Source organism: Pseudomonas sp. efr-133-TYG-103a (genome assembly GCF_030209235.1).
In the GTDB taxonomy this organism is placed as follows: Bacteria; Pseudomonadota; Gammaproteobacteria; order Pseudomonadales; family Pseudomonadaceae; genus Aquipseudomonas.
The window spans coordinates 173,015-230,685 of record NZ_JARVSK010000026.1 but is presented as its reverse complement, the minus strand read 5'-3'; the positions used below and the strand labels follow the sequence as shown (position 1 = coordinate 230,685).

Below are 57,671 nucleotides of genomic sequence, written 5' to 3'. Positions count from 1 at the left end.
GGCTGCACTGGCGCAGGCAATGCCCGACCGGTTGCGCCCATGGGCAAGCCCAGGCTGGCCTGCCAGCGCTTGCCGAAACTGGCCAGCGCCGTGTCATGCCAGGCCGGGGCGATCAGCGTGATGCCCGCCGGCAACCCGTCGCCGCGAAACCCGGCGGGCAGCGCGAGCGCAGACAGATCGGCCAGGTTGGTGAAGTTGGTGTAGTAACCGAAATGCGAGTTGTACAGCACCGGCTCGATGTCCATTTCCGCCAGCGTGTGAATGGTCGCCGAGGTCGGCACGACCAGCGCGTCAAAGCCTGCCAGCGCATCATTGATCTGTCGGCTCAAGGTGGCGCGCAGGTACTCGGCGTTGTAGGCATCGCAGGCGCTGTAGCCAAGCCCGCTTTCGACGATGCCGCGCACCACCGGATTGATCGCGTCGGGTTGCGATTTCAGCATCGCGGTCAGTGCAACCGTGCGCTCGGCCACCCACGGCCCGTAATACAGCTGCTCGGCCAGGGCCTTGAACGGCGCGAAGTCGATGGGCGTGATCTGCGCACCCATGGCGCTCAGGTTGAGCAGCGCTTGCTCGTACGCGGCCTGGCTCTGCTCATCGCCAAAAAACTCCAGCGTGTCCGGGATCGCAAGCTTCACCGTCTGACCGAAGCCGAGCGGCGCCGTGTGCGGGTTGCGTCGCGAATAGGCGTCGCGGGCATCAAAACCTTCCGCGACCTCGGCCACGCATTGGGCATCGTCCACGGTCAGGGCGAACACCGAAATACAGTCCACCGTGCGACAGGCAGGAACCAGACCGCTGTTGGACAGGCGCCCTTTGGTCGGCTTGAGCCCGACGATGTTATTGAAACCGGCAGGCACGCGGCCCGATCCTGCGGTGTCGGTGCCCAGCGAAAACGCGACCAGTCCGCGCGCCACCACCGAGGCCGAGCCGGAGCTCGATCCGCCGCTGACGTATTCCGGATCGAAGCTGTTCGGTACCGCGCCGTAGGGCGAGCGTGTGCCCACCAGACCGGTGGCGAACTGATCCAGGTTGGTCTTGCCCATCAGAATCGCGCCTGCCGCGCGCAGGCGCTGGACCACCGTGGCGTCGTCATCGGCCGGATACGCAAATTCCGGGCAGGCCGCCGTGGTCATCCAGCCACCGGCATCGATGTTGTCCTTGATCGCGAACGGCACGCCGTAGAGCGGCAGCTTGTCGATGTCGCCGTTGGCCGCTTCGAGCCGCTCGCTCAGGTCCTGGAGTTGGGCTTCGATCTGCGCGGCCGTTGCAATCGCAATCCAGGCCGGATCATTTTCGGCGAACTGATCGCGCAGCGTCAGCAGGCTTTGCGGCGACGTCACACCCTGACGATACGCCGCGAGCCACTCGGTGATGGTCCAGCCACAGGGGCCGGTTGCGGATTGAAGGCTAGCGGATGGGAAACTGACAGTCTCTTGCATGGTGAATTCCATCTTGTATCCAAGTTTGGATTCACTGAAAGCAAAACCCGAGCCACGGCCCAAGAGCCGCGTTTTACCGGGGCTCGATGACGCTTTTGAAAGAACCACGCGCGTTCACGTGCACACAAACGAGGCGAGATGGGCGGCCCATGACTGATCAGAGGGCACCCGTCATTTCGACAGTGCGTTGACCAACTCCGGGGTCACATAATGCGGGCCGTCGAACAGGTACAACGGGTAGCCGGGATAGGCCGCCAGCTGGGGTTTCAACTCATCCACGGTGGCCGAGCGAAAACCGCCGCCGACTTGCGGACGAAACGCCTCGACGATGATTTTCACGCGGTTGGGACCCAGCGCCTGGCGCAGCGCGTCGGCATAGGTGCGCGCCACCGGCGCGGTACGGGCATAGACGCCGACGCCGTCCTGAAAGAACACGCCAATGTCGTCCGGCAGCCAGGTTTTCAACCAGTCGGCGGTGGCCTGCGGGCCGATGTTGGCGCCATCGTAAACGCTGATCCACAAAGGTCGAGGCAACCGGGCCAGCAGCGCGGGCAGCTCTCGGGCACGGCTCCAGCTCGGATCGACCTCAGCGGGGAAATACCAGCCTGTGACGTTGAGCGGTGTTTTCACCTTGGCCAGCCGCTCGGACAAGGCGGCCAGCTCTTCGATATTGTCCCGCGAGCGATTCTCGCTGAAGTAGCCCGCCAGCCCGACGATCACATCCTGCGCCCACGGCTCGCGGCTGATCCGCGCCCAGTCCGGCAGCACCGGGACCTGAGGCAGACCGGCATCCGGGACGAACGCCTGGCCGTCCACCGCCGTCCATTGCACCAGCAACTCATGGGCACCCAATGTGTGCCAGTTGCCCGAAATGCCGACGGTGGCGTTGTCCGGCTGCCAGACGATGCCGGCAATGTTCGGCCGCGTGACCCGGCCAAGCTCGTACAAGGTGTCGGCCGCGACACCCAGTACGCCCACCAGCAACGCCGTCAGTGACGTTTTCACGATGCGTGACATCCCTGTCCTCCCTGCCCTGTCGTTCAGCACCCTGCTCACCACGAGTACGTCAATCGAGCGAAGACGCCCTCTGCGCTGTCATCTCCGAACACCTTCTCCCGGTACTGCACCGAAAAATCGACGTACGACTGCGGCGCCTTGTGCGCGGTCTCGCGGAACCAGTACCGCACACCGACCCCGACGCCTGCACCGCCGGCATTGTCCGATGAGGTTTTGGTGCGCCCGAGCGCATCGACCTCACTGCGCATCTTCGAGTCGTAATCGACCGCGGCGACTACGTGGGGAAACACCACCAACCTGGGGCTGACACGATCCAGACGAAAGCTGCGCCCCAGTTGCCATTCACTGTTGAAGTAGTTGCGTTTGTCATTCAGGTAACGGCCGCCCTCCGCGTACAGCTGTGACGTCCACCAGCTGGGCACGTCCACTCGCAAGTCGGTGCCGATGCTGGAACCATAGCCCAGGCGCACCAGCCAGTCGCCGTCGACCTTGGAGCCCGCCAACGGAAAGGTGCGCTCGAACGCCGCCATGACGTTGTATTCGGAGAACGGCTTGATGCGCACGCCCACTGCACCCTGCAAGGCATCCATGCCCTTGTCGTTGCCGCTTTCCTTGTTCCACAGGGTGTCGGTGACGCGTCCATAGAGCTCGACGAAACGCGCATCGCGGTAACCGGCCGGACGCCAGAACACCTCGGTGCTGTTCTGCACGCTGTCGTTGCTGCGACTCGGCGTACCGCTCAGACCATTGCTGGTGCTCGCGCCCCGGTAAGTGGTGGTGTTAGTCACGCCCCATTCGCGGGACAGGTCGGACACCGCGCGGCGCGTGTCGAACACCTGCTGATCGGGCATCTTCAGATCGCCGGCTTTCTGGTAATCGAGGACCCGGTCGAAGTAGGCGATGGCTTGCGCGTCTTCGGACGCGCGCATGGCCGTGTAGGCCGCATCCTGGACTTCCTTGGGCTTGAGCCCGTTCTGCCGGTCCAGGCGCTTGAACACTGCCAGCGCCGCATGATCATCGCCCGACTGACTGAGGAAATACGCCATTTGCACTTCATCGCCGGGCTGCAGCTCGCCCGCGTCTCGCGCCTGCTGCATGCGCTCCAGCGCCTGACGCGGCTGTCCCATGGCGGCGTACAGCGAAGCCTGTTCGCGCAGCGGCAGATTGCCGACGGCCAGGGCCTGGGCGAAATCCTGTTGCGCACCGGGTTTGTCGCCCAGGCGCAAACGCGTCTGGCCGCGCTGGGCGAGCAACGTCGCGTCGTTGCCTTTCAACGCCAGCGCCTCGGTCGCGGCCGAGCGGGCCTCGGCGTACTGTTGCTGTGCGATCAGTGCACTGACGAGCAGGCGGCGATAGGCGATTTCCTGCGGATAGCGCTGGACCACATCGCGGGCATAACTGACGGCGGTGTCGTTGTCACCGCGGGCCAACGCTTCGTAGCCCTTGGCGGCCTTGACCACCGCCATCTGCTCATGGATCGACTGCAGACGACGGCTCAACGCAGGCTGCGGGCCCAGTGCCTGAACGGCATCATGGGTCGCCACTTCTGCTTCCTCCAGACGCTGCTGTCGCTGCAGCGCTTCGATCAGCATCATCCGGTAATCGGCGTTTTTCGGCGCCTGGCTGATCGCCTTGCGGGCGAATTGCGCAGAGCGTTCGTAGTCCCCCTCGGCGTAGGCGCGCAGTGCCCGATTGCCGTCCAGATAACCCGGTTTTGGCCGCGCATCGGGGTAGCGCTCAGGATGATCGCGGCGGTCCTTGTCACGTTCGGCCAGAGCGATCAACTTGCGCAACTGACCGGCGTCGTCCCGCTGGCGCAGGGCCTCGCGGGCCTTGGCGATGGCCAGGTCGTAGTCCTTGCGGTTATAGGCGCCGTACGCCTCGTTGGCGATCGCATACGCCGGACCGCTCAGCGGCAACGGCAGGATTTCGGCCTGGCCCTGCCCGTGACAGAGCATAGGCAGCAGGCCCAGGCTCAAGCCCAGATTCAACCCCAGCGTGCGATGCAAAGGTGCGAGGAGCTTCATGACGGTTGCTCCGTTCGGTCGCCCGAGGGCGAGTGGCTGTGTTGATGCGCCACGGCCCGCTCGATGGTTTCCCGCGCGAGCACACCGCTGTCCACCAGGTAGTCGCCGATACGGCCATGCACGTGCGGTCGGTATTGCAACATCGCGCGGTTGAAGGTCTGGCGGTCCAGCAAGCCCTGCTCGATGAGCAGGTCGCCCAGCAACGGCGTTGCCGCCGGCAACGGCTGGCCAGCCACCACTTCCAGTCGGCGCAGTTGCGCCACGATTTCGCTTTCCCGGGCGATCATCTGCACAGGCTCCGCGCCCATCTGTTCGGTGATCTGCTCGAGCGCCTCTTGCGACAACGGGCTGGCCACCGCGATTTCAGGGCGGCCCTGAATGTCCAGCGCCAGAGGCACCACGCGCCAGCGCAGGCAATATTCATCGGCCAGCAATGAGTCCGGCTGGACTTTGGCGGCCACGTCGAAGACCCGGGGCAGATCGTTCTGGAAGGCGATGGCTTCGGCCAGGGTTTCGTCGTCGAGCCAGCCGTGGCTGAGCAGAATCCGGCCCAGTGGCATTTGCCGGGTCTGCTGCTCGTCCAGCGCGCTTTGCAGCTTCTCGTCGTTGATCGCCTGCCACGACAGCAACACGCTGCCCAGCTTGCGCGGCGCCCGGGCCACCAGATCGGTGGACGGGAAATCGTGCATGGTCTTGTCCCAGACCAGCTTGCGGTTGAGCAGTTTGCCTACCAGAAACAGGCGCCAGGCACGGGCGGCGGCCATGAAGTTGACGAAGTTGCCCACGACCATGCGCGGCATCGACAGCAAGCCATGCTGCCAGCCATAAATGATGGTCGTGAAATAACAACGATGGGCCATCCGCCAGAGCACTGCCACGCCGTTGGCCGCGAGCAGGACTGTCACCAGGCCGTTGTTCTCGAACGGCGTCGGAAAGGTGGTGTTCCACAACCCGCTCGCGCGCAGCACGATCAGGGCCAGTAACTGAACCAGGATCACGTAAGCGATGATGCTGACAAACGAGGTGATGAGACCTTTGCGGTCGCGGAACAGCAGATAACGGTTGGCAAGCGACCCGCTCCAGCCCATCTGTTCCCAGCCTTGCAGCCCGATGCCCAGTGTCCAGCGCGCCTTCTGGCGAAACGCGGTGCGGAACGTGTCGGGGAAGAACTCACGCACGCACAGCGGCATTTCCAGGGTCGACTCGTAGGGCTTTCTGAACCACGATTTGCGTAGAATCCGGTACTGCACCGGAAATCGCACGAAGATCGCGCTCATGCCATGACGCGCCAGCCGTGCGCCGACGTCGTAGTCCTCGGTCAGGCTGTCGGTGTTGAACGGCTGATTGGCATTCTCGTCGGCCAGGACCTGCAACGCGCGCCGCGAAAAACAGGTGCCGACGCCTGCGGACGGCACGCTGTCGGTCATGCTTTCACGCACCACCAGATCCTTGCCGTGCCATTCGGCGAACTCATCCATGTAAGTGCCGGCGACCCATTCGTACCAGTTGCGCTCCAGCGACACCACGGGCAACTGAATCATGTCCTTGCGTGGCAGCAGGTAGTTGAACAGGCGCATTTCCAGCGGATGCAGGACGTCTTCGCTGTCGTGCAGCACCACGCCGGCAAACGTCACCGCGTGGGTCTGTTCGTACAGGAAAATCGTCTGGATGACCCAGTTCAGACAGTCCGCCTTGCAGGTCGGACCGGCGTGCGGGACTTCCACCCGATGCAGCTGTTTGTAACGGCGACGCATGCGCTCGACTTCATCGATGGTGCGCTGATCGTTGATGTAGGTGCCGACGAACACCACGTAATTCTGGTAATCGAGCGTCGACACCATGTTCTCGATCATCGGCGCGATGACATCGTATTCCAGCCACGCCGGCACCATGATCGCCATTGGCTGCTCGTCCCGGGCGATCAACTGCTCGGCGGTCAGCGGCCGGTAACGCCGCTCGGCCGTGAATTTTCGGTACAGCCGGCGCGCCCAGTACCACAGGTCGATGAGCAGGTCGTCCAGGCTCGACACCAGGATGATGGCCGCGACCACAATGGTCGCGACCTCCAGCACGCTGTAGTAATGGGCCAGCCAGTAAGGCCAATAAAGCGAGGTCATCGCGGCTCCCGTTACTGGCGGTTGCGACGGGCGCGACGGCCAGCCAGCAGCAGGACGAGGAACGCGATCACCGCGGCGGGGATGAGCCACAGTGCCGACGGCTTACGCCAGGCATCCAGGCCTTTGGGCGCCTGATCATCGACCATCTGGCTGCCGGTCGGGTCCTTGGCGTCGAAGGTCACCAGCGGACCGCTGTCAGCCAGCAACGTGGTGTTGCCGCGCTCAAGCAGAACCGGCCGGGCGAAGTCAGGTGCCTGCCCGCCCAGGGTGCGGTAGACCATGCCCTGCTGAGCGCCCGACTCGATCACTTGCAGCGACGCCAGGTGATTGAGGGACTTGAGGTCCAGCAGCGTCTGCTCTTTGTGGTGAATCAACAGATGCCCGTCATAGTCGACCTGGACCGACTCGTCGCTGTCCTTGATCGGCACCTCGAAGGCCAGGAAGGCCTTGTCCGGGGCGATGGCGGTCTGGGCGTCGGCACTGACCTTGAGCTCGGCGCGCAAGGGCGACACACCGCTGGCGCTGGCGATGCGGATCAGTTGCGGCAGGCTGGCGGCAGGTCGGTCCAGATAGCTCTGCGGGACCAGTACCTGGGTGCCGGATGCGAAGCGCGCGGCCATGCCGGCGAAGTCGTTGTCCAGTGTGGTTTTCTCCAGCGTCACGTGGCTGCTGGGCAGCACGGCGATGGGGAACGGCTGCGGGGTTTCGCGGCACAGGTCGCTGACCGGCTGACGCTGGAAGGTGACGCGCAAGGTGTTCTGCGCCGCCAGTGCGTAACGCGGAATGCGCGCCTCGATGCGTTCTCTCTGGCCGTCGGCGTCGAGTTGCCTGGCGCCGATCAAATAATCGTTGAGGAACAGGCTCACCACCGGCGGGGTGTCGGTCGCGCCTGGAGCGGCGGCCACATCGATGGCGGCGCTGACCGGAATCCGGCCGTCGTAGGCAACGCTGCCCAGCGGGAAACTTGCACTCCAGTCCGTCTTGGCCAGCACGTCGAGGCTGCCCGGCCGACCGCCCAGACGGGTCAGCGCGACTCGGCCGTCTTCGCTCAGCGGCATGCCCGCTTCTTCGCCCACCGTCAGCTGACGGCTGCGCGCCAGCTTGTTCCACGCCGCGCCAAACAGACCGATGGCCTTGCCGGCAGCGTCCTGATTGATCATCAGCAACGGGTGCGCGCCGAGCAGTGCCAGACGCACGTTATCGCTGCCCGAGGTGTTCAATGCCGCGTTGACATGGCGCTCGCGCCACTGGGCGAATGCGTTGACGGCCGAGCCATCGACACTCTGAACCTGGCGTTGCAGGGCATCGAGCGACTCGGTGATTGCCTTCAGCAGTTGCGGGTCGCTCACCGCCAGATCGACATTCAGCGCCGGGCTCTGACCGAGCATCAACAACGCCCCGATCTGCGCCGGATCGTCGAGGGTACGCAGGCCCTTGCCGTCGAGGCTGGCGAAGGCCGGAATCTGCTTGAGCTCGGCCGGGATATTCAGTGTGCCGACGTCCACGCTGTCCTTGACCGAAGGGAACGGCACGATGCGCGCCTGTTTGCCGATCCGCTCAAGCGCAACGCCCAGACGCCACGCCGCATCGTAACTGGCGCTGGACAGCGCACCCGGTGCGACGAGAATGCCAGGTTTGCCCGGCAGTGCATTCCAGGCGGCGCCGACGTCCTGCAGTTGCATCGCGTCGAAGCTGTAGCTGAGTCGGGTGTGCGGATCGATCCGCAGCACGTTGCCGATCGCCCGCTCGTCTTCGCACTGGATGCGCGAAACGATCGACGACCAGGCAATCCCCAACCGCACCGAGCCGCTTTCGCGCGCAGCCTTGTCCACGCCCAGCACCGCGCTGGCGTCCCCTTCCCCTTCGTTGAGTCCCAGCGCCCGCACCGGATAGCCATCCAGCGACAGCAACAGGGTATTGCGCCCGGCGTCGCCGTTCAGGTAGCTGGCGTCGAAATGCAGCGAGGCGTCGGTCAGCGGTACGTCGGCGGGCACCGGCAGGTACAGCTCACGGCGCGCATCGCTGGCGCTGAGAATGATCGGGCGATCGATGCCCAGCTCTCGCAGTTCGATGACCCGTTGCTGGCGGGTGTCGGCGTTCAGGCGGCTGATCGCCTGGCTCAGCGGGCTGTCGGCGGCAAGGGCGAACGCGGGTGTGACGGCCAGCAGACTCAAGCTGCAGGCAAGGGCGTGCAACGCGCCCGAGGGTACGGTTACAGAAGACTTCATTCAGTCAGATCTCGATCAAGGCGATGTTGTGTGCGGAAGGCCGCTCCAGGGCGGCTCGGTGGTTGACCACCGGATCGGACTTCAGGCGAAGCCCTTCGCTTCCACGGGGATTTCAGCGGGCCTGGCCATCGCAATGGCCGGCCGGTATTTCAGGTGCGCTCACTAATGCAGGCTGGACACCGAGCGCAGTGCCATCGGCTGGCGGTGCACCTCTTCTGCCTCGCTGCGCCGGGAAGGCAGTTCAGCGACAAACTCATCCACCGGACGGCCCATCAGCGCGTCGACGATGCGCGAACAGGCCTTGCCGTCGCCATAGGGATTGGCGGTCTGCGAGGTGCGGCGCCACAGCTGCTCGTCATCGAACAGGGCGCAGACGCCCCGCACGATGGTGTTCGGATCGGTACCGACCAGGCGCGCGGTTCCTGCTGCCACGGCTTCAGGACGTTCGGTCACGTCACGCATGACCAGCACCGGCTTGCCCAGCGACGGGGCTTCTTCCTGCACGCCGCCCGAATCGGTCAGCACCACGTGGGCCAGCTGCATCAGGCGCACGAAGGACAGGTAGTCGAGAGGCTTGATCAGGTGAACGTTCGCCAGCCCGCCAAGGTGCTCGGTCACCGGGCCCAGCACGTTGGGGTTGAGGTGAACCGGGTAGACGATCTGCATGTCGTCACGCGAAGCCAGGGTGCGCAGCGCCTTGCAGATGTCGAGAAAACCGTCGCCGAAGTTCTCGCGACGATGGCCGGTGACCACCAGTAACTTGCGTTTGGGGTCGAGGAAGTTGAACTGACGATCCAGCGCGACACGCAGCTGGCGATTCTGGTCGATGCGCTCGGCGGTCATCTTCAGCGCGTCGATCACCGTGTTGCCGGTGACGAAGGATTTACCCTGCAGCCGCTCACCCAGCACATTGCGGCGCGATTCGGCGGTGGGCGTGAACAGGTGATCGGAGATCAGATCAATCGTGCGGCGGTTCATCTCCTCAGGCCACGGCTGGTGGATGTCGCCGGTGCGCAGTCCCGCTTCGACGTGGCCCACGGGAATTCGGCGATGGAACGCCGACATCGCCGCGACCATGGCCGAGGTGGTGTCACCGTGCACGAGCACCTTGTCCGGCCGGGCCTGTTCGAGCACCGGGTCGATCGCGGCATACAGCGCGGCGGTCAGGGTGTTCAGGGTCTGCCCGGGCGTCATGACGTCCAGGGTGTAATGAGCTTTGAGGTCGAACATGTCCAGCACTTGTTGAAGCATGCTCTGATGCTGACCGGTGATGCAGATCTGCGAATCGATGCCAGGTTCTGAGGCCAGTGCCTTGATCAACGGCGCCATCTTGATGGCTTCCGGACGTGTACCAAAAATCGAAAGGACCTTCAGTCTGGAGTTTGCTCGAGCCATTCATTTCCCCCCGCGCATATATATGCGCCGCACGGCAGCGGCCTTGAGCGGCGATGGCTCAAGGCACTAGCGAGTTATAGTTACTGGCGGGCATTAAGATCGGAAGTTAATTCGACGTTCACTTCAATGTGAAAACGAGTAGTCCTTGGCACCCAAAACAGGAGGGATTATTAGCAGATAAAAAACGTATTGCAAAAGATTTTATAACGATTTTTATAACGTCATTAATTTTTAAACTTTTGCAAAATCGGGGAGTCAATCAAGGGTTTTGCCCTTGTTGCAGAGCCTTCCGAATGAGGTATTGCGGGGCGAACAAGTGTGCACTATTGCGCAGACGAGAGTAAAGCATTGAACTTCTGGACAGCGATTGCTGTCGGCGCGGACCGCGTGTTAGTTACTCGTTAGTGTAGTCAGAAAATGAGCAAAGGGATCCAAAGCTGACGAAAGGCATGAATACGAAACCGGTGCCTGACTGACGGCAAGTTCCAAGGCGCGATTGTATACAGCCGTCATTAGTTCCACGCTCCATTTAAGATAATTATCAAAGTGTCTTAGCGACTGTGCGCCGACGCGTGCGGCTAGTTACCGCACCGCGTCGGCGCAAGTTGGTCAGCGCTGAGGGATGTCATGCACCTGACTACACCAGATAGCGATTGAACCACTCAAGGGTTCTGTCCCACGCCAGTCTGGCGGCAGCTTCGTCGTAGCGAGGGGTCGAGTCATTGTGGAAGCCATGATTGGCGCCTTTGTAGACGTACGCCTGGTAGGTCTTGCCCGCCGCTTTGAGCGCCTGCTCATAGGCCGGCCAGCCGTCGGTGATCGGCTTGTCGAGTTCGGCGTAATGCAGCAGAAGCGGCGCCTTGATCCGGCTGACCTCTTCGGCCTTGGGCTGGCGGCCGTAAAACGGCACGGCGGCGCCCAGTTCCGGATACGCCACGGCGGCGGCGTTGCACACGCCACCGCCGTAACAAAACCCGGTGATGCCGACCTTGCCGGTGGACGCCGGGTGCGCCATCAACCATTCGAGGCCGGCGAAGAAATCGTTCATCAGCTTCTCGGGATCGACCTTCTGTTGCAGCTCACGGCCCTTGTCGTCATTGCCGGGATAGCCGCCGACCGAGGACAAGCCATCAGGCGCCAGCGCGACGAAACCGGCTTTGCCCAGTCGTCTGGCGACATCCTCGATATACGGATTGAGGCCGCGATTCTCATGCACCACAAGGACCGCGGGCAATTTACCGGTCGCCTTGGCCGGACGCACGAGGTAACCGCGCACTTGCCCGTTGCCTTTGGGCGAGGAGTAGGAAATGTATTCGGCGACGATGTCCGGGTCAGTGAACTGGACCTGTTCGGCCAACGCGTAATCGGGGCTCAGCGATGACAATATCGAGGTGGCCGTGAGGCCTCCGAGCGTGAACACGGCGGCACGGTCGAGAAATTCCCGGCGGTTGATCTTGCCGTGAACGTAGAAGTCATAAAGCTCGAGCAACTCGGGGGCGAAATCCTTGGCGGTGAGACGGGTCATCGGCGGGCTTCCTCAGCAGGTTCGGCCAGGGTCTGGATCTGAACCATCGGTTCAGACACGCGGCAAACGTCCTCATTAAAGCAGCCTTTCGCGCTGGCGCGGCATCACTGCGTCACACCGAAACACGCTCTGCGACGCAGCGGCGACCTGGCGTCGTGGGAGTGCGAAGGCCGATGTCACAACGCTTCCAGCCCCCACAACACCTGCAACACATGCCCGATGGCGCGTTCGACATCGCCTGCGCGATGCGCAATGCCGAGTTCGCGCCACAACGGCGGCTGCAATGGCCGCATGACGATCCGGCGCTCCGGCAGTGGCGTCGACGCCTCATGGGGCAGCAGTGTCGCGCCATAACCGGCCGCCACCAGGCTTTTGATTGCGTCGTTGTAGTTGAGCTGGATGCGCGGCGTTGGTTGCGGCCCTTCCGTGGCGAACCATTCGCCCACCTGCCGCGACAGACGCGTGCTGTTGTCGTTGAGGATCAACGGCTGCCCCGCCAGCCACGTGGGCGTGACGATGGAAGGAGCTGACCAGCGCGCCGGCAGGAACGCCATGACCGGATCTCGTCGCCACGGCTGGATCTGCAAACCTTTGACCGGCGTTTGCGGAAGCGCAATCACGCCGATGTCCAGGCTGCCGTCGAGGAGTTTGTGCAAGGTCTGCTGCGAGGTGAGCACGGCCACTTGTACGTCGATGCCGCTGTGGTGCTGGCCGAGGATGTCCAGCGCCTGCGGAATCAATTGCGCGATGACGCCGGTGGACGCGCCCAGCCGCACGCGCCCCGCCAGCCCCAGCACCTGCCGTTCGACGTCTTCGAGCGCCTGTTCGGCGTCTGCCAGCAGGCGCCGAGCGCGTTCGATCAAGGTCTCGCCAATGGCCGACGGCTGCACGCGGCCGCGCGTGCGCGACAGCAGCGCCCCGCCCACCCGGGCCTCGAGGTCGGCGATGTGCAGGCTGACCGTCGGCGGCGCCAGGTTCAGCACACGCGCCGCTTCGGCAAACGATCCATGATCAGCAATCGCGACCAACGTGCGCAGTCGGTCCAGACTGATTTCACGCATCCCCACCGTCCTCGTTCAGAAATCCTGAATTTCAACGTCATTAAATTCGACTTTTACTATCTTAACGGCTGCTCGAAGATGAACGCCATTGATCTCCTTCAGCGAGCACCGAACATGTCCATTCCAGTTGTATTCATCGACGGCGACCAGGGCACCACCGGGCTGCAGATCCACCAGCGCCTGCAAGGGCGAGACGATCTGCAACTGGTGACGCTGCCTGCCGCATCACGCAAAGACCCCGAGCGCCGGGCAGCCGCGATCAATGCCTGCGACATCGCGCTGCTGTGCCTGCCGGACGACGCAGCGCGTGCCGCTGTCGCCAGCATCAGCAACCCGGCGGTGCGCGTGATCGATGCCAGCTCGGCGCACCGTACCGATCCGGACTGGGTCTACGGCTTTGCCCAGATGAGCGAACGACACGATGAGGTCATCGCCCATGCGAGTCGGGTCAGCAATCCGGGTTGCTACCCAACCGGTGCGGTCGGGCTGCTGCGGCCATTGATCGACGCCGGTTTGGTGCCGCGCGATTATCCGATCAGCATCAGCGCCGTTTCGGGTTACTCGGGCAAAGGGCGTGCTGGCGTCGATGAATTCGAAGGCCCCGACGCTGCGCAAGCGACACCTTTTCAGGTCTACGGCTTGGGTCTTGCGCACAAGCACGTGCCGGAAATCCAGCAGTACAGCGGGCTGAACGAACGGCCTGTGTTCGTGCCGGCGTATGGGTCGTTCCGTCAGGGCATCGTGCTGACCATCCCGCTGCAACTGCGGCTTATGGCGCCAGGCGTCACCGGCGCCAGACTGCACGCCTGCCTTGAGCGGCACTACGCAGGCAGCGAGTTTGTCGAGGTCGTCGGGATGGATGAAGCCAAGGCAATGACCGGCCTGGACCCGCGGCAACTGAACGACACCGATCGCCTGCGTCTGATGGTCTTCGAAAATGCCGGTCACGTGCTGCTGGCGGCCGTGTTCGACAACCTGGGCAAAGGCGCCGCCGGCGCGGCCGTCCAGAACCTCAACCTGATGATCGCCGGCGCCTGAAGCCTGAGCGGAGGAACTGTGGGAGTGAGGTTGTTTGCGAAGATTGAATGCCAGCCGATGCATTTGCAGCGAATACACCGGCCTCTTCGTGAGCAAGCTCACTCCCACAGGAACCACCGGGCGTTTCCGAATTATCCTCCCAGGCACGAATCCTGTAGGAGCTCGCTCCTACAAGGTTGTGTGGCGTGGACGGGTATCGAGCCAGGCCGCAAAACTTGTGGGAGCGAGCTTGCTCGCGAAGGCTGATTTCCAGTCGATGCATCTCCACAGCATGTACCGGCCTCTTCCCGGCTGAAGCCGGTCCTACGGACGCTGCAAACGTTTCGTGGGACCGGCTTCAGCCGGGAAGGCGTCGGGTGTCGCCCCGTTAATCGAAGGTGGGTTTAAAGACAGTTGGCTCACTCCCACCTGGGCTATTCGGTGCCGAATGATTCCGCGTGCAAGCGCGTTCCTTCGATCAGATCAAAACCGTCGGATCAGATCTAGAGCCGCGTCTGCCGCAGGCGTAGGAGCGCACTCCTACACGTGTTGTGCGGCGTGGACGGGTATCGAGCCAGGCAGTAAAACTTGTGGGCAAGCCTGCTCGCGAAGGCTGATTTCCAACCACCGCATCCCCCCAGCATGCACCGGCCTCTTCCCGACTGAAGCCGGTCCTGCGGACGCTGCAAACGTTTTGTAGGACCGGCTTCAGCCGGGAAGGCGTCGGGTGTCGCGCCGTTGATCGAAGGGAAAGTCAAAGACCGTTGGCTCACTCCCACCTGCAAAGCCGCTCACCCGCCGATCAGGAAATTACCTGGGCGGGCGTCGTCGGGGGTTTCCAGTACGGGCACCTGGGCGTCGTCCTTCAGGTTCACGCCAGACAGTTTGCGGCGCCAGGATTCGCGCATGAGGTAAAGCAGCTTATGCGCCGCCATGGCGTAGCTCATGCCCTCGAGGCGGACGTTGGAAATGCAGTTGCGCGCGGCGTCGTTCAGGCCCACACGGGGCGCGTAGGTGAAATACAGACCCAGGCTGTCAGGCGAACTGAGGCCCGGTCGCTCGCCGATCAGGATCACCACCATCCTGGCCCCCAGCAGCTGCGCCACTTCATCGGCGACAGCCACGCGGCCCTGCTCCACCAGCGTCACTGGCGCCAGTGTCCAGCCTTCGGCAGTGGCCATCTCGTCGATGCGTTCGAGCATGGCCGGGCTATGACGCTGTACCGCCAGAGACGACAGCCCGTCGGCCACCACCAGCGCCAGATCGAAACCGTCGGGGTGTGCCTGCGCGTACTCGCTCAACCGCTCGACCGACACCTCCGACAAGCGACGGCCCAGATCCGGCCGCTGCAAGTAGATATGCCGATCCGGCGCCGAGCTTTGCACGGTCAGGGTCTCACGCTGACGCGCCGCCAGTTGCGCACTCAACGCTTCATGATCGAACGGCAGGTGCACGGCGTCCCGCGCCTGGGCGTGAGCGAACTGGAAGTCCAGTTGCGCCGACGTCGGCAGACTCGTGCCTGCATGGCCCAACGCGATGCGCGCCGAGGTCAGCGAGCGAAGCTGTCGCCAGGCATCGGCCTGGGCCGGGGACTTGCTGTGTTCATCGGTCATGGCCCATCCCTCATCACTGTCGATTGCATCAGCCATCGTTATTTCAGCTGCGCCAGCGCTTTGCGAAACAGCGGTGGCACGCCCTGCCCCAGACGCACGCCGCCGTCGTCCTGACGCAAGATGTCCATGCGCGTCAGCCACGCCTCGAACTCCGGTGCGGGCCGCAGCCCCAGGGTCTTGCGCGCATACAGGGCGTCGTGGAACGACGTGGTCTGGTAGTTGAGCATCACGTCGTCCGAACCCGGAATACCCATGATGAAGTTGATCCCCGCCACGCCCAGCAGTGTCAGCAACATGTCCATGTCGTCCTGATCGGCTTCGGCATGGTTGGTGTAGCAAATGTCGCAGCCCATGGGCACGCCCAGCAGCTTGCCGCAGAAGTGATCCTCAAGGCCGGCGCGAATGATCTGCTTTCCGTTGTACAGGTATTCAGGGCCGATGAAGCCCACCACGGTGTTGACCAGAAACGGCTTGAAATGCCGCGCAACACCATAGGCACGGGCCTCGCAGGTCTGCTGATCGACGCCATGGTGCGCATTGGCCGACAAGGCGCTGCCCTGCCCGGTTTCGAAATACATCAGGTTATCGCCCAACGGGCCGCGCTTTAGGCTCAGGCCCGCTTCATAGCCCTCGCGCAGGATTTCCAGGCTGATGCCGAAGCCGGCGTTGGCCGCCTCGGTGCCGGCGATGGACTGAAACACCAGGTCCAGCGGCACGCCTTTTTCGATGGCGGCCACCGACGAGGTCACGTGGGTCAGCACGCAAGACTGCGTCGGGATCTCGTAATGCCGGATCACGCCGTCGAGCATCTTCAGCAGTTCAGTGATCGCACTGTTGCTGTCGGTGGCCGGGTTGATGCCGATCATGGCGTCGCCGTTGCCGTACAGCAGACCGTCGAGCACGCTGGCGGCAATGCCCGCCGGATCGTCGGTCGGGTGGTTGGGTTGCAGGCGGGTCGACATCCGCCCTCGCAGGCCGACCGTGTTGCGAAAACGCGTGACGACGCGAATTTTCTGCGCCACCAGCACCAGATCCTGCACGCGCATGATCTTCGACACTGCGGCGGCCATTTCCGGGGTCAGCCCCGGCGCCAGCGCCTTGAGGCTCGCCTCGGTGGCGTCATCGCCCAGCAGCCAGTCGCGAAAGCCGCCCACCGTCAGGTGACTGACCGGCGCGAAGGCTGCCAGATCGTGGCTGTCCACGATGAGCCGGGTGACCTCGTCCTGCTCGTAGGGAATCAGCGCTTCGTTGAGGAAGCGCTTGAGCGGCACGTCGGCCAGCGTCATCTGCGCGGCGGCACGTTCGGCGTCGCTGGTGGCGGCGATCTCGGCGAGAAAGTCGCCCGAGCGCGCGGGACTGGCCTTGGCCATGAGTTCCCGCAGGCTGTCGAAGCGCCAGACCATGCCACCGATGCTGTGGGAAAAGCTCATGCGTACCCTTCCTTCTATCGAATCAGGTGATTAACCAGCGACTGCAACAACCGCGCCGCGTCCGCGTACCAGCTTGCAGAACAGCGCGCCCACGGCCATCAGGCAGAGGAAGATGCCGCAGATCACCAGATTGAACCAGACCATCGCCACCAGACAGACAACGGCCAGCACCAGCGCGATGCCTGGCACGATCGGGTAACCCGGGGCGCGGAAGCTGCGCTCCAGATCGGGCTCGCTGCGACGCAGCTTGAACAGGCTGAGCATGCTGACGATGTACATCACGATAGCGCCGAATACCGACATGGTGATCATCGCGGCGGTCAGCGTCATGCCCTGCAGGTTGACCAGACCGTCGCTGAGAATCGCCAGGATGCCGACCACGCCACCGGCGAGAATCGCGCGGTGCGGCGTCTGGAAGCGCGACAGTTTAGCCAGGCTGGGCGGCAGGAAACCGGCCCGCGCCAGGGCGAAGAACTGACGCGAGTAGCCGAGGATGATGCCGTGAAAGCTTGCCACCAGACCGAACAGACCGATCCACACCAGCATGTGCATCCAGTTCGAGTTATTGCCGACCACGGTTTTCATCGCCTGTGGCAGCGGGTCGTTGATGTTCGACAGTGCGCGCCAGTCGCCCACGCCGCCCGCGAAAATCATCACGCCGATGGCCAGAACGACCAAGGTCAGGATCCCCGCGACGTAGGCACGTGGAATCGTGCGCTTGGGGTCTTTCGCCTCTTCGGCGGCCATCGCTGCGCCTTCGATGGCCAGAAAGAACCAGATGGCGAACGGGATCGCCGCAAAGATGCCGCTGATCGCCGGCAGGCTGAAGGTGTCGGAGCCCGCCCAGCCGCCGAGCACGAAGTTGCTGAAGCTGAAGCCCGGCGCGACGACGCCCATGAACACCAGCAGTTCGGCGACGGCGAGCACCGTTACCACCAGCTCGAAGGTGGCGGCAATGCTGACGCCCAGAATGTTCAGGGTCATGAACACGATGTACGCGCCAATCGCTGCGACGCGCGGATCGAGCGACGGATACTGCACATTCAGGTACGCCCCGATCGCCATGGCGATGGCCGGCGGAGCGAAGACGAACTCGATCAGCGTGGCAAGCCCGGCGATCATTCCGCCGGTGACGCCAAACGCGCGCAGACTGTAGGCGAACGGCCCGCCCGCGTTGGGGATCGCGGTCGTGAGCTCGGTGAAGCTGAAAATGAAGCAGGTGTACATCACCGCGACCATCAGCGTCGTCACCAGAAAGCCCAGCGTCCCTGCGGTGCCCCAGCCATAGCTCCAGCCGAAATATTCGCCGGAGATCACCAGGCCCACGGCCAGTCCCCACAGGTGCAGGGTTCCCAATGTCGGTTTGAGTTGTGAAGCAGTCATGTGCATTTACCCCGGTCGCCAGGTGACGTTTTTGTCTGATGTCGAGCATAGCCATGCTTGCCGGACAAGGCTTGACCGCACGGCACGCGGGTTGTCGTGTGCGGTCAAGTTCCTCGGGCTTTGGTGTGGGGTGCATCATGGCGGCGCACGATTGCAGTGCCGTGCTTGATTGCGGGTCATGATTGGCACCTCACGACACAGCGGAGTGGGTTGACCGGTAGCAATCCAAGAGGCCGCACCCAACCTGCAGGCGCGTGACTTGCCCCGCGACCGGCGACACCGTCGTTGCAAATCCATATCGCACGGCGTGCCTGGAAGAGCGCATGTATCGGTTTCATGGCCGCTTCGCAGCCGATCGCCGGACACGCCACGCGCCTGCAGCAGCTTTCAATACAACCCGTAGTCCGTAACAAGGTATGACATTTGCTTGAATGAAATTCATACACAGCACACAGGCCGCGCGTACCGATGCTTCATTCCTTCCTCTCCGGCGCCCAACCGACTCCATCCGCAAACAGCAATCGCGGGGTGTTGTCAGCTGCGGCCAACGGGCTGGACGGCTTTATCGTGCAACACGGTGGCGATCTGGATCGCGTGTTCGGCCGCGCCGGCATTGACCCGGAACACCTGTTGCACCCCACGCTGAGTTTGCCGCTGACCAACTACTGCAAAGTGCTCGAAGAGGCCGCGTGCCAGACCGGTTGCGACAACTTCGGCCTGCGTTATGGCCAGCAGTTTCAGCCTCAGGCGCTGGGTCTATTGGGCTACATCGGCTTGTGCTCGGCGACGCTGGAAGACGCGCTGATCAACTTCGCCCAGGCATTTCCGTTTCATCAGCACAGCACGCTGATCGAGCTGGTGGATCTGGGCGAGTGCTACCGCTTCGATTATCAGGTGCGTCATGGCGCGATCAACGAGCGCCGCCAGGACGCTGAACTGACCATGGGCATGGCCCTGAATCTGGTGCGCCACGTGCTGGGCCCTGACTGGGCGCCGCGACACGTGGCCTTCGAGCACGGCAGACCCCACGACTGGCACGAACACCGCGACGCGTTTCAGAGTGACGTGGGGTTCAGTCAGGCCTGCAACTCGCTGCTGATCCCCAAGCGCGACCTGATCGGCAAAGCCATGCCGGGCAGCGATCCGATTCTGTTGATGCTGATCAAGGACGCCATTCGCCAGCTCGGTGACAACGGCGGGGAAACCAGCCTGCTGGAACAGACCCGCCAGACGATCCAGCGCACGCTGCACCTGGGCGAACCTGCGCTCGATGAGGTCGCTCACACGCTCGGCCTTTCCGAATGGGCTTTGCAGCGCAAACTGCGTGAGCAAGGGCTGAGCTTCACGCAACTGGTGGACCAGATCCGTCAGCAATCGGCCATGGTCCACCTCAAGCAACCGGACATGAGCATCACGCGTCTCGCGTCCATTCTCGGCTATTCGGAAACCAGCGCGTTCTCCCGTGCCTTCAAGCGCTGGTTCGGGCTGAGTCCGAAGCAGTGGCGCAGCGCTGCAGCCAACCCTCAATAACGTCGACGCGTCAGGTCTGGCCGACAGTCGCAATCTGCAGATCGCGACCGCCTGCACGCCAAACGGCTGCACATGAATCGCCGCGTACCGATGCAGCGTTTTACTGCACGGCTCGCTGCAACGTCAGCCGCCGCAGACTGCCCATGCTCAGGAACGCCAGCGCACCGACCAGCGCATGGGCCGCAACCACGTACATGGCGCCGGAAAACGAGCCGGTGGACTGGACGATGTAGCCGATCACGATTGGCGTGAAGATGCCCGACAGGTTACCGAACATGTTGAACAGCCCGCCCGCCATTCCGGTGATTTCCTTGGGCGAGGTGTCCGACACCAGGGTCCAGTCGACGGCCACTACGCCTTTGCCGAAAATCGCCAGCGACATCAGAATGGTCACCACCCACATCGACTCGGTGAAATTGCAGAACACCAGCGTTGCGCCCATCGTCATGCCGCACACCAGCGGAATCTTGCGCGCCACTGACAGCGAGCAGCCTTTGCGGATCAGGAAATCGCACACGGCCCCGCCGCACAATGCGCCGAGCAAGCCGCAGATCCCGGGAATCGCCGCAATCGCACCGGCCTCCATGATGTTCAGGCCGCGCCCCTTGACCAGATAGACCGGGAACCAGGTCAGAAAGAAGTATTGCAACGAGGTGTCGCAGTACTTGCCCAGATAGATCGACCACATCATCGGGCTCTTGAGCAGCACTTTCAGGTCGGCAAAACGCGGCACGAACGCGCCGTTGGCTTTGGGCCGGTCCATGTCCACCTGCGCCCCGCCGTCGCGGAGATGCGCAAGCTCGGCGCTGTTGACGCCCGGATGATCGCATGGCGCCTTGACCCACTTGAACCAGACCAGGCTGACGAGAATGCCCAGCCCGCCCATGAACCAATAGACATGCTCCCAGCCATAACGGTGGGCGACGAAACCCATCGCGGGCGCCAGCAGCACCACCGACATGTACATCGAGGAGTTGAATATCACCGTCGCCAGCCCGCGCTCCTGCAACGGAAACCAGGCAGCGACGATGCGGCTGTTGGCCGGGTAGACCGGTGCTTCGATCAATCCCAACAGAAACCGCAGGAAAAACAGCGTGCCGATGGCCACGGGCACCGAGAAAAACCCGATCATGCCCTGCGCCACGGTGATGGTCGACCAGAGAAACAGCGATAAACCGTACACCCGAACCGAGCCGAATTTGTCCAGCAGCCAGCCACCGGGCAACTGGCCCAGCACGTAGGCCCAGGCGAACGCCGAAAACATGTATCCCAGCGTCACCGAATTGATCCCCAGCACTTCAGTCAACGCTGAGCCGGTGATGGACAACGTGGCGCGGTCACCGACGTTGATGGCGGTGACGATGAACAGCATCGCCAGAATGGAATAACGCACTTTGCTGCGAACGGCGGTGGCGACCGCCGGTGCGGCTGCTTGAGCGGTGTTGGTGTGTTCCACATGAAAGCCCTCATTTTGTTTTTATAGATCGGCCAGCAAGGGCGCCCCGCAGGAGGCGCTCCCGGTCATGCAAAGAAGATGTCGTGATCGGATGATCAGGGCCGCGAGCCAACCTCAGCGGTCTGCGCGGTCCAGGCTCTGGTCTGTTCACTCAAGGACAGGCCCAGGCCGGGGCGAGTCGGCACCAGCATGCGGCCGTCACGGGTTTCCAGACGCTCGTTGAACAGCGGTTCCAGCCACTCGAAATGCTCGACCCAAGGCTCGGTCGGATAGGCCGCCGCCAGATGCACGTGCAATTCCATGGCGAAGTGCGGGGCCAGCATCAGACCGGCCTGCTCGGCCATCGCGGCGACTTTCAGATACGGCGTGATGCCTCCTACCCGGGGTGCATCGGGCATCAGGAAATCGGCACCGCGCAGTTTGATGAATTCGGCGTGCTCGGCCACGCTGGTGAGCATTTCGCCGGTCGCAATCGGCGTATCGAACTGCTGCGCCAGCGCGGCGTGGCCCTCGGCGTCGTAGCAGTCCAATGGCTCTTCGATCCAGATCAGGTTGAATTCTTCGAAGCGGCGGCACATGCGCTGCGCGGTAGGGCGATCCCACTGCTGGTTGGCGTCGACCATCAGTGGAAAGTCGTCGCCCAGATGTTTGCGCACCGTGGCGACCCGATGCAGGTCAATGGCGCAATCAGGCTGGCCAACCTTCAGTTTTATGCCGCCGATGCCCTTCTCACGAGACATGTCGGTGTTGTGCAACAGTTGCTCCAGCGGCGTATGCAGGAAACCGCCGGAGGTGTTGTAGCAGCGCACCGAATCCCGGTGGGCGCCGAGCAATCGAGCCAGGGACAGGTTGGCACGCCGGGCTTTGAGGTCCCATAACGCGACGTCGAAGGCACCGATGGCCTGAGTCGACAGCCCGCTGCGTCCCACAGACGCGCCGGCCCAGCAGAGCTTGGTCCACAGCTTGGCGATATCGCTGGGATTCTCGCCGATCAGCGCCGGCGCGATTTCCCGGGCGTGGGCGAACTGGCCGGGACCGCCGGCGCGCTTCGAGTAGCTGAAACCCAGGCCGCAATGGCCGTCCGTGGTTTCGATTTCGGCAATCAGAATGGCGATCTCGGTCATCGGCTTTTGCCGTCCGGTCAGCACCTTGGCATCGCTGATCGGATTGGCCAGCGGCAGAAACACCGATGACACCTTGACCCAGGCGATCGTGTCGGCATCCGAAGAGATGGTGTTTTGTTGTTGTACGAGCATGGCAAGCGCCCCAGATTCGTCTACTGAAAATGCGATGTCACCGTTATGATTGCGCAATCATCGCAAGCATCAAAAAAGGCGATCGGCGTCGAAGGACGGATCACCTTGAGCGGGATACTACACTGATTGCGCAATCATTCAACACCGCGTCTGTCGGTTGGTGAATAGAACGGGCATCAGGTGCTGGCGCGATCGATCAATGAGAACCCGGTGTCCACGCGCACAGGCTTGTCCCCGGACGTGTGTTCCTGAAAGCGGTCGAGCAAGGCCTGAGCGACCTGCAGACCGATACGATTACCGTCGACGCGCACCGTCGAAAGTGCTGGATACACTTGGGCAGCGCTGCTCAGATCACCGAACCCCATGACCGCGACATCCTCGGGTACGCGCAGGCCACGGCTGGCCGCTTCCGCGAGGACGCCTTGGGCCACCGTGTCGGAACTGCACACCACGACATCCGTACCAATGCCGCGCTCCAGCAGCCTGGCCAGCCCTTCCCTGCCGGTCTGCAGCGTCGCCGGCGGCGCCAGCAATTCCATTGGCACGTCGTCGACGCCGTGTCTTTTCAGCTCGGCAATCAGGCTGTTGCAACGCCTGACGCCACGTGGATCGCCGATCGTCACCACGGAGAAACGCTTGTAGCCTTTGCCCAAGAGATGGCGGGCGGTCTCTTCCCCGACTTTTTCATGGGAAAAACCCACCAGCATGTCGATAGGGTCTTCGCTCAGATCCCAGGCTTCCACCACCGGGATCCCGGCTTGGGCCAGGCGCGCGCGGCTGGATTCGGTGTGCAGTGTGCCGGTCAGGACGATGCCATCCGGACGCCGCCCCAATACTGCTTCCAGCAGTTTTTCTTCCTGCTCCGCGTCATAGCCGGTCAGCCCCAGTAACGTCTGATAGCCGGCCTGGGTCAAACGATCCATCAGCGCCTGCACGGTGTCCGCGAAAATCGAGTTGGCAATCGTCGGCAGGAATATCGCCACCAGCCGGCTCTTGTTGCTGGCCAGACCGCCCGCCAGCATGTTCGGCACATAACCGGTCTTACGCACGGCCTCGCGTACCTTTTCGCGAGTGTCTTCGCTGACCAGATCCGGCCGATGCAGCGCCCGCGAAACGGTCATCGGCGACACACCGGCGACTTTGGCCACATCGATCAAGGTGAGGCTTGATACCTTTCTGGGCTCTGACAACGACGTACCAGCGGCAGGTCTGCCTGGTTTTTTCGGCATGAACGGTTCCGGATTCAACGCATGGGGGGCTGGCGCGATGTCGATGCGTCTCGCGCCGAGGGGCAATTTAACAAAGCCTGTGGGCGCAAGCACTGGCTTAATGCATCCCGGGTAGACGCAGCGTTTTGTTCAGCAGACCTCTGCAACCTGCAGACGAGCCCGTGCCCGTCCGCGCCGCTTACCGCTGCTTACGCCCCAGATCCTGCAACCAGTCGTTCATGTTGCCCGGCAGCAGCAGTTCGTGGCGGGCGCGAGAGCTGGCGGTGTAGAGCAGCGAGCAGACGCTGGCCAGTGAGTGGGTCGAACCTTCGCGGGGCGGGCGCATGAGGTCGCGGGACAGCAGCACGCAGTCGAATTCCTGGTTTTTCACGTCCTCCACCGTCGCCAGTTTGAGGATGGCTGACGGATCGCTGCAAAACCGCTGCGCCGTCTCGACGAAGTCCTGCAGACGCTTGCCCTGCCCCAGCCACTCGTGCACGGCCTTGAATTCGTGGCTGGCGCCCATGGCCGAGGCCAGGGCGTCCCAATAGGCATAGCGGAAAATCAGCCGGTGCTGCGGCCGCAGGTCTTCGCAATACAACCCGTCCAGGCCTTTGACGAACAGGGTCAGGTGTTCGAGGGTTCTGGCAGGCAACTGAAAGCTCGCGCCGGCTTCGCTCAGGCGCCTGAACCAGGCGAACAGCCCCCATTCGTTGGCCACCAGAATCGTCGTTGGCTTGTCGGGAATCGGCATGACGCCGTGGCCGATGATGCGCGTGGGATGCGGCGCACGGCCGACGAAGCCTTCCTTGATGTCGCTGGGGTGCAGCTGGATCAGCGGATCCAGCACGTCGGCCATCTGCTTGCCGGCGCGAATCGATTGCGTCATGAAGCGCTGGCGGATGAAACCGCCGTGGCGGGTCGCCTTGCCGCTCAACTGCTGGAATTCGTCACCCAGGGTGATCACCGCCTGAGGGCTGCGATCGAGGATCTGCACCATCGGGGCGGTCAGCTCATGGCTTTCGTCGATGATGATGTGACTGTAGTTCTCGGGAATGACTTCCGAGGTCAGCGACAGGAACTTGATGCGCTGGGCGTTGCGAATCGGCAGCCGGATGTGCGGCGCAGAGGGCCGCACCGTTTCGCGCCACAATAATCGGCTGTATTCGAGCAGCATGGCGATGTCCGCCTGACTGGCCGCGTGCCCCAGGGACGGCAGATGCCGCGCCTCGATGTGCGGCAGCGGCGACAGGCAGAAACTGTGGACCGTGGCGCGACAGACTCGCGCCACGTCCCGAGGATAGAGCTTGCCGACGCTCTGCAGGTTCAGCCATTGCGCCACTTGCAGGTCGTCCACCAGCGAGCTGGCACTGGTGCGCTGCATGTCGCTGTTGCGCCAACCCTGAGAGGTCAGGTCGCGGTTGAGCAACAGGTTGGCCATGTGACCAAAGGTGCAGGCGTTGATGCGGCTGTCGGGACTGGACTGCAGGACGCGCTCGCGCAGGGCGGCGACCTGCGCGGGGAATGTGGCCATGAGCAGGGTCGTGGCCGGATCGAGCACTTCGAAGAACTTCGCCAGCAGAAAGGTCTTGCCCACGCCAGCATAGGCCTGCAGATGAAACGACTCGTCCGTGCACACCTGAAACTCGTCGAAGATCCGACTCTGCTGATCGCTCAGGCGCAGCACGTCGCCGGTCGCCAGCACGATGTCACGGGTCAACGGCTCGAGGGTCTGGCGATGACGCAGGCCAAAGCCGAAGTCCCACTGCCCTTCCTCGTCCAGATAGGCCTGAGCCTGGACCTCGTGTTCCTCAAGCAAGGCAACCCCTGCGATCTCGAGCACCGTCAGGCTGGCGGCCAGGTTTTCGGCGTTGAAACGCATGCGTACCAGATCGGCAAACGCACCGCCGCCCTCTTCTACCGAACCGGCAGCGCGCATGACATCGTCGAGCATGCGCTCCAGCATCTCGACCGCGATGCCCTGTCCGATCAACGCCTTGAGATTGAGCAGCAGCATCAAGGCAGCCATCTGCGCACGGCTCGCCACGCCGAGGAAGTCGTTCAGCGACTCACCGGCCGCCAGCGCCTTGACGACCTCGTCGGTCAGCGGCAGAAACAGCGAAGGCGGTGGGGCAAAAAGGCTTGGCGAACTCATTGCTTGGGCAGTGTCCTGGTGAAGGCGGTGACGCGGGATGTGACTGGCGGCTGATGATATGCGAAAACGGCCGCGAACAGTCCCGCGGACGCCCCCTGCATCAGGCCCGTTCAGCCGAATCGCTGCCAGCCCGATCGCCACACCGCACACACCTGCTGCGCCAGGCTCATGCCGCAACGCCGCCCGGCCGGCCTGTCCTGATCAGAAATCCAGCTTGGCCCGCGCCACCAACTGACGTGGCTCGCCGATGGCGATGGCGGGCGAACCCAGGCCGCTGGACGAGGTGTAGTACTTCTCGTCGAACATGTTTTTCAGGTTCAGCTGGAGGGTCAGATCGCGCTCGTCCAGCTTCATCTTGTAAGAGACGAACGCGTCGGCGACCTTCGACGACGGCAAGTAATATTCCTTGCCAGCGCCATCGTTGACGCCCCAGCGGCTGGCGAAACGCGCACCGGCACCGGCGCGCAGATCCCCCGCGCCGACGTGGCCGAAGTCGCGCGTCAGGTACAGCGCGCCCGTGTGCTTCGACACACCGTCCAGCGGCTCGCCCTTGAGTACCGGATCTTCCAGCACTTGGGTGTCGGTGTAGGCGTAGCTGCCGGTCAGGCTCCAGCCCTCGTTCAACTGGCCGGTGATGTCGGCTTCCAGGCCACGGGAACGCACCTCGCCCGAGACCCGCGTGCAGGTCTCGGTGCCGCAGGGCTCGCTGGTCTGCACGTTCTTCTTGTTGATGTTGAACAGCGCGACGGTCGCCGTAATCGCGTCGTTCTGAAACTTGGTGCCGATCTCATAAGACTTGCCTTCTTCGGGCGGCAGGCTCTCGATCGGCGTTGCAATCGAGGTGTTCGGGCGGAACGATTCGGTGTAGCTGCCGTACACCGACCAGTGCGGCTGAATCAGGTAAACCAGACCGACGCGCGGCACGACCTTGCTGTCCTTGACGTCGGCGCCGACGATGAACGGACGGCCCTTGCCGGTGAGCTCGTCGAACGCGTCGTAACGCAGGCCGGCCTGGAAAATCCACTTTTCGCCCAGGTGCATGGCGTCCTGAACGAAGAATGCATGGGTGCGCAGGTGGTCGATCTGGTCGCTGTTCGGTGCACTCACCGTGGAAGGCTTTGGCGTGACGCCGTAGACCGGGTCGTTGTAGTTGAAGTCGGTCTTATTAGGGCTGCGATAAAGATCACCCAGCTCGCGATCATTCTTCATGTAGTCCGCGCCGATCAACAGCTCATGACGCACATCGCCCCAGTACAGATTGCCCAGCGCGTTGAGGGTGGCGGTGTGAGCGAACTGCACGGCATCGCGGGTGGCGTCGCCGCGCCGGGTCACGGCGCCGGTCGTGAAGTCGGCCGACATGAAACGCGACTGGTAGTCGTTGTAGTAGTTGCGGCTGTACGCGTAACCGGTGCGCAGGGTCCAGTCGTCGTTCAAGCGATGGTCCATGCGCAGGTCCAGGGAGTCGGAGCGCCCGGTGGTCACGTTGAACGGCTCGTCCAGACGACGCTTGCGCGGGATGTCCAGCACCTTGCCGGTGGTGGTGTTGATCTGCGTGCCACGGTCGAAAGGGACCGAATATTCCATGTGCTCGTAAGCCGCCGACACGGTGGTGTCGTCGCCGTACCAGGCCAGCGACGGCGCGATCACCGACTGGTCGATGCTGCCGAAATTGCGCCAGTAGTCGTAATTCTGTTTGTCGGCGATGACCCGATAGGCCAGCCCGTTGGTGCCGATCGGTCCCGTCAGGTCAATCTGCTCACCGCCGCCACCGAAGCTGCTGCCGAACACAGAAATGGAGTGGGCGTCCACCAATTGCGGTTTCTTGGTCACGACGTTGATCACCCCGCCCGGATCCTGCACGCCGTAAAGCATGGACGCCGGGCCCTTGAGCACCTCGATGCGCTCGGTGGTCGGGGTGAAGTTGCGCGCCTGCACCGACTGCATGCCGTCGCGCATGATCGAGTTGTCGCGGTTGGTGCCGAAGCCACGCTTCTGAATCGCGTCCTGCGTGCCGCCCAGCGTGTTGCCTTGCTTGACCCCGCTGACGGCGTTGATCGCCTCGTCCAGGCTCGACGGCTGCCGGTCCTCGATCACCCGATTGGTCACCACGTTGACCGTGGCCGGGGTCTCCAGCAGCGGCGATTCGGTGCGCGTGGCGACCGTGGACTTGCGCGCCTGATAGCTTGTGCGGCTGTGCTCCGTCTCGCTGACGTCGGCTTGCGAGCTGGCATCGATATTAACGGCATCCAGCTGCATCTCTTCAGCGCTGACCCATGTGCTCAGGCCCAGAGAACACAACAGTGCAGTGGCCGAACATAACCCCAGTAACGGAGCGAAACGAAGCGCGGGACGGGCGCAGACACGAAAACCGGATAGAGCTGTCATGAACGGTAGACCTGAGGTATCGAGTGGTGAGGGCGTGCGTCGTTAAACGCATCGATTCTCACTACACGGATGCCAGCAGGATTTACCTCACATGCTTTTCGAAAATAATTCTGGGGCCACTGGGTCGACGCGGTGCTTTTATATTCTGCCCTGCAGCGCCTGAAAGTCAGTCTTCGTCCGATGGCGGCCCCGAGCAAGCGCGCTCCTACGCCTGCGGCCGAACCGGTTTGATGTCGAGTTCATTGCGACGCCTGCGGCAGAGGTGTCTGAAAGGGGATTGAATGACGTTGATTACGCCCGCACGGCAAGAGGAGTGGCCGAGGGCTGAACGCGACCTGAACACATGCACAAATTCTGGAGAAAGCAAAAAAACAAGTATGCTCATTCAATAATGAGTATCATTATGTTACACCCTGGCTGAATGCGAATGGCTGTACTACGCATTCAGGCCGCACACCCTATCAGATTTACACCGGTGATAAATGCTCGTTCCTTTTTTGATCATGTTGCGCGAAGGGATTGAAGCCGCGCTTATCGTTGGCATCATTGCCAGTTACCTGAAGCAGACGGGCCGTGGCGAGTGGATGCCAGCGGTCTGGATCGGCGTTTTCCTCGCCGCAGCCCTTGCCCTGTTCGTCGGTGGCGGCCTTGAAATGGTCAGCGCCGAATTCCCGCAGAAGCAGCAGGAACTGTTCGAAGGCGTGGTGGGCCTGGTCGCCGTGGTCATCCTCAGCTCCATGGTCGTGTGGATGCGCAAGGTCGCGCGTTCGGTCAAACACGATCTGCATGAATCCCTGGACGCCGCCCTCGCTGGCTCGAAAAACCAGACCTACGCGCTGATCGGCATGGTGTTCTTCGCCGTCGCCCGCGAAAGCCTTGAAACCGTGTTCTTCCTGCTCGCCGTTTTTCAGCAGAGCGAAGGCGTGTCCGGCCCGGTCGGCGCGCTGCTGGGTCTGATCATCGCGGTGTGCGTGGGGGTCGCCATCTACAAAGGCAGCCTGCGCCTGAACCTGAGCAAATTCTTCCGCTACACCGGGTTGTTCATTCTCGTGGTCGCGGCCGGCATCCTCGCCAATTCGGTGCGCTCGCTGCATGAAGCCGGCGTGTGGAACCACTTCCAGGACGTGGTCTTCGACATCAGTGCCACGCTGCCGATGGACGGCCCGACCGGTTCGGTGCTGGCTGGCATGTTCGGCTATCAGGATGCACCGACCGTCAGCGTACTGGTGGCCTACCTGGCTTACCTGATCTTCGCGCTGGTCCTGTTCTTCAAACCTCAGGCGCGGGTGGTGAGTCTGCCCACCCGTCCTGCGCACGAACACGGCCACTCACCTTCAGTTACGAACAAATAAGGGCAACCATGACCACCAGTCCCACCGGCCTTCCTCCACAGAAAGCCAAGCCTTCACGCGCCCTGCAATTCGCCGTCGCAGGCTCGGTGATTCTGATGATCGCCGCAGGCGCGATGTTCTACTTCGCCTCGCAGGCTGCGCAAAAGAAACGCGTTGCCAACAGCGGCAACGAAACCGTGGTCACGATCCACGCCAGGAATTGCGAGCCTAATGCGATCACGGTACCGGCCGGCAAGAATGCATTTCGCATCGTCAACGCCTCCGACCGGGCCGTCGAGTGGGAAATCCTCGACGGCGTGCTGGTCGTCGAAGAACGCGAAAACATCGTGCCGGGCCTGAGCCAGATCATCAACGCGAACCTGCAGCCCGGCGATTACGCCATCACCTGCGGCCTGTTGAGCAACCCGCGCGGCACCCTGCACGTCACCGCCACGGCCGAATCCGACGCCGCCGCCAAGGCGCGTCCGTCGATGGTCGCGTTCATCGGCCCGCTGTCCGAATACCGCGTTTACCTGAGCACCCAGAGCAGCGCGCTGATCCGCGCCGTCAACGACCTGCAGCAGGCCATCGAAAGCGGTGACCTGGCTCAGGCTCAGCAAGCGTATGCACCGGCTCGCGCGGCGTATCAGCGCATCGCCCCGGCCGCGCAGCGTCTGGCCGAGCTGGACAATGCCATCAACGCCCGTGCCGATTACTTCGAGAAGCGTGAGCAGGACCCAGGCTTCAGCGGCTTCCATCGCATCGAATTCGGTCTGTTCTCGCAGAAATCGGTCGAGGGCCTGACGCCCGTCGTGCAGAAGCTGCAAAGCGACATCGCCACGCTCAAGCAGCAGTTGCTGGCGCAGAGCATCGCACCGGAACAGCTGGCCAGCATGATCGTGCGCACCATGCGCAGTCTGGCGGAGATCCGCAGCAACGGCGAAGAAGAGCGCTACAGCCACATCGATGTCACCGGCTTCGCCGCCAATCTGGAGGGCACCCGCAAGGTCATCGAGCTGCTGCGCCCTTTGCTGGCCAAGACCTCCGGCGACGTGCTGAAAAAGATCGACAGCGCCACCACCGGTCTGGACGACCAGTTGTTGATGCTCAAGACCGACAACGGCTTCAAGCCGTATGACCAGGTCAGCGCCGAACAAAGAAAACAAATCGCAGACAAGGCCAAGGCACTGGCCGATGCACTCGATGGAATCGATCCGGCCCTGGGCCTCTCCGGCCTGTAAGCGTGCCCGGGCGGGTGCCGATGCGCCCGCCCGGACCTGAAACCAGAACGAAGACAGTATCCACATGAAAGATTCAGATCCAACCAACGCTCCCGTCTCCGTTGACCGTCGCCGTGTCCTGCTGGGCCTGGGTGCGGCCGGCGCCGCCATCGCCGGCGCCAGCCTGAGCGGTAATGCATTGGCCGCGCCTGCGCCAGCGCAAGTCACTGAAGCGCCGAAAAGCGAGAAGACCCAGGATCACAACGAGTTTCACGGTGTGCACCAGAGCGGCATCGTCAACCCGCGTCCCACCGCCGGCATGATGGTCTCCTTCGACGTGCTGGCTCAGGACCGCGAAGACCTGGAGCGCATGTTCCGCACGCTCAACGAGCGGATTTCCTTTCTGATGACCGGCGGCGCCGTACCGCAGGTGGACCCGAAACTGCCACCGCTGGATTCCGGCATTCTTGGCCCGGTGGTCACCCCGGACAACCTGACCATTACCGTTTCCGTGGGCGATTCGCTGTTCGACGAGCGTTTCGGTCTGGAACACGTCAAGCCCAAGCGTCTTCAGCGCATGGTCGGCTTCCCCAACGACGCGCTGGAAGCGGACTGCTGTCACGGCGACTTGAGCATTCAATTCTGCTCCAACGCCCCGGACAGCAACATTCACGCCCTGCGCGACATCGTCAAAAACCTGCCTGACCTGCTGCTGGTGCGCTGGAAACAGGAAGGCACGGTTCCGGCGCAGGCTCCGCTCAAGCCGGGCCAGCCACCGGAAAGCGCGCGCAATTTCCTGGGTTTCCGCGACGGTTCCGCCAACCCGGATTCCAACGACCAGAAAGCGATGAACGAGTTGGTCTGGGTGCAGCCCGGCAGCGACGAACCGGCCTGGGCCGCGAACGGCAGCTATCAGGCGGTGCGGATCATCCGTAACTTCGTCGAGCGCTGGGACCGCACGCCGCTGCAGGAACAGGAAGCGATCTTCGGCCGCGTCAAAGCCACCGGGGCGCCGATGGACGGCAAGGCCGAGACCGACGTGCCGGACTACAAAAAGGACCCGGAAGGCAAGATCACCAAGCTCGACGCCCACATCCGTCTGGCAAACCCGCGCACGCCGGACAGCCAGCGCAACCTGATCCTGCGTCGCCCGTTCAACTACTCCAACGGCGTGAACAAGAACGGTCAGCTGGACATGGGGCTGTTGTTCATCTGCTACCAGTCGGACCTGGAAAAAGGCTTCATCACGGTGCAGACACGCCTTAACGGCGAGCCGCTGGAGGAATACCTCAAGCCGGTTGGCGGCGGTTATTTCTTCACCCTGCCGGGCGTCGTCGACAGTCACGATTTCATTGGCCGGTCACTGCTGGCTGCCGCTTCTGCTGTAAAAACAAAAACTGCCTGACAACCCTTACCTCACAGGAAGAGCTCCATGAAAAAGTCGCCTCTCGCGTTGTTGCTTACCCTTGGCTTGTTGCAGACCCCGATGTCCGTCTTCGCAGCCACCGCTCCGCTGGATCTGGTCACGCCGGTTTCGGACTACAAGATTTACGTCACTGAAAACGTCGACAAGCTGGTGACCGATACCCAGAAATTCACTGACGCCATCAAGAAAGGCGACGTGGCGACTGCGAAGAAACTGTTCCCGACCACGCGTATCTCCTACGAGTCCATCGAGCCGATCGCCGAGCTGTTCAGCGACCTGGACGCGTCGATCGACTCCCGCGAAGACGACCACGAAAACGGCGTGAAAGCCGACGACTTCACCGGTTTCCACCGCCTGGAGTACGCGCTGTTCTCGCAGAACACCACCAAGGACCAGGCTGTTTTCGCCGACAAGCTGCTGGCTGACGTGAAAGAGCTGCAATCGCGCATTGCCGACATGACCTTCCCGCCGGAAAAAGTGGTCGGCGGTGCTGCGGCGCTGATGGAAGAAGTCGCTGCGACCAAGCTGTCCGGTGAAGAAGACCGTTACAGCCACACTGACCTGTATGACTTCCAGGGCAACGTTGACGGCTCGAAGAAAATCGTCGACCTGTTCAAGCCGCAACTGCAGAAATCCGATGCAGCGTTCGTCGCCAAAGTCGACAAGAACTTCGCCACGGTCGACAAGATTCTGGCCAAGTACAAAACCAAGGATGGCGGTTACGAGACCTATGACAAGGTCAAGGAAAACGACCGCAAGGCCCTCGCTGGCCCGGTCAACACCCTGGCAGAAGACCTGTCGCAAATGCGCGGCAAACTCGGTCTGAACTGAGTTTCAACGCATTAAAAAACCGCCTGCCGATTACTCGTCAGGCGGTTTTTTTATGCTTTTGATTCTCTGCCCGGAGGGCGTAGGAGTCCGGCTTGCCGACGATCTGCCGGGAACCGGCAGTAAACCCTGCTGGCTTGGTGTGTCTGAAGAACCGCATCCGCTGATTTCAGGACTGCTGCGCAGCCCATCGTCGGCAAGCCAGACTCCTACGCCCTCCGGGCAGAATCAAAAGCGAGACTGAGGCAGCACGATCAAATCCCGCTGAACCAGTTATACCCCTGATCCTCCCAGTACCCGCCCGGATAATCGTTGGTCACGAAAATCTCGACGATGTGCTTCGGATTCTTGAACCCCAGTTTGGTCGGTACCCTCACCCGCAGCGGATAACCGTAATCCGGCGGCAAGGCCACCTCGCCGAAATCCAGCGCCAGCAAGGTCTGCGGATGCAACGCCGTCGGCATGTCCAGGCTCGAGTAATACCGGTCAGCGCACTTGAACCCGACGAACTTCGCCGTGGTGTCCGCGCCCACATGCTCGAGGAACGTCTTGAGCGGCACCCCGCCCCACTGCCCGATCGCGCTCCAGCCCTCTACGCAGATCAGTCGCGTGATGTCACTGCGCTGCGGCAATTTGCGCAAGCCATCCAGTGTCCACGGCGCCTTGTCCCGCACCAGCCCCGATACACCCAGCTTCCAGTCCGCCACGTCGAGATCCGGGATATCGTCCTCGGAATAGAACGCGTTGAACGGAAACGGGTTTCTGATCTGCTCCTTCTTGAACGTCGGCGCCAGTTTCTGCCCGCTGAACAGCCAGGCCTGCACCCGGTCATTCCAGCGCGACATGGCCCACAGCACTTTATCCACCTGATCGCCGTCCTGCAGGTTGCAACCGGTGAGCATGGCCATGGCGCCGACCGTCAAGCCGCCTCGCAGAAAGTTGCGGCGCTGGATACTTTCCAGCTGGCTCAGTTGCGCAGGCTCCAGCCTGACGCGCTGGATGGCGCGTTTTTTCGGCTCAATCATGTTCGACCTTCCCGTTTTCAACTGGCCGTACGCCGCCGGTGATCATCGGCAGCAAGGTTTTCGGCACCATCAACACCAACGCCAAATGCACCACGACGAATGCGCCGATCGCCGCCATCGCCGCGAAATGCACGAAGCGGGCGAAATCGTAGCCACCGAACAACGCGGTCAGTTCCTGCAGTTGAATCGGTTTCCAGATCGCCAGTCCCGACACCACGATCAACACGCCCGCGGCTAGCACCAGCCAATACATCAGGCGCTGCACGGCGTTGTACACGCCCTTCTCGTGCCTTAGGCGAAAGCGCAGGGCGTCGAGCAGATCGCGTTTGACTGCTTTCGGGGAGACGGGCAGAAAATCCCGTTTGAAGTGCTTGCTGAACAGGCTGTACAGCACGTAGATCAGGCCGTTGATCACCAACAGCCACATCACCGCGAAGTGCCAGGCCAGCGCGCCGCCCAGCCAGCCGCCGACGGTGAAGTCCTTTGGAAAGGTAAAACGGAACAACGGCGAGGCGTTGTAGATGCCCCATCCGCTCATGAACATGCAGACCATGCCGAAGGCGTTGATCCAGTGCGTCAGGCGAATGGGCCAAGGATGAATTCGGTTTTTTTTCATCTTGAAAGGCTCTTCATGGATGAATGTGGTGAGCCGGGCCTTGCAGGAGCGCACTCGCCCGCGATTGCCGTGTGTCAGATCATTGTTCGTATCAGACAGACCGCCATCGCGGGCAAGCGCGCGCCCATCATGGACGCAATGCGGTGCATATCACGCACCGCCGCCGCTTACATCGGTGGCTGGAAGCCGTCCTTGCCGACCGCTACACCACGGGCGGTCTTGCCGTCTTCACCCGGGAAGACCACGACCTTGGCGCCCTTGACCAGCTGGTCGACCTTGCCCGCTTCAACGTAAGCGATCGGCACGTCTTCCGGCACGACCAGTTGCTTCTCGCCGCCTTTGTAGCCGACGCTCAGCGTGCGGCCGTTGGCCTTGCTCAGCTTGCCCACGGTGCCGTTGGTCATGGTGCCGGTGCTGCCATCGGCATTCTGCCAACCGTAGTGACCTTCGCCGCTGCCCTTCAGGCTAGCCTCGAACACGGTCACTTCCAGCGCTTTCAACGAACCGTCGGCCTGCGGGATGGCGGCGGAGCCGATGAAGCTGTCGGGCTTGATCGATTCGATATCGGTCTTGGACACCAGCCGGATGCCGGTCTGGTCAGTCAAGCCGATGCTCTGATGTGCGCCCGAGCGGGTGGTGAAGTTCAGGGTCTTGTTGTCGACACTGTCGACTGTCCCGCGCAGTGGCTTGACCACCGGCATGTCAGCGGCAGCGGCAATAACGGCGGCGCCGAGCATGAGCACGCCGAACGTGGTGGACAGAGCAGTCTTCATCTTCATGTGAACATTCCTTGAGGCAGTTTCGAGAGTCGTGCTGGAGGGGCATGACGTGTTGAACGAAGGCCATCCTGTACCCGCAACCGGCACACCACAATGACCGGGCGATGACATTTTTGTCATTCGCACGACGCCCCGATCACCCCTCGGATCAATGACAAAAATGTAATCGGCCGCGCCCGGCCAGTTGGTTACACTCCACATCCGACGCGGCATGCAGCCGGGTTGCAGGCCCCCGATCCGACATGCCATGCCGGTGACAGCGCCACGACGTGAAGCGAGCCCGACCGACGATGCACATTCTGCTTATCGAAGACGACACCAAAACCGGTGAGTACCTGAAGAAGGGGCTCAGCGAGTCCGGCTACAAAGTGGACTGGACCCAGCACGGCACCGACGGCCTGCACATGGCGCTGGAGCACACCTACGATCTGTTGGTGCTGGATGTGATGCTGCCGGGCATCGATGGCTGGCAGATCATCGAAATCCTGCGCGCCAGGCAAGACGTGCCCGTATTGTTTCTCACCGCTCGCGATCAATTGCAGGACCGGATCCGCGGTCTGGAACTGGGCGCCGACGACTACCTGGTCAAACCCTTCTCGTTCACCGAACTGCTGTTGCGCATCCGCACGATCCTGCGTCGCGGCGTGGTCCGCGAGGCCGACCATTTTCATCTGGCCGACCTTGAGCTCGACCTGCTGCGCCGCAGGGTCACTCGCCAGCAGCAGGTCATCACCCTGACCAACAAGGAGTTCGCCTTGCTGCACCTGTTCGTGCGGCGCGAGGGCGACGTCCTCTCCCGGGCGCAGATCGCCTCCGAGGTCTGGGACATGAACTTCGACAGCGACACCAACGTGGTGGACGTCGCGATCAAACGCCTGCGCAGCAAGATCGACCTGCCCTACCCGGTCAAACTCATCCACACCGTGCGCGGCATCGGTTATGTCTGCGAGGTGCGGCCATGCGAGCCCGACGCCAGCCATCCCTGACCCTGCGTTCGACCCTGGCGTTTTCGGTGGTGGCCATGCTGGCCGTTGCCAGCGCCGGCATGTACCTGTACGAAACCATGAAAGACGCGGTGATGACCCGCACCGACCATGCCGTGCTGGCGCGGCTGGATCACTTTCGCAAACTGCTGCAATACGACCTGACGCTGGACAAGCTGCAAGGCAGCCCGCAGTTGTTCGAGAACATGCTCGACAGCGAGGATGACATTTTCATCATCACCGAGCCGGACAAGCCGCCGGTCATCATGGTCAATCCGCTGCGTGCGCCGTTGCCGACGACGCCGGTGGTCGCGGCCAATGCGCCGTTGAGCGTCGCCGACATGCGCAGCGGCGAACTGGCGTCAGGCATCCCCATGCGCGCGGCCACGGTGGAAGTCATGTCCAGCGGCAGGCGCGTGCACCTCACCGCGGCCCACATCGCCGTGAAAGAGATGGCCACGCTGGCGAATTTCCGCAATCGCATTCTGTCTTCGGTTGCGCTGGCCTTCGTGCTCACCGCCGTGCTGGGTTATGTGCTGTTGCGCCGGGGCCTGCGGCCGTTGCGCAGGATGGCCAGCCATGCCGCCGCAATCACGCCGGCCCGCCTGGAAAGCCGGATGGACAACCGCGATACGCCGGTGGAGTTGCAGCAGTTGGGCGACGCCTACAACGCCATGCTCGACCGGCTGGCGGACGGTTATCAGCGCCTGACCCAGTTTTCCGCCGACCTGGCTCACGAAATCCGCACGCCGGTCGGGTCGCTGATGGGGCATTGCCAGGTCGCCCTCCGTCAGCCACGCACGGCGGATGAATACCAGGCGCTGCTGGCGTCGAATCTGGAAGAACTGGAACGTATTTCGCGGATGGTCGAAAGCATCCTGTTTCTGGCGCGGGCGGACGACGCGCAAGCGGCGCTCAATCGTCAGACGCTGGACATGGCGCAAGAGCTGCAGCGCCTCTGCGGCTATTTCGAAGGCTTGGCTGAAGAACGGCAACTGATCGTCAATACCTGCGGCGATGCGCGCCTGAGCGCCGATCCGCTGCTGCTGCGCAGAGCGCTGAGCAATCTGGTGGCCAACGCCATTCGCTATGCCGACGAAGGCAGCGTGATTGACATCCGCGTTCTGGAAGGCGGCGGCGAATGTCGCATTGAAGTGGAAAATCAGGGGCCCGTGCTGAGCGAATCGACGCTCGGCAAGTTGTTCGACCGTTTCTACCGGGGCGACGCCTCACGCCATCAGAGCTCTGACTCCAACGGCCTTGGCCTGGCGATCGTGACCGCGATCATGCAGTTGCATGGCGGCGCCGCTACGGTGGAGCAACCCGCCCCGGGTCGCATCCGATTCGCGCTGATTTTCTTGAAACCTGCTGCCAGATAGACCTTTGCGCAGCGCCTTGAGCGTGTTTTTTTGTCAAACACAATCACTATAACGATTCGCTATTTTCTCGATGTCGAATCGTTCTGTACCTGACTTCCTGGAGTCCTAAGCTTCGTAGGCAGGCCTCGTGGGTACGGACGGTCTTTGAGTCCGCCATTGGGCATCCCTGTCATTGCCAGGATTCAGGAAGAATCGACCATGAACGGACAGAATGAAAAATCGAATGGAACGTTCGAAGTCACCATTGGCGGCAAGCCAAAAAACTTCATTGACGCTGAAGTAACCATTGCCAACAGCGAGTCAGGGGGCACGCAGAAGGTGAATTTCAGTAAGCTGGAAGGACAAGAAGCCTATGAATCCGTAACTGTGCGATTTACATATTCATCTGAACCGGGCACATACGAAGTCTTGCCGGGATCGTTCGAAGCACCTGGGGCAACGTATGGCGTCGAGAAATCAGGGGGCTGGTTCACGGCGTACAATGCAGTCAGTGGGACAGTGACGCTCATCAGCGCAGATGAAGCGATACAAGCGATGAAGGGCAGTTTCAGCTTTCAAGTGAGCGTTGAGGATGTCACTACCACTACCACCATCGCAGGAACGTTTGATCTGCACAGGTGACCCGTCGCCCCGCCCACTCCACCGGGTCGCTGCATGGCCCGGTAGAGTGCTCTCGATCTCGCTTCACTGCTCATTGATGCCGTCAAGCTTTCTTGTCGTGGGACACCGTCAGTTTGTAGAACGTCGCCGCGCCGCCTTCGGTGGCGTAGCCGGTGTTGTCCTGGGTGTAGACGCCAGCCTTGAAATACAGCTGCCTGGTGCTCCAGCTCGCGTCCAGTTTCGCGCTCCACTGCATGTCGTGGGCGTTGACGGTCAGCGAGCCCGTCGGCGTCAGGTGGATGGTGTAGGTGAAGCGCTCCTTGAGCAGCACGCCGGTCGCGATCTGGATCACCGCAGGCTCCGAGGTCGGGGTCAGACGGAACTTGGCGACGATGTTGCCCGTCTTGGTCTTCTCTTTGTACTGGTACTCGAGTTTGATCAGCGGCTCGGTACTGCCATAGCAATGAATCTGCCCGATGACGATCTTGCCCGACGACGGCACTTGGTCGACGGTCAGCGCCGCACGCAGGAAGTTGTCGGCCTGACCATAAGTCCAGTTATGAACGGCGCCGTTAGGGAAGGTCTCGCGCAGTTCGGTGCGTGGGTAGATGGCGTTGTCAGTCCTTGACCCGGTTACCGGTGCCCAGAAGAACAAAGTGTCTCCCGAACGGAAGTAACCATCCTTGTAACCCGAGACCAGTTTCGGCGTGTCGATAGTGGCGGCCGGAATGCCGACGGGTACAGAAAGATTCCAAATGGCGAGGTCGATCATGTGGCTCTCGTGGTGCGCTGGCGCACAGCAAAGGGATGTCTCTGGAATGGGGTTTTGAGCCCCGTTTCCTGTCGCCTTTGCTATCGGCTGAATCGGTTGTTCTTTAACCCGGCGGAACAGTCAAGAAACCGCCGAAATCGTTTAAAAAACGATCAATGCCACTCTCTCGCCACCATCGCGTAACCGCGGTTTTTTCATGCCGTTCGTCAGGCGTGGCGAAACTCGCCAGCGCCAAGCCATTTAAGTGGCGTCATTTTTTTGAATGAGCAGGAGAGAATTTTCCGAATAAAGTTCAAATCGGCGTGAAAACGCCGACAGACGGTCACAAATTATTGCCAGGATCAGCCGCGAGACGGGCTTTTCCTGCGAGCGCAATCCCCTTCGGCTACCAACGCCATCGATCAATTTTCAGTTGACGAAAGCCTTTTGTTACTGGATATTAATAGTTAGCAACCTAATAATACAGAGACTAATCATTCACTGCCTAATCAAACCGTTTCGGATGAACCTACTCCAGTGGCACCTTCCATGACTCTAGATTCACTGCAAATGCACATCACCGGTGGCGTCGTTGCGGCCTCTCGCCAATGGCGCCGGGTCTGCCAGACCACGTTGATGAACTATGGCGTTTCCGAAGCCTGCGCCGGTCCTTTGTTGATGATCGCGCGTCTGGGTGAAGGCGTCAGGCAGGTGACGGTTGCCCAGGCGTGCGGTCTGGAAAGCCCTTCGCTGGTGCGTTTGCTCGATCAACTGGGCAAGGCAGGACTGGTGCAACGCACCGAAGATCCGACCGACCGCCGCGCCAAATCCCTGAGCCTGACCCCGGAAGGCCGAGCGTTGTCGGACGCCATTGAAAGCGAACTGATCCGGCTGCGCCGCGATGTGTTCGGCAGCGTTGACCCGGCCGACCTGGAAGCCACCTTGCGAGTCTTCAAAGCTATTGCGATGGCGACCCCGATGGCGCCGGAGCTGTCATCTTGAACGACCTGTTTAAAGGCTTTTTCACTGGCGTACCGCCTGCCCGCGACTGGTTCTACGGCATCCGCACCTTCGCCGCGTCGATGCTCGCGCTGTACATCGCGCTCATCTTCGAACTGCCGCGTCCTTACTGGGCGATGGCAACGGTGTACATCGTCTCCAGCCCGTTCGTCGCGCCCACCAGTTCCAAGGCGCTGTACCGCGCCGCCGGCACCTTTCTGGGCGCGGCCGCGTCGGTGCTGATCGTGCCGCTGTTCGTGCAGACGCCCTTTCTGCTGGCACTGGTCATCGCGCTGTGGACCGGCACCCTGCTCTTCCTCTCGCTGCACCTGCGCACGGCCAACAGCTACGCGCTGATGCTGGCCGGTTACACCATGCCGCTGATCTCGTTTCCGGTGGTCGACAACCCTCAGGCGGTATTCGACATCGCGGTGTCGCGCACCGAAGAAATCCTGCTCGGCATCGTCTGCGCGGCGGTGGTCGGTGCGATGTTCTGGCCGCGCCGTCTGGCGCCGGTGCTGATCGACTCCATGGGCAAGTGGTTCAAGGACGCCTCGACCTACAGCGACCTGTTTCTGTCACGCAGTGCTACGCCCGAAGCAGTGGGCGGTCTGCGCACGTCCATGGTGGCGACGTTCAACAGCCTGGAGCTGATGATCGGCCAGCTGCCGTATGAAGGTACTCACCGCCAGACGCTACGCAACGCCAAGGAGCTGCGCGGCCGGATGATCCACCTGCTGCCGGTGATCGACGCCCTCGACGATGCGCTCTGGGCACTGGAACGTCGCACCCCTGAGCTGGTGGCCGACCTCGCCCCCCTGCTGATCGAATGCCGCGACTGGGTGGAGAAAACCGTCGACGGCGCGCCGATCCACTACTGGCAGGCGCTGCACGATGAGCTCGATCGGCTGCAACCCACCGCCGCCCAGCTCGACGATCGCCGTCAGTTGCTGCTGTCCAACGCGCTCTACCGGCTGCGCGAGTGGATCGACCTGTGGCAGGACTGCCGCACGCTGCAACACGCCATCCGCACCGACGATCACACACCCTGGCGCGCGGTGTACCGGCATTGGCGGCTGGGTCGCCTGTCGCCGTTCCTGGACCGCGGCATGATGCTGTACTCGGTGGCCACCTCGGTCAGCGCCATTCTCGTCGCTTCGGTGCTGTGGATTCTGCTCGGCTGGCAGGATGGCGCGAGCGCGGTTGCGCTGGCGGCGGTGTCCTGCAGCTTCTTCGCGGCCATGGACGACCCGGCGCCGCAGATATACCGCTTCTTTTTCTGGACGATGATGTCGGTGATCTTCGCCAGTCTGTACCTGTTCGTGGTGCTGCCCAACCTGCATGACTTTCCGATGCTGGTGCTGGCGTTCGCAGTGCCGTTCATCTGCGTGGGCACGCTCACGGTGCAGCCGAAGTTCTACCTCGGCACGCTGCTGACGATCGTCAACACCTCATCGTTCATCAGCATTCAAAGCGCCTACGACGCGGACTTCCTCAATTTCGTCAACTCCAACCTGGCCGGGCCGGTGGGACTCGCGTTTGCATTTGTCTGGACCCTGATCGTCCGGCCGTTCGGCACCGAGGTGGCGGCCAAGCGCCTGACCCGTTTCAGCTGGAGCGACATCGTTTCGCTCAGCGAAGAAGCCACCCTGGCCGAACACCGGCAAATGGGCGTGCGCATGCTGGACCGCCTGATGCAGCACCTGCCGCGTCTGGCGATCACGGCGCAGGACACCACGGTCGCCCTGCGCGAAGTGCGAGTGGCGTTGAACATGCTCGACCTGCTGGCCTACATGCCCCGGGTCAACGCGGTGCCACGACAGTTGCTGCGTCAGGTCGCCACCGAGGTCGGCGGCTATTTCCGGGCCTGTCTCAAGGCGCGCGAGCGTTTGCCTGCGCCCAAGGGTCTGTTGATGACCATGGACCGCGCTCGCCGCTCGCTGAGTCACGAATGGATGGGCGATGACGAGTCGCGTCTGCACCTGCTGCACGCGCTCAGCGGCTTGCGCCTGGCGCTGTTGCCGGGTGTGGAGATCGTCGACGTGCTCGCCGAGCAGGAAGAACAACCGCCGTATGGCATCGATGGAGCGCCACTGTGATCGGTGATCTGGATATCAGCGGGATTTTCCTGCCCACGTTTCTGGTGCTGATGGGCATCGCTTATGTGATTTTTCTGGTGGTCCACGCCTTGCTGTCGCGTGCCCACTTCTACCGCCTGGTCTGGCACCGGGCTTTGTTCAACGTCGGTCTATACGCTTTGCTGCTCGGCGTCGTGGATACCCTCAGTCGATACCTGATGAAATGAAAAAACCTCTGCTGACTCTGGGCCGTGTGGTCCTGACCCTGCTGGTCGTCATTCTCGCCGCCGTCGTCGTCTGGCGCATGGTGATGTATTACATGTACGCGCCCTGGACCCGGGACGGTCATATCCGGGCCGACGTGATCCAGATCGCGCCGGACGTGTCCGGGCTGATCGAAAAGGTCGCGGTCAGCGACAACCAGCCCGTGAAGAAAGGCCAGTTGCTGTTCACCATCGACCAGGACCGCTTCCGCCTGGCGCTGCGTCAGGCTCAGGCCACCGTGGCCGAGCGCAAGGAAACCTGGGAACAGGCGCAGCGCGAGAACAAGCGTAACCGCGGCCTGGGCAATCTGGTTGCGCGCGAGCAACTGGAAGAAAGCCAGTCCCGGGAAGCCCGAGCGTTGTCGGCGCTGAACGAGGCGCAAGTGGCGGTCGATTCGGCGCAGCTGAACCTGGATCGTTCGGTCATCCGCAGCCCCGTCGACGGTTACCTGAACGACCGCGCGCCACGTGACCGCGAGTTCGTCAGCGCAGGGCGTCCGGTGCTCTCGGTGGTGGACAGCAACTCGTTTCACATCGACGGTTACTTCGAAGAGACCAAGCTGGACGGGATTCACATCGGTTCCGGCGTCGACATCCGGGTGATCGGCGACAACGCCCGCCTGCGTGGTCACGTCGTGAGCATCGTCGCCGGTATCGAAGACCGCGACCGCAGCAGCGGCTCCAACCTGCTGCCCAACGTCAATCCGGCGTTCAGCTGGGTGCGTCTGGCGCAACGGATTCCGGTGCGCATTGCCTTCGATGAAGTGCCGGGAGATTTCCGCATGATTGCCGGGCGTACCGCTACCGTGTCGATCATCGATGCCGACGGCGACGCAGAGGGCGCCCGCAGCACTGACGCGCCAGCCAGTTCTCCCGCCGTCGGCCATGGGCCGTCCACCGATAATGGAGCGAGCAAATGAAACACAGCGCGCGCCTGCTGACAGCGGGCCTGGGCTTATTGCTGTCGGCCTGTACCGTGGTCGGTCCGGATTACCAGTTGCCCAAAGACGCGGCGGTCAATCGCGCCGATCTGCAGGGCGACCTGGCCGGCGAATCGGCGAATGTGGTGTCGGCGCCCGTGCCGGCCGACTGGTGGAAGTTGTACAACGACCCTCGACTCGACGCGCTGGTCAGTCAGGCGCTGGCGTCCAGTACCGATTTACGCGTGGCCGCGGCGAACCTGCAGCGGGCGCGCTATCAGACCAACGAAGCGCAAGAGGCCGGCGGTTTCACTAACTCCGCCAAAGCCGGCGCGCAACGCCTGCAGGAAGCCGGGCAAGCATTCCTGTTGCCCGAGAAGGTGCCGGTGGCGAACATCGGTGACGTGGGGCTGACCACGTCTTATCAGTTCGACCTGTTCGGCGTGCTGCAACGCGGTATCGAAGCCGCGCAAGCCAACACCGACGCGGCGCAGGCCGCTGCCGACACTGCGCGTATCACGCTGGTGGCCGATGTCGTGCGGTCGTACACGCAAATCTGCGCCGCCAACGAAGAACGCGATATCGCCCTGCATTCGCTGGATCTGCAGCAGCAGAGCGTCAACCTGACCCAGCGCCTGCGCGACGCCGGACGTGGCGATGAAACCCAGGTGACCCGCTCGCAGACCCAGTTCAAATCCCTGCGTGCCGAACTGCCGCGTTATCAGGCGGCGCGACAGGCTGGCCTGTATCGCCTGTCGATGCTGCTCGCGCGGCCGCTCGATCAACTGCCCAAAGGCGTTTCCGAGTGCGCGGAGCTGCCTCATATCGCGCAGGTCATGCCGGTCGGCGATGGCGCTGCCCTGCTCAAGCGTCGCCCTGATGTGCGTCAGGCCGAGCGCCGGCTGGCGATGTCCACCGCGGCCATCGGCGTGGCCACCGGCGAGTTGTACCCGGACATCAGCATCGGCGCGACGGTGGGCACTGTCGGTATTCTCGACGAACTGGGCGATCCATCGACCAACCGCTGGGGCTTTGGCGGCGTGATCAACTGGACCATCCCGTCCAACGGCGCCCGCGCGCGCATTCACATGGCCGAAGCGTCGAATCAGGCCGCGCTCGCGCATTTCGACGGCGTGGTGCTCAACGCCATTCGCGAAGCACAGACCGGTCTGTCGCAATACACCTCGCTGCTGGAGCGCCGCGACGCGCTGGCCGAGGCGGAAGAGTCGGCGCGTCAGGCCGCGGATCAGACCCACCGTTTCTTCCTTGCCGGCCGTGAGTCCTTCCTCGCCGACCTGCAGGCAACGCGCACCTACACCGATGTCACCGCGCAGCTGGCTGCGGCCAATACGCAAGTTGCCATGAGTCAGGTCGACCTGTTCCTGGCCCTCGGCGGCGGATGGGAGAACACCCATAAATGATGTGTAACCCGTGACACTGGCCGCCAAACCCACCGCAGGACCGGCTTTAGCCGGGAACGCGTCGGGGGCCATGGCGCAATGTTGATGGCGTTCACCCCGGCCTCTTCCCGGCTGAAGCCGGTCCTACTGACTGACCGCGTGCCCCTTGTAGGACCGGCTTTAGCCAGGAATGCGTCGGGGGCCATGGCGCAATGTTGATGGCGTTCACCCCGGCCTCTTCCCGGCTGAAGCCGGTCCTACCGACAGACCGTGTGCCCCTAGTAGGACCGGCTTTAGCCGGGAACGCGTCGGTCGTCGCACCGCAACATCGGTGGCGTTCACCCCGGCCTCTTCCCGGCTGAAGCCGGTCCTACTGACTGACCGCGTGCCCCTTGTAGGACGGGCTTTAGCCGGGAACGCGTCGGGGGCCATGCCGCAATATTGATGGCGTTCACACCGGCTTCTTCCCGGCTGAAGCCGGTCCTACGGACTGACCGCGTGCCCCTTGTAGGACCGGCTTTAGCCGGGAATGCGTCGGTCGTCACGTGCTTGAGATTGAACCCCTGCCCGCCTGCACTGCCTGAGTTCTCTATACACACGCAGTCATCATCGGCACGAGGCCTCCCATGCGCACGCTTCAACTGGCAGAAAAAACCGTTCCCGTCATCGGTCAGGGCACCTGGCGAATGGGCGAGGATCGCCATCAGCGACAAGCCGAAGTGGAGGCCCTGCAAACCGGTATCGATCTGGGCCTGACGCTGATCGACACCGCCGAAATGTACGGTGAAGGCGGCGCCGAAGAAGTCGTCGGCCAAGCCATCGCCGGCAAGCGTGACCAGGTCGTGCTGGTGAGCAAGGTCTATCCCCACAACGCCAGTCGCCACGGCATCCCCGCCGCATGCGGGCGCAGCCTGCAGCGCATGAAGACCGACTTCATCGATCTCTACTTGCTGCACTGGCCGGGCTCCTATCCGTTGGAAGAAACCGTCGAAGCGTTCGAACGTCTGCGTGAGGCAGGCAAGATCGGGCGCTGGGGCGTTTCCAACTTCGACGTCTCCGACCTGCTGGATCTGAACAACCCCGCCTGCGCAACCAATCAGGTGCTCTATAACCCGCAAGAGCGTGGCATCGAATACGACTTGTTGCCGTGGATGCAGAACGTCGCGATGCCGCTGATGGCTTACTGCCCGATCGGACAGGCCGGCGATTTGCTGTCCAACCCGGCCATCCTCGAAGTCGCCGATCGCCATGACGCCACCCCCGCCCAGATCAGCCTGGCGTGGGTGTTGCGTCAGGACGGCGTCATTGCCATCCCGAAAGCCGTCGACCCGCTCCATCTTCGACTCAATGCCGAGGCGGCGCTGATCGACCTGAGCATCGAGGATGAGCTGTTGATCGACTCGTCCTGGCCGGCGCCGCTGCGCAAGAAGCCATTGTCAATGGTCTAGTGGTCACCTGTGGGAGCGTGGCTTGTCCCGCGATCGGCGGGGAACCCGGCGTTGATGGCGACAACGGTTGCTGCCCTGACACACCGCGGCGTACGGGCTGACGACAACTTCGTCGCCTATCGCAGCACGAGCCACGCTCTCACGAACAGCCACAACCCCTTACAAACTGTCACAGAACTGTCAAAAACCCTTGCGATGATGCGGCTTTCGACCCTGCTGCCCGTTGGGCACTCCTCGTCTGCGAGCCCGCATGAATCCAAGCATTGCCCGTCATCAGGACTCTGACATTTTCGGTCTGCTGTATGGATTTCGTTTCAGACCGGACGAGCCCGGCCGTGAGATCGACTCAGCCACGGCGCTTGAGTTTCTGCACAATCCCAGCGAACCGGGCGAGTTCGTCTGGCTGCACTTGAACCTCGCGCACGCCAGCTGTGAACGCTGGTTGAAGACCCATCTGGAGTTGCCGGACGAATTCCTCGAGGCGCTGCATGAGGGTTCGAGGTCGACCCGTATCGAACACGTCGACTCCGCCCTTCTGGCCGTGGTCAACGACGTGGTCTTCGATTTCAATCGCGTCTCCACCGACATCGCGACGTTGTGGGTGTGCGTGCGCAGCAACCTGATGATCTCCGCGCGGCACCACCCGTTGCGTTCGGTGGACAGACTGCGATCATCGGTCAAACAGGGTGAAACCTTTCGCTCGCCCCTCGAACTGCTGGCACATCTGCTGCGCGATCAAAGCGAAGTGCTGGCGCAGTTCATGCGCAAGACCAGCATCAGCGTCGACAAGATCGAAGACCAACTGCTCTCCCAGCGCTTGAGTAACAATCGCACCGAGCTGGGTGCCATGCGCCGCGTACTGGTGCGCTTGCAGCGCCTGCTGGCCCTGGAGCCTGGCTCGCTGATGCGCCTGTTGCATCGTCCGCCACAGTGGCTGATGGAAGAAGATTTGCAGGAGTTGCGGCAATCCACCGAGGAATCGGCCCTGGTGATCAGCGACCTCACCGCTCTTGGCGAACGGATCAAATTGCTGCAAGAAGAAATCGCCGCCAACCTCAACGAACAAAGCAGCCGCACGCTGTTCACACTGACGGTCGTCACGGTGCTGGCGTTGCCCATCAACATCGTGGCTGGTTTCTTCGGGATGAATGTCGGGGGGATTCCACTGGCCAGTGATCCCCATGGGTTCTGGGTGCTGGTGGCCCTGGTAGCGACCTTTACGTTTATCGCCGGGCGCTGGGCATTTCGTAAAAGCCGTGATTATTGAAAGGATATCGTTGAAGAACCCTGATCACCCGGCTTGAAGAGAGGTGTCTACCAAGCCGGGCGATTATCAGGCCAGAATCAACTTAGCGGCGCATACCCGATACAGAACAGTGATGAGCATGACGCCTCAATCAGTATGAACCTTGGCCTGAGCTGAGATAATTATTACGCTACGCGATATTTATCACCCTCAAATCTTTTCCCCTTCGCGAAGTCCTTCACGCTCTTACCCTCTTGGACATGTTTATTGAATTCAGCCTGAAGCGCTTTAACCTCTGAGTCATCCATATGCTCTTTGCCATTCAAAATATAATTAAAAAAAGCGGTGACTTCTTCGCCAGACGTGAGACCCGCTTCCAAACGGAGTTCCTGGGACAGTAGCGGTTCCTCCGGATCGGGCGAGGCCGGTCCCACAAGGAGTTCCGGATTGGTTGTGGCAGGGCGACCATCCGCTCGAATCAGACAAACTAGATACAGGTGTATCTGAGTCTGTTTAGAGAATGCCTGGACAACAAAATTATCCGTCGTTGTGATAGTTGCCCCCGGGGCTTTATCTTTCACGGAGGGATGATCATAAATGATTTCAGCTTTACCAGTATTGGCCATGATTGCATTCCTTAGCGAGTGACATCATTAATAGTTGAGTGAGGACGGTGCCTCAATGACACGTTAGCCTGTTCAGCTAAGCCACAGTTGCGATTCTCCCTCATGATGGACGAATGGTTATAACGATTCGCGATGACCTCAATAGCCAATTAGAAAAAGCTGATCCTCCGTTAGTACACCTCAATTGCCGGTGCTGGCCGTTTCCAGGAGCAGGAATGAATGAGTGGCGCGAGGCGATATCACAGCGACGACCCGGCTCAGTTAAGCAAGAGCCGGGAAGCCAGGTGGTTCCTGAGCAACACATGAGGCCGAATAGCCGCATGGGCGCGTTGTTGAGCTACTCGTCGATTACGTACGTCTCACCCTTGTAAACGTCATGAACGTTGGGGCGGGCCGTCCCGTCAAACACTACTTGTACCTTGTCACCTGAAGAAACGTTGGCGGTAAATCTTTGCTTATTAGATACGTAGGTTTGCCAAAGTTTGTCCTCGAGTTTAGGGCGTAATGGTGCCGTATTGCCTGAACAGACCTCATCGGTTCCCGCTTTGACAAGCCAAAAAATATAATGTTCATAATCGCGATTGGGCCCGTACATAATCATCTCGATCGGCTGCTTCAGCGAAATCTTCCCCTTCGCTGCGGTACGGGTTAAGTGAGGATAGTTCATACGCGGCCGTTTATCATCTGCGCTCATTATCGCATTCCTTGATATAAATTTAATATAAGAGGTTAGAACCGAGCCTCTAATTTATCCAGACGTGTCAATTATCATATGCACCTCCTGTGTCTTCCATGGACGAGTGGCAACTCACTTCAAAATAACGGTTAGCTGCGCAAGGGATTGCAGTACACCGGCACGGGCGTCACGCTGAGGCTCTGTTCTATGTTAAAAATAACGGCGGTTCCATATTGACCGTCACCGTACCGGCGACACCCTAGGCAACACAGCATCCGGATCGAATGCGGCCAAGCAAGGAAATCAGAAGCCTCCAGCCTTGTAGCGTTTATAACGTCCATGTCATCAGTCCATTGCAGATAAACATCAGATAACCCCATAGTTTCTACAGTAGTGGCAACGTTAATTAACCGCCTCCGATAATGGGACAGGGTCGACAAACGGTTATATTCTTTCGCGATAGATGCAATAGCGATTAATTAACATCAATCTCCCAATTTGCATCACGTGCCTAGACAAACACGTCCAAAGAATCGGACAGACCGCTGCCGCCGCCGGGCATTTCGTGATCCACGTCGCATCTTTGTCACATTTTGAAATGATCATGGATGCCATCCCATCTCGACAGGATCGTAAATCATGGCAACCCCGACACTGGCTCAAGGCTCTCTGCAACAGGGCGCCGGGCTGAGTTCTACCTTCGGGCGCAAGCCCGGCGTTCTGACGGTGGTGATTTTCTTCGCCATACTCGGCCTGGGTTTGCTTTACACCGGCTTCAGTCTCAAGCAGGACATGGACGAGCTGGGCACCGTGGTCCTGACCTGGACACCGTTCATTCTGCTCGGCGTGGCGTTGGTCATCGCGCTGGGCTTCGAATTCGTCAACGGCTTCCATGACACCGCCAACGCGGTCGCGACGGTGATTTACACCCATTCGCTGCCGCCGAACTTCGCGGTGCTCTGGTCCGGGACCTTCAACTTTCTCGGGGTGCTGTTCTCAAGCGGCGCGGTGGCGTTCGGCATCATCGCCCTGCTGCCGGTGGAGCTGATCCTGCAGGTCGGCTCGTCAGCGGGCTACGCGATGATCTTCGCCCTGTTGATCGCGGCGATCCTGTGGAACCTCGGCACCTGGTGGCTGGGCCTGCCGGCGTCCTCGTCGCACACACTGATCGGCTCGATCATTGGCGTGGGCGTTGCCAACGCGCTGATGCACGGCCGTGACGGGACCAGCGGCGTGGACTGGAGCCAGGCCACCAAGATCGGCTATTCGCTGCTGCTCTCGCCGCTGGTTGGCTTCACCTGCGCCGCGTTGCTGCTGCTGGCCTTGCGTGCGTTCGTGAAGAATCGGGCGCTGTACAAAGCGCCGGAAGGCGCCACGCCGCCACCGCTGTGGATCCGCGGACTGCTGATTCTCACCTGTACCGGCGTGTCGTTCGCCCACGGCTCAAACGACGGCCAGAAAGGCATGGGCCTGATCATGCTGATCCTAGTCGGCACGCTGCCGATGGCTTACGCCCTGAACCGCGCGATGCCGGCCGATGAGTCCGTGCAGTTCGCGGCGGTGGCGCAGGTGACTCAGCAGGCGCTGATCAAAACCGCGCCGCTGCCCGCTCCGGCCGACTCACGCCAGACGTTGTCCACCTACATCCGCGACAAGCAGGCGACGCCCGAGCTGATTCCGGCGCTGGCGGTCATGGCGGGCAAGATCGGCGATCAGGTCGCCAGCTACGGCTCGCTGTCCAAGGTCCCGGCAGAAGCGACTGCCAACGTGCGCAACGACATGTACCTGACCTCCGAGGCCATCCGCGTGATGGACAAGAACAAGGTGGGCAACTTCGACGCCGATACTCAAGGGAAGGTGCAGTTGTTCAAGCAGCAGATCGACAACGCCACCCGCTTCATTCCGCTGTGGGTGAAAATTTCGGTCGCCATCGCGCTGGGTCTGGGCACCATGGTGGGCTGGAAACGCATCGTCGTCACCGTCGGCGAGAAGATCGGCAAGACCCACATGACCTACGCCCAAGGCGCATCGGCAGAGGTCGTGGCGATGCTCACGATCGGCGCGGCGGATATGTACGGGCTGCCGGTATCGACGACTCACGTGCTGTCCTCTGGCGTGGCGGGCAGCATGACCGCCAACGGCTCCGGGCTGCAGATGCGCACGCTGCGCAACCTGGCGATGGCCTGGGTGCTGACGCTGCCGGCGGCGATCCTGCTCTCGGGCGGTCTGTATTGGTTCTTCACGCAGATTTTCTGACGATCAGCGTGTCGGTACTCTCCTTCACAGGCGCTTCGGCGCCTGTTTTTTTGCGCGTAAGTTATGGGTGTCCAGACCGCTCATCTGGCGCGGAACCGTGCAGGAGCGCGCTTGCCCACGAAGAGGTGTGTCAGACAACGCAGCGGTCACGGGTAAATCGCATGCGCGGGCAAACGCGCTTCCAGAGAATTCTTCGCCACTCGCGCATTCGCGCCAGCCCTCTCAGATCCAAACAAACAAGACATATCTCCATCGGTTATAAAAATATGGAATTCAGTTCTTTTACGGAATAAATCGAAGCCTTTATAACGGGTGCACTCGTCACAAGCCACCGATTCTGCTCGAAGGATTTCTCATGGATGTTTTCTGGTTTCTACCGACACACGGCGACGGCCATTTTCTGGGCACCACCAAAGGTGCGCGCCCTGTCACGCTCAACTACCTGAAACAGGTCGCCCAAGCGGCCGACGATCTGGGTTACCACGGCGTGCTGATCCCGACCGGTCGCTCCTGCGAAGACTCCTGGGTAATCGCCTCGGCGCTGGTGCCGCTGACCGAGCGCCTGCGTTACCTGGTGGCGATTCGCCCGGGGATCATTTCCCCGACCGTATCGGCGCGCATGGCGGCGACACTGGATCGCCTGTCGGGCGGCCGCCTTCTGATCAACGTGGTGACCGGCGGCGACCCTGACGAAAATCGCGGCGACGGCAGCTTCCTCGACCACAGCGAACGCTACGAGGTGACCGACGAATTCCTCAAGATCTGGCGCCGCGTCCTGCAAGGCGAAGCGGTGGACTTCGAGGGCAAGCACCTGAAAGTGCAGAACGCCAAAGCGCTGTACCCGCCGATCCAGAAACCCTATCCGCCGCTGTATTTCGGTGGCTCGTCGCAGGCCGCCCATGAGCTCGCCGCCGAACAGGTCGACGTGTACCTGACTTGGGGCGAGCCGCCTGCGGCCGTTGCCGAAAAACTGGCTGACATCCGCGAGCGCGCGGCGCGAAACGGACGCACCGTCAAATTCGGGATCCGTCTGCACGTGATCGTGCGCGAAACCAGCGAAGAGGCGTGGAAAGCCGCCGACACGCTGATCGAGCACATCAGCGACGAAACCATCGCGGCCGCGCAGAAATCCTTCGCCCGCTTCGACTCTGAAGGCCAGCGCCGCATGGCCGCGCTGCATGACGGTCGGCGCGACAACCTGGAGATTGCCCCAAACCTGTGGGCCGGTGTCGGCCTGGTGCGCGGCGGTGCGGGCACGGCACTGGTGGGTAATCCGCAGGAAGTGGCCGAACGGATCAAGGAATACGCCGATCTGGGCATCGAAAGCTTCATTTTCTCGGGCTATCCGCACCTGGAGGAGGCCTACCGCTTTGCCGAGCTGGTCTTCCCGTTGCTGCCCGAGCCGTATCGCAGCCTCGCCGGTCGCGGCATTACCAATCTGACCGGCCCGTTCGGCGAGATGATCGCCAACGATCTGCCACCGCAGAAGTAAGTGACACCGCCGCCCCGTTGCAGGGGTGAGCGTGCTCGCCCCAGCGATCTGAATGCACCCGTGCACCCAGTGACCATCGCTGACGCGAGCAGGCTCACCCCTGCAGGACAGACCCGTTAGCCGAGCGCAAGCATGACGCTCGGGCCATGGGCTTGCCCCTCGGCGACAAGGAGTTCCCGGATGACCGCCAGCGTACCGTTTCAACCACAAGTGATCCCCATGCAGCTACTGACCTTACCGCCCTCGCCCGCCCTGGCTACGTCGATCCGCGCCACCGCGCAGGTGTTCGAAGACCCCAGATCCCAGGCGCTGCTGTCGCACATTCAGCAAGTGGCGCCCAGCGACGCGAGCGTGCTGATCATCGGCGAAACCGGCACGGGCAAGGAGTTGGTCGCGCGCCACATCCACAACCTCAGCAGCCGCAAGCATCAACCTTTCGTGGCCGTGAACTGCGGTGCGTTTTCCGAATCGCTGGTAGAGGCCGAACTGTTCGGGCACGAGAAAGGCGCCTTCACCGGCGCCCTGACCGCCAAGGCCGGCTGGTTCGAGGAAGCCAACGGCGGCACGCTGTTTCTCGATGAAATCGGCGATCTGCCACTGGCCATTCAGGTCAAGCTGCTGCGCGTCCTGCAAGAGCGTGAAGTGGTTCGCCTGGGTTCGCGCAAAAGCACGCCGATCAACGTCCGCGTGCTGGCAGCGACCAACGTGCAGCTGGAACGCGCGATCAACGCCGGACACTTTCGAGAGGACCTGTTCTATCGCCTGAACGTGGTGAACCTGCAGCTGAGCACCTTGCGTGAACGGCCTGGCGACATCATGCCGCTGAGTCGGCATTTCATTGAGGTCTACAGCCAGCGTCTGGGCTGCGGGCCGATTCAGATCAGCCCGGATGCCGAACACAAGCTGCGCAGCTATGGTTGGCCGGGGAACATTCGCGAGCTGGAAAACGTCATTCATCACACGCTGCTGATCTGCCGCAATGGCGTGATTCAGGCCGATGATCTGCGCCTGTCCAACCTGCGTCTGGAGCGTCAGGAAGAATCATCTCCAGCAGTCGACGATTCAACCGAAGCACTCCTCGCCCGCGCGTTTCAGAAGCTGTTCGAGGAGCAGGCCGGCGCCCTGCACGAAAAGGTCGAAGACGCGCTGCTGCGTGCGGCCTATCGGTTCAGCCATTACAACCAGGTTCATACGGCACAGTTGCTGGGCCTGAGCCGCAACGTCATCCGCGCGCGGCTGATCAAGATCGGCGAACTGGCGGTGAACAAACGCCGCCCCGGCGAACAGTTGCAGGGCGACCGGATGATGCAACTGTCGGTCTGATGCCACCTGCGCGACACAGCGCGCATGCGCCCTCGACGACGGCCAGCTTTCGGCACACAGCGCGTCTGCCGGATCAGGATTGAAGGTTTTGCGGGCTGACCAGCGTGCCTGCCAGTGTGCGATCGGCCAGTGACAGTTTCATTTGCTGCATGGCCTGATTGAGTTCGTTGGTCGCCTGGATGAGCGAGTTGGTCATGGCCATGATTTCCATCTGCAATTGACGGATCTTGCCTTCCCGCGCGCGGGGCGAAAGCGAGCGGTCGTTCATGAAGGCCTGCATGTCCTGCATGCGCTTGGCGATACGCTCCTGGATCGAGCGAATCAGCTTGAGCTGCTCCTTGATCCGGTCAGGCAGATGGCTGGCATCGATGTCGGCGTTTTTGTCACCTGATTTCGCCGCCTTCTGCGCCTCGGGCGACAACAGCACTTCAATGCCCCGACGCACCTGCTCGGCGGCGCTGTCGCTGTCCGGAACGTCCTCGAGGTTTTGCGAGGTCTGGGCGACAGTCTGCTGCACCAGCGCCGCACCTTCGGCGGGATTTCTGAAACTCAAGCTCAACATGAATGAATGCCTCCATAGCCTTGATGTAATCGCTTCGGTCCCTGCCGCAGTCACACGGTTTTACCGGTTCGATCACGGGCTGTCGGCTCGTTCGGACAGCGCTTTAGAGCAAACACTGCGATTTGTGTCGGAGTCGACACAAATCGCGAAACGGCCCGAGGTCGTCGCCCGAAGCAATGCGCAACTCGCTCATCGCCAGCGGGTTGCGCATCCTTGCCGCCAACGTCAGGCCTGAAGCGCCACCAGACGCGCAGCCAGGGCCTTGGCTTGCAACGCGACGTCGGTAACGGCAGTGCTTTCCCACCACATGCCACGTAACGGCGGGCCCATGGCGTACAGCCGCGCAGAGACCTGGCCCTGGGCGTCCAGTACGGCGCCGCCCGCATCGGCGGCGATGCCCAATGCCAGGGGGCCCGGCTGGATCAGTCCGTGCTCAAGCAACCGTCGCGGCAAGGCGCGATCCACTCGGCGCCAGTCGTACTGGATGCCCGTTGAGTTGATCAGGGCAGCGCCGCTTTCGATACGCGACGCTGGCTCGCCACGATAACGCACGCGAATCTGCACCTGCCCCGGCGGCGCCTCCTCGACCCCCTGCAGCGTGGCGGCATGCACGCGCAGACGCCCCGTTTGCAGCAGCCGCTCGACCAACTCTGCACTGGGCGGCGGAGAACGGTGGTGATGACTTTCCCACCAAGGCCGGACATGGCGTACGAACTGACGCCGCTGAACGTCAGTCGCCTGACTCCAGAGCCGGGGAATATGCACCCGCACCGTGTCGAGCGGTGCTTGCCAGTCAATGCCCTGTTTGATCGCCAGTCGACACTGCTCGCGCAGCGCTCTGACCAGCTGTCGAGTGCTGCGAATACTGTGATCGGCCGCCAGAAAGTCCGGCCACGCCGGAGGCTGGCGGCGCACGTGTGGCAGCAGGCCGTGGCGGGAGAACACATCGATCGGGCCTCGATGCCCGGCTTGCTCCAGGGAAACCACGGCATCGACCATCGTCAGTCCGGAACCGATGATCAGCACTCGCCCCTGCCGGTCAAGTTGCGTCATGGCGGCAACGTCCCAGGGATCGACCGCGGCCGCGTTCAACGCGTTGGAGTCGCGCTGTGGCGTGCGTGCGGCGGCGAACATGCCGGTTGCCAGCACCCCGAAGCGAGCGGTCACGGTGCGGCCGTCCGCAAGGGTTGCACGCACGCCGGCTTCATCGGTCTGCAGGTCCGTCACCTCGCCACGCACATGCGCGACGGACGAGCCAGCCGCAGCACCGATCGCCTGCGCCTCGGCCAGACGCTGCTGCACGTAAAGGCCAAAGATTCCGCGCGGCGGGAACAGCTCCGCGATGGGCACATGCTGCTCATCGGACTCGGGCCAACCGCCCGCCGCGATGTACTCACTCAGCCATTGCGTCAGGTCTTCGGCGTTATCAGGGTCGACGCTCATGCGCGCCGCGTTGCCGTTCAGGGTGTGTCCCAGCTGCGTGGCACTGTAGGCCTCGCCACGACCGAGCTCGCTGCGCGATTCGATGATCACGATTCGGCGCTGCCCCGGCAAACGCAGCAGTTGCACGGCCAGCAGGGTGCCGCTCAGGCCGCCGCCGACGATGAGCACATCCGCGTGGGGTCGACTGTTATCAGAGGTCATTGCTTCTCGCCTTGTTTTCGCCACAGTGGCGCGCACGCCTGATTATGGCCAGCGTGCGGATGGATTCAAACAGGACCCGCTCGGGCCCGTTGCGGTATGAAGGATGCAGAGCACGACCCGTGCCGGGATCGAGGCAGGGTTGGCTGTACGAAACACGCGCAATCTGTTGAAGGGATGTTGCCGGAGCAGCAGTACAGAGCCGGTCGGAGCGATAGCGGCGCGGCGCATCGCGGTCTACAGCACCACGTTCCTGACAAAACGCAGTTTGGCGTCGCCTTCGTTGCGATAGGCGTGGGGCTGGTTGCTGGCAAACATGAAGAATTCCCCTGCCGACACGAGCCGTGACGTGTCGGGCAAAGCGACGGTCAGGCAGCCCTCGATCACATAGACCTGTTCACTCCAGCCCTCAGGGTCGGCTTCGGAGCGATAAGTTTCGCCCGGCATCAGGCTGAACTCCCACAGCTCGACCTCCCGGCGCGCGACGGCTTTGGCCAGCAGCACGGCAGTGCTCTCGGGATGCGCACCCGCCCAGGCAACTTCGTTGATCCGGCTGGGATCGCGGTCGTCCGGCGCCTGAATCAGATCGCTGAACGCCACATCCAGCGCTTCGGCGACACGGTCAAGCGTCGCCAGACTGACATTCTTCTCGCCCGCCTCGATCGCGACAAGCATGCGCCGGCTGACACCGGAGCGCTCGGCGAGCGCGGTCTGGCTGAGGTCCGCTGCGTGCCGCAAGCGACGCACATTGAGGCTGACATGCTGCAGCACCGACGCTCGTTGCGAATGTTCCTTCTGCACTTTGATGTCCACTCCCGGCTTTGCACTGCCGCCTGATTGATCGTGGAAAAAACCTCTGCCTGGGCAACGCCGTTCGGCGGGCTTGCTGCCAGCGACACACGCTGGCGGCCCTCGTAGCCCCGGTCAGCTGGCGCGTTTGATGTCCAGCCGGCGCAGGTGACACGTCACCTCTTCGCGGTCGTGATACAGCTGTTTGCAGCCGATCGACACCCTGACCCCACGCGCTTTGAAGCCTTCTTCGATACGCTCGAGCAGGCGCCGAACCTCGGCATAGCGCTGCTTCATCGGCAGCTTCAGGTTGACCACCGCCTCGCGGCACAGGCCTTCGCCCAGCCAGGTTTCCAGCAAGGCGGCGTTGCGCGCGGGCTTTTCGACGATGTCGCAGACCATCCAGTCCACCGGCTGGCGCGGTTTGTAGGTGAAGCCGTCAGCCATCAGGTGCTGGACCAGGCCGGTGTCCATCAGGCTCTCGGCCATCGGGCCGTTGTCGATCGCCGTCACCAGCATGCCGCGCCGGACCAGCTGATACGTCCAGCCGCCTGGCGCTGCGCCCAGATCCACGCCGGTCATGTCACCCGACAGACGCTCGTCCCACTGATCGCGCGGGATGAAATGGTGCCAGGCTTCCTCAAGCTTCAGGGTCGACCGGCTGGGCGCCTCGCGGGGAAACTTCAGCCGCGGAATGCCCATTGGCCACATGGCGGAATTATCGGCATCGGCCAGCCCCAGAAACACTTCCCGGCCGCTTTTGAAGGTCAGC

The 57,671-nt window shown here is 62.1% G+C and carries 45 protein-coding genes (2 of these 45 running past the window's edge); 19 read left to right on the top strand and 26 right to left on the bottom strand.

Annotated features, from left to right (window positions below; genetic code table 11):
- From atzF to QRN36_RS21860, 8 genes are all read right to left on the bottom strand, one after another.
- Positions 1 to 1,439, bottom strand: the 5' portion of a protein-coding gene (gene atzF / locus QRN36_RS21895) for an allophanate hydrolase (RefSeq protein WP_285425978.1). Its footprint begins 406 nt before the window's first position; only the first 1,439 of its 1,845 coding nucleotides appear in the window; the start codon lies at positions 1,437 to 1,439; the stop codon falls past the left edge of the window.
- Between the two features lie 171 nt (positions 1,440 to 1,610).
- Positions 1,611 to 2,456, bottom strand: coding sequence for a hypothetical protein (locus QRN36_RS21890; RefSeq protein WP_285425977.1), 846 nt, complete (start codon positions 2,454 to 2,456; stop codon positions 1,611 to 1,613).
- A gap of 35 nt (positions 2,457 to 2,491) precedes the next feature.
- Positions 2,492 to 4,414, bottom strand: a complete 1,923-nt coding sequence (locus QRN36_RS21885; protein WP_373568784.1) for a tetratricopeptide repeat protein — start codon at positions 4,412 to 4,414, stop codon at positions 2,492 to 2,494.
- A 65-nt stretch (positions 4,415 to 4,479) separates the two neighbouring features.
- Positions 4,480 to 6,600, bottom strand: coding sequence for a glycosyl transferase family protein (locus QRN36_RS21880; RefSeq protein ID WP_285425975.1), 2,121 nt, complete (start codon positions 6,598 to 6,600; stop codon positions 4,480 to 4,482).
- Between the two features lie 11 nt (positions 6,601 to 6,611).
- Complete coding sequence (locus QRN36_RS21875; RefSeq protein ID WP_285425974.1) at positions 6,612 to 8,828, bottom strand: cellulose biosynthesis cyclic di-GMP-binding regulatory protein BcsB; 2,217 nt, start codon at positions 8,826 to 8,828, stop codon at positions 6,612 to 6,614.
- 162 nt (positions 8,829 to 8,990) lie between these two features.
- A complete protein-coding gene (wecB, locus tag QRN36_RS21870) occupies positions 8,991 to 10,223 on the bottom strand; it encodes a non-hydrolyzing UDP-N-acetylglucosamine 2-epimerase (RefSeq protein WP_285425973.1) in 1,233 nt (410 codons plus the stop codon).
- Positions 10,224 to 10,860: 637 nt separating this feature from the next.
- Positions 10,861 to 11,748 (bottom strand): YghX family hydrolase, encoded by an 888-nt coding sequence (gene yghX, locus QRN36_RS21865; RefSeq protein ID WP_285425972.1) that lies wholly within the window; start codon positions 11,746 to 11,748, stop codon positions 10,861 to 10,863.
- Between the two features lie 176 nt (positions 11,749 to 11,924).
- Positions 11,925 to 12,809, bottom strand: a complete 885-nt coding sequence (locus QRN36_RS21860) for a LysR family transcriptional regulator (RefSeq protein ID WP_285425971.1) — start codon at positions 12,807 to 12,809, stop codon at positions 11,925 to 11,927.
- Positions 12,810 to 12,887: 78 nt separating this feature from the next.
- On the opposite strand from QRN36_RS21860, the gene argC reads away from it, so the two are divergent.
- The gene (gene argC / locus QRN36_RS21855; protein WP_285425970.1) at positions 12,888 to 13,847 is read left to right on the top strand and encodes an N-acetyl-gamma-glutamyl-phosphate reductase; all 960 of its coding nucleotides are present in this window, start codon (positions 12,888 to 12,890) and stop codon (positions 13,845 to 13,847) included.
- Between the two features lie 770 nt (positions 13,848 to 14,617).
- Here argC and eutC read toward each other — a convergent pair.
- From eutC to eat, 3 genes are read right to left on the bottom strand one after another with little or no spacing between them, the layout of a single operon-like run.
- Entirely contained in the window at positions 14,618 to 15,439 is an 822-nt protein-coding gene (gene eutC, locus QRN36_RS21850; protein WP_285425969.1) for an ethanolamine ammonia-lyase subunit EutC, read from the bottom strand.
- 38 nt (positions 15,440 to 15,477) lie between these two features.
- Positions 15,478 to 16,869, bottom strand: coding sequence for an ethanolamine ammonia-lyase subunit EutB (locus QRN36_RS21845; protein ID WP_285425968.1), 1,392 nt, complete (start codon positions 16,867 to 16,869; stop codon positions 15,478 to 15,480).
- Between the two features lie 30 nt (positions 16,870 to 16,899).
- Positions 16,900 to 18,252, bottom strand: coding sequence for an ethanolamine permease (gene eat, locus QRN36_RS21840; protein ID WP_285425967.1), 1,353 nt, complete (start codon positions 18,250 to 18,252; stop codon positions 16,900 to 16,902).
- Positions 18,253 to 18,720: 468 nt separating this feature from the next.
- Here eat and QRN36_RS21835 point away from each other — a divergent pair, with 468 nt between their 5' ends.
- Positions 18,721 to 19,782, top strand: a complete 1,062-nt coding sequence (locus QRN36_RS21835) for an AraC family transcriptional regulator (RefSeq protein WP_285425966.1) — start codon at positions 18,721 to 18,723, stop codon at positions 19,780 to 19,782.
- A gap of 100 nt (positions 19,783 to 19,882) precedes the next feature.
- Here the strand turns inward: QRN36_RS21835 and QRN36_RS21830 are convergent, their stop codons facing one another.
- The 5 genes from QRN36_RS21830 to QRN36_RS21810 all read right to left on the bottom strand — a co-directional run bounded on the left by QRN36_RS21830 (position 19,883) and on the right by QRN36_RS21810 (position 28,242).
- Entirely contained in the window at positions 19,883 to 21,154 is a 1,272-nt protein-coding gene (locus QRN36_RS21830) for an MFS transporter (RefSeq protein ID WP_285425996.1), read from the bottom strand.
- Positions 21,155 to 21,333: 179 nt separating this feature from the next.
- Positions 21,334 to 22,494 (bottom strand): mandelate racemase/muconate lactonizing enzyme family protein, encoded by a 1,161-nt coding sequence (locus QRN36_RS21825; RefSeq protein ID WP_285425965.1) that lies wholly within the window; start codon positions 22,492 to 22,494, stop codon positions 21,334 to 21,336.
- A 176-nt stretch (positions 22,495 to 22,670) separates the two neighbouring features.
- Complete coding sequence (locus QRN36_RS21820) at positions 22,671 to 23,723, bottom strand: LacI family DNA-binding transcriptional regulator (protein WP_285425964.1); 1,053 nt, start codon at positions 23,721 to 23,723, stop codon at positions 22,671 to 22,673.
- Between the two features lie 178 nt (positions 23,724 to 23,901).
- Complete coding sequence (locus QRN36_RS21815; RefSeq protein WP_285425963.1) at positions 23,902 to 25,857, bottom strand: hypothetical protein; 1,956 nt, start codon at positions 25,855 to 25,857, stop codon at positions 23,902 to 23,904.
- A gap of 201 nt (positions 25,858 to 26,058) precedes the next feature.
- Entirely contained in the window at positions 26,059 to 28,242 is a 2,184-nt protein-coding gene (locus tag QRN36_RS21810; RefSeq protein WP_285425962.1) for a TonB-dependent siderophore receptor, read from the bottom strand.
- 482 nt (positions 28,243 to 28,724) lie between these two features.
- On the opposite strand from QRN36_RS21810, the gene efeU reads away from it, so the two are divergent.
- The 4 genes from efeU to efeO (QRN36_RS21790) all read left to right on the top strand — a co-directional run bounded on the left by efeU (position 28,725) and on the right by efeO (QRN36_RS21790) (position 33,050).
- On the top strand, positions 28,725 to 29,594 hold the full coding sequence (gene efeU / locus QRN36_RS21805) for an iron uptake transporter permease EfeU (protein WP_285425961.1): 870 nt from the start codon (positions 28,725 to 28,727) through the stop codon (positions 29,592 to 29,594).
- Positions 29,595 to 29,602: 8 nt separating this feature from the next.
- Positions 29,603 to 30,814, top strand: a complete 1,212-nt coding sequence (gene efeO / locus QRN36_RS21800) for an iron uptake system protein EfeO (protein WP_285425960.1) — start codon at positions 29,603 to 29,605, stop codon at positions 30,812 to 30,814.
- 64 nt (positions 30,815 to 30,878) lie between these two features.
- On the top strand, positions 30,879 to 32,198 hold the full coding sequence (gene efeB, locus QRN36_RS21795) for an iron uptake transporter deferrochelatase/peroxidase subunit (protein WP_285425959.1): 1,320 nt from the start codon (positions 30,879 to 30,881) through the stop codon (positions 32,196 to 32,198).
- Positions 32,199 to 32,225: 27 nt separating this feature from the next.
- The gene (gene efeO / locus QRN36_RS21790) at positions 32,226 to 33,050 is read left to right on the top strand and encodes an iron uptake system protein EfeO (protein ID WP_285425958.1); all 825 of its coding nucleotides are present in this window, start codon (positions 32,226 to 32,228) and stop codon (positions 33,048 to 33,050) included.
- A 251-nt stretch (positions 33,051 to 33,301) separates the two neighbouring features.
- Here the strand turns inward: efeO (QRN36_RS21790) and QRN36_RS21785 are convergent, their stop codons facing one another.
- The 3 genes from QRN36_RS21785 to QRN36_RS21775 all read right to left on the bottom strand — a co-directional run bounded on the left by QRN36_RS21785 (position 33,302) and on the right by QRN36_RS21775 (position 35,461).
- Complete coding sequence (locus QRN36_RS21785) at positions 33,302 to 34,072, bottom strand: molybdopterin-dependent oxidoreductase (RefSeq protein WP_285425957.1); 771 nt, start codon at positions 34,070 to 34,072, stop codon at positions 33,302 to 33,304.
- Positions 34,065 to 34,688, bottom strand: coding sequence for a cytochrome b/b6 domain-containing protein (locus tag QRN36_RS21780; protein ID WP_285425956.1), 624 nt, complete (start codon positions 34,686 to 34,688; stop codon positions 34,065 to 34,067). Before QRN36_RS21780 ends, QRN36_RS21785 begins: the two co-directional genes overlap by 8 nt.
- 167 nt (positions 34,689 to 34,855) lie before the next feature.
- Positions 34,856 to 35,461, bottom strand: a complete 606-nt coding sequence (locus tag QRN36_RS21775) for a hypothetical protein (RefSeq protein WP_285425995.1) — start codon at positions 35,459 to 35,461, stop codon at positions 34,856 to 34,858.
- Positions 35,462 to 35,757: 296 nt separating this feature from the next.
- On the opposite strand from QRN36_RS21775, the gene QRN36_RS21770 reads away from it, so the two are divergent.
- The 3 genes from QRN36_RS21770 (at position 35,758) to QRN36_RS21760 (ending at position 38,450) form a co-directional block, all read left to right on the top strand.
- Positions 35,758 to 36,453, top strand: coding sequence for a heavy metal response regulator transcription factor (locus QRN36_RS21770; protein WP_285425955.1), 696 nt, complete (start codon positions 35,758 to 35,760; stop codon positions 36,451 to 36,453).
- A complete protein-coding gene (locus tag QRN36_RS21765; RefSeq protein WP_285425954.1) occupies positions 36,426 to 37,829 on the top strand; it encodes a heavy metal sensor histidine kinase in 1,404 nt (467 codons plus the stop codon). Before QRN36_RS21770 ends, QRN36_RS21765 begins: the two co-directional genes overlap by 28 nt.
- Before the next feature lie 198 nt (positions 37,830 to 38,027).
- On the top strand, positions 38,028 to 38,450 hold the full coding sequence (locus tag QRN36_RS21760; protein WP_285425953.1) for a hypothetical protein: 423 nt from the start codon (positions 38,028 to 38,030) through the stop codon (positions 38,448 to 38,450).
- Between the two features lie 82 nt (positions 38,451 to 38,532).
- On the opposite strand, the gene QRN36_RS21755 is transcribed toward QRN36_RS21760, so the two are convergent.
- Positions 38,533 to 39,201: a polysaccharide lyase family 7 protein gene (locus QRN36_RS21755; protein ID WP_093459394.1), complete on the bottom strand. Its 669-nt coding sequence runs from the start codon at positions 39,199 to 39,201 to the stop codon at positions 38,533 to 38,535.
- Positions 39,202 to 39,729: 528 nt separating this feature from the next.
- Here QRN36_RS21755 and QRN36_RS21750 point away from each other — a divergent pair.
- The 7 genes from QRN36_RS21750 to QRN36_RS21720 all read left to right on the top strand — a co-directional run bounded on the left by QRN36_RS21750 (position 39,730) and on the right by QRN36_RS21720 (position 47,555).
- The gene (locus QRN36_RS21750) at positions 39,730 to 40,182 is read left to right on the top strand and encodes a MarR family winged helix-turn-helix transcriptional regulator (protein WP_285425952.1); all 453 of its coding nucleotides are present in this window, start codon (positions 39,730 to 39,732) and stop codon (positions 40,180 to 40,182) included.
- A 5-nt stretch (positions 40,183 to 40,187) separates the two neighbouring features.
- Positions 40,188 to 42,278 carry an FUSC family protein gene (locus QRN36_RS21745; protein ID WP_285425994.1) on the top strand — a complete coding sequence of 697 codons (2,091 nt, stop codon included), beginning with the start codon at positions 40,188 to 40,190 and terminating at the stop codon, positions 42,276 to 42,278.
- Positions 42,275 to 42,484: a DUF1656 domain-containing protein gene (locus QRN36_RS21740; protein ID WP_093459396.1), complete on the top strand. Its 210-nt coding sequence runs from the start codon at positions 42,275 to 42,277 to the stop codon at positions 42,482 to 42,484. Before QRN36_RS21745 ends, QRN36_RS21740 begins: the two co-directional genes overlap by 4 nt.
- On the top strand, positions 42,481 to 43,440 hold the full coding sequence (locus tag QRN36_RS21735; RefSeq protein WP_285425951.1) for an HlyD family secretion protein: 960 nt from the start codon (positions 42,481 to 42,483) through the stop codon (positions 43,438 to 43,440). The genes QRN36_RS21740 and QRN36_RS21735 overlap by 4 nt, the downstream gene beginning before the upstream one ends.
- Positions 43,437 to 44,861, top strand: a complete 1,425-nt coding sequence (locus tag QRN36_RS21730) for an efflux transporter outer membrane subunit (RefSeq protein ID WP_285425950.1) — start codon at positions 43,437 to 43,439, stop codon at positions 44,859 to 44,861. The genes QRN36_RS21735 and QRN36_RS21730 overlap by 4 nt, the downstream gene beginning before the upstream one ends.
- A gap of 605 nt (positions 44,862 to 45,466) precedes the next feature.
- On the top strand, positions 45,467 to 46,288 hold the full coding sequence (locus tag QRN36_RS21725; protein ID WP_285425949.1) for an aldo/keto reductase: 822 nt from the start codon (positions 45,467 to 45,469) through the stop codon (positions 46,286 to 46,288).
- 250 nt (positions 46,289 to 46,538) lie between these two features.
- Positions 46,539 to 47,555 carry a transporter gene (locus QRN36_RS21720; RefSeq protein ID WP_285425948.1) on the top strand — a complete coding sequence of 339 codons (1,017 nt, stop codon included), beginning with the start codon at positions 46,539 to 46,541 and terminating at the stop codon, positions 47,553 to 47,555.
- Positions 47,556 to 47,719: 164 nt separating this feature from the next.
- Here QRN36_RS21720 and QRN36_RS21715 read toward each other — a convergent pair whose 3' ends face one another.
- Together QRN36_RS21715 and QRN36_RS21710 are read right to left on the bottom strand one after the other, a co-directional pair.
- A complete protein-coding gene (locus QRN36_RS21715) occupies positions 47,720 to 48,160 on the bottom strand; it encodes a hypothetical protein (protein WP_285425947.1) in 441 nt (146 codons plus the stop codon).
- Between the two features lie 337 nt (positions 48,161 to 48,497).
- Positions 48,498 to 48,854, bottom strand: a complete 357-nt coding sequence (locus QRN36_RS21710) for a hypothetical protein (RefSeq protein WP_285425946.1) — start codon at positions 48,852 to 48,854, stop codon at positions 48,498 to 48,500.
- A gap of 621 nt (positions 48,855 to 49,475) precedes the next feature.
- On the opposite strand from QRN36_RS21710, the gene QRN36_RS21705 reads away from it, so the two are divergent.
- The 3 genes from QRN36_RS21705 to QRN36_RS21695 all read left to right on the top strand — a co-directional run bounded on the left by QRN36_RS21705 (position 49,476) and on the right by QRN36_RS21695 (position 53,907).
- The gene (locus tag QRN36_RS21705; RefSeq protein WP_093459401.1) at positions 49,476 to 51,092 is read left to right on the top strand and encodes an inorganic phosphate transporter; all 1,617 of its coding nucleotides are present in this window, start codon (positions 49,476 to 49,478) and stop codon (positions 51,090 to 51,092) included.
- Positions 51,093 to 51,447: 355 nt separating this feature from the next.
- Positions 51,448 to 52,584: an FMNH2-dependent alkanesulfonate monooxygenase gene (gene ssuD / locus QRN36_RS21700; protein WP_093459402.1), complete on the top strand. Its 1,137-nt coding sequence runs from the start codon at positions 51,448 to 51,450 to the stop codon at positions 52,582 to 52,584.
- A gap of 219 nt (positions 52,585 to 52,803) precedes the next feature.
- Entirely contained in the window at positions 52,804 to 53,907 is a 1,104-nt protein-coding gene (locus QRN36_RS21695; RefSeq protein WP_285425993.1) for a sigma-54-dependent Fis family transcriptional regulator, read from the top strand.
- Between the two features lie 73 nt (positions 53,908 to 53,980).
- Here the strand turns inward: QRN36_RS21695 and QRN36_RS21690 are convergent, their stop codons facing one another.
- The 4 genes from QRN36_RS21690 to rlmM all read right to left on the bottom strand — a co-directional run.
- The gene (locus QRN36_RS21690) at positions 53,981 to 54,469 is read right to left on the bottom strand and encodes a hypothetical protein (RefSeq protein WP_285425945.1); all 489 of its coding nucleotides are present in this window, start codon (positions 54,467 to 54,469) and stop codon (positions 53,981 to 53,983) included.
- A 225-nt stretch (positions 54,470 to 54,694) separates the two neighbouring features.
- A complete protein-coding gene (locus QRN36_RS21685; RefSeq protein WP_285425944.1) occupies positions 54,695 to 56,113 on the bottom strand; it encodes an FAD/NAD(P)-binding protein in 1,419 nt (472 codons plus the stop codon).
- A gap of 234 nt (positions 56,114 to 56,347) precedes the next feature.
- Complete coding sequence (locus tag QRN36_RS21680; protein ID WP_285425943.1) at positions 56,348 to 56,911, bottom strand: XRE family transcriptional regulator; 564 nt, start codon at positions 56,909 to 56,911, stop codon at positions 56,348 to 56,350.
- Between the two features lie 123 nt (positions 56,912 to 57,034).
- On the bottom strand, positions 57,035 to 57,671 hold the 3' portion of the coding sequence (gene rlmM / locus QRN36_RS21675) for a 23S rRNA (cytidine(2498)-2'-O)-methyltransferase RlmM (protein WP_285425942.1). 431 nt of this gene lie beyond the right edge of the window; only the last 637 of its 1,068 coding nucleotides appear in the window; its start codon lies off the right edge, out of view; its stop codon occupies positions 57,035 to 57,037.

What these genes read in the sequence shown, in the direction of transcription:
- QRN36_RS21890 (WP_285425977.1), bottom strand. Translation starts at nt 2,456, where the DNA reads ATGTCACGCATCGTGAAAACGTCACTGACGGCGTTGCTGGTGGGCGTA.
- QRN36_RS21885 (WP_373568784.1), bottom strand. Translation starts at nt 4,414, where the DNA reads ATGCTCTGTCACGGGCAGGGCCAGGCCGAAATCCTGCCGTTGCCGCTG.
- QRN36_RS21880 (WP_285425975.1), bottom strand. Translation starts at nt 6,600, where the DNA reads ATGACCTCGCTTTATTGGCCTTACTGGCTGGCCCATTACTACAGCGTG.
- QRN36_RS21875 (WP_285425974.1), bottom strand. Translation starts at nt 8,828, where the DNA reads ATGAAGTCTTCTGTAACCGTACCCTCGGGCGCGTTGCACGCCCTTGCC.
- wecB (WP_285425973.1), bottom strand. Translation starts at nt 10,223, where the DNA reads ATGGCTCGAGCAAACTCCAGACTGAAGGTCCTTTCGATTTTTGGTACA.
- yghX (WP_285425972.1), bottom strand. Translation starts at nt 11,748, where the DNA reads ATGACCCGTCTCACCGCCAAGGATTTCGCCCCCGAGTTGCTCGAGCTT.
- QRN36_RS21860 (WP_285425971.1), bottom strand. Translation starts at nt 12,809, where the DNA reads ATGCGTGAAATCAGTCTGGACCGACTGCGCACGTTGGTCGCGATTGCT.
- argC (WP_285425970.1), top strand. Translation starts at nt 12,888, where the DNA reads ATGAACGCCATTGATCTCCTTCAGCGAGCACCGAACATGTCCATTCCA.
- eutC (WP_285425969.1), bottom strand. Translation starts at nt 15,439, where the DNA reads ATGACCGATGAACACAGCAAGTCCCCGGCCCAGGCCGATGCCTGGCGA.
- QRN36_RS21845 (WP_285425968.1), bottom strand. Translation starts at nt 16,869, where the DNA reads ATGAGCTTTTCCCACAGCATCGGTGGCATGGTCTGGCGCTTCGACAGC.
- eat (WP_285425967.1), bottom strand. Translation starts at nt 18,252, where the DNA reads ATGACTGCTTCACAACTCAAACCGACATTGGGAACCCTGCACCTGTGG.
- QRN36_RS21835 (WP_285425966.1), top strand. Translation starts at nt 18,721, where the DNA reads ATGCTTCATTCCTTCCTCTCCGGCGCCCAACCGACTCCATCCGCAAAC.
- QRN36_RS21830 (WP_285425996.1), bottom strand. Translation starts at nt 21,154, where the DNA reads ATGCTGTTCATCGTCACCGCCATCAACGTCGGTGACCGCGCCACGTTG.
- QRN36_RS21825 (WP_285425965.1), bottom strand. Translation starts at nt 22,494, where the DNA reads ATGCTCGTACAACAACAAAACACCATCTCTTCGGATGCCGACACGATC.
- QRN36_RS21820 (WP_285425964.1), bottom strand. Translation starts at nt 23,723, where the DNA reads ATGCCGAAAAAACCAGGCAGACCTGCCGCTGGTACGTCGTTGTCAGAG.
- QRN36_RS21815 (WP_285425963.1), bottom strand. Translation starts at nt 25,857, where the DNA reads ATGAGTTCGCCAAGCCTTTTTGCCCCACCGCCTTCGCTGTTTCTGCCG.
- QRN36_RS21810 (WP_285425962.1), bottom strand. Translation starts at nt 28,242, where the DNA reads ATGACAGCTCTATCCGGTTTTCGTGTCTGCGCCCGTCCCGCGCTTCGT.
- efeU (WP_285425961.1), top strand. Translation starts at nt 28,725, where the DNA reads ATGCTCGTTCCTTTTTTGATCATGTTGCGCGAAGGGATTGAAGCCGCG.
- efeO (WP_285425960.1), top strand. Translation starts at nt 29,603, where the DNA reads ATGACCACCAGTCCCACCGGCCTTCCTCCACAGAAAGCCAAGCCTTCA.
- efeB (WP_285425959.1), top strand. Translation starts at nt 30,879, where the DNA reads ATGAAAGATTCAGATCCAACCAACGCTCCCGTCTCCGTTGACCGTCGC.
- efeO (WP_285425958.1), top strand. Translation starts at nt 32,226, where the DNA reads ATGAAAAAGTCGCCTCTCGCGTTGTTGCTTACCCTTGGCTTGTTGCAG.
- QRN36_RS21785 (WP_285425957.1), bottom strand. Translation starts at nt 34,072, where the DNA reads ATGATTGAGCCGAAAAAACGCGCCATCCAGCGCGTCAGGCTGGAGCCT.
- QRN36_RS21780 (WP_285425956.1), bottom strand. Translation starts at nt 34,688, where the DNA reads ATGAAAAAAAACCGAATTCATCCTTGGCCCATTCGCCTGACGCACTGG.
- QRN36_RS21775 (WP_285425995.1), bottom strand. Translation starts at nt 35,461, where the DNA reads ATGAAGACTGCTCTGTCCACCACGTTCGGCGTGCTCATGCTCGGCGCC.
- QRN36_RS21770 (WP_285425955.1), top strand. Translation starts at nt 35,758, where the DNA reads ATGCACATTCTGCTTATCGAAGACGACACCAAAACCGGTGAGTACCTG.
- QRN36_RS21765 (WP_285425954.1), top strand. Translation starts at nt 36,426, where the DNA reads ATGCGAGCCCGACGCCAGCCATCCCTGACCCTGCGTTCGACCCTGGCG.
- QRN36_RS21760 (WP_285425953.1), top strand. Translation starts at nt 38,028, where the DNA reads ATGAACGGACAGAATGAAAAATCGAATGGAACGTTCGAAGTCACCATT.
- QRN36_RS21755 (WP_093459394.1), bottom strand. Translation starts at nt 39,201, where the DNA reads ATGATCGACCTCGCCATTTGGAATCTTTCTGTACCCGTCGGCATTCCG.
- QRN36_RS21750 (WP_285425952.1), top strand. Translation starts at nt 39,730, where the DNA reads ATGACTCTAGATTCACTGCAAATGCACATCACCGGTGGCGTCGTTGCG.
- QRN36_RS21735 (WP_285425951.1), top strand. Translation starts at nt 42,481, where the DNA reads ATGAAAAAACCTCTGCTGACTCTGGGCCGTGTGGTCCTGACCCTGCTG.
- QRN36_RS21730 (WP_285425950.1), top strand. Translation starts at nt 43,437, where the DNA reads ATGAAACACAGCGCGCGCCTGCTGACAGCGGGCCTGGGCTTATTGCTG.
- QRN36_RS21725 (WP_285425949.1), top strand. Translation starts at nt 45,467, where the DNA reads ATGCGCACGCTTCAACTGGCAGAAAAAACCGTTCCCGTCATCGGTCAG.
- QRN36_RS21720 (WP_285425948.1), top strand. Translation starts at nt 46,539, where the DNA reads ATGAATCCAAGCATTGCCCGTCATCAGGACTCTGACATTTTCGGTCTG.
- QRN36_RS21715 (WP_285425947.1), bottom strand. Translation starts at nt 48,160, where the DNA reads ATGGCCAATACTGGTAAAGCTGAAATCATTTATGATCATCCCTCCGTG.
- QRN36_RS21710 (WP_285425946.1), bottom strand. Translation starts at nt 48,854, where the DNA reads ATGAGCGCAGATGATAAACGGCCGCGTATGAACTATCCTCACTTAACC.
- QRN36_RS21705 (WP_093459401.1), top strand. Translation starts at nt 49,476, where the DNA reads ATGGCAACCCCGACACTGGCTCAAGGCTCTCTGCAACAGGGCGCCGGG.
- ssuD (WP_093459402.1), top strand. Translation starts at nt 51,448, where the DNA reads ATGGATGTTTTCTGGTTTCTACCGACACACGGCGACGGCCATTTTCTG.
- QRN36_RS21695 (WP_285425993.1), top strand. Translation starts at nt 52,804, where the DNA reads ATGCAGCTACTGACCTTACCGCCCTCGCCCGCCCTGGCTACGTCGATC.
- QRN36_RS21690 (WP_285425945.1), bottom strand. Translation starts at nt 54,469, where the DNA reads ATGTTGAGCTTGAGTTTCAGAAATCCCGCCGAAGGTGCGGCGCTGGTG.
- QRN36_RS21685 (WP_285425944.1), bottom strand. Translation starts at nt 56,113, where the DNA reads ATGACCTCTGATAACAGTCGACCCCACGCGGATGTGCTCATCGTCGGC.